Consider the following 40628-nt stretch of genomic DNA (forward strand, 5'->3'; position numbering starts at 1 on the left):
GCCGGGCGCTCGCCCAAACGGGGGCGGTGACCCTGGACGACAACGACATCTTCGTGCCCGGCTGCGATCTGACCTTGGGTGGCGGCACCACGACCACGACGGTGGTCGGTGGCACTACGACCACGACGGTGGTCGGTGGCACTACGACCACGACGGTGGTCGGCTACGACATCCCCGACACCGGAGCAGGACAGGTGTTGCCGGTCCTCATCGGTGGCCTGGCGCTGCTGGTTGCGGGAGGCGGGACGATCGTCGTCGCCAAGCGCAGGCGGGCCGACCTCCGATAGACCCGCCCGACGAGTCGGCGTGACGCCGCCCCAGAGGTCGACCTCGACTCTCACTGTCTGGCCGTGCGCCAGCCCCTCAGACCGTATATCGGCTAGATGCCCCGACGAGCCGAGCGCGCCTCTGCGGTGCAGGAGCTCTGGCCGATGATCTCGGGCTTCCACCTCGCTTCTCTCGTAGCGTGCGGCAAGGGGCCGGGCGCGGGGGATCCTCGATGGGGTTCACAGGGTCGAAGGCTATTTCCGTGGGGGCCGGTCACGTGCACGAGATGTACCGAAGCTCCAAGGTTTCGAGATGGAGCGACCCGGGTATACAACTCCTTGCCCCCGAATGAGGAGTAACCCATGTACATAGGACTTGGCACCGTGATTCTGATCATCATCATCTTCCTTCTCGTCAGGTGAGAGGCGACGGGTCCAGGAGGTCGCCGCGGGCGACGCGCTGACCCAAACGAAAGGAGCACCCATGGCAGCAGAGAAGACCCTTTACGAAAGGCTGGGCGGCGTTTTTGCTATCGCCGCGGTGATCGACCACTTCAGCGATGAGATCGTCAAGAATCCCATTGTTGGCCAGGCCTCAAAGAACCCCGCCCTACGGGAGTGGCACACCAACCAGCTGGGCCGGCTGCCGGGCTTGAAGTTCATGCGAACTCTGTGGGTTTGCAACGTCGCGGGCGGACCTTTCTAATATGCAGGCACGAACCCAGGGTTGACGCCTCTCGGCTTGGAAGAAGCACATCGCGAGTTACGCATCTCTCCTGAGGAATTCGATGAGGTAGCGGCCGAGCTCGAGCGCACCCTCGACTTCGTCGGCGTGCCCCAGCAGGAGAAGGAGGAGGTTCTGGGTGCCTTCGCGGCGCACAAGAGCGAGGTGACTGAGGGATCCTAAGCCAGGTAGGACTTTTGATCTTCGAGGTTGGATGCGCCGGCACGAGCAGCCCGATCGCTTGAGTACAAAGTTCTCCGCCTCCCACGCCTCGCGCGAGTTACTCGTGACCTGGATCGAAGGGGCCTTTCGGCCCTACCTACCCCTCCCGGGGTGGGGTTGACTGGGCGGTGAGGTGAATCACATGTGGTATTGGCACGGTATGGGTCCCTGGGGGTGGCTGATGATGGTCGCCTTCTGGGCGGTGGTTGTCTACCTAATCGTCTGGGTGGTCCGCTCAAAGGCGACGCTTGGGCAGCAGGACGCGGACACTCCGCTTCGACTACTCGATGAACGGTTCGCCCGGGGGGAGATCGACCGGGAGGACTACGAGGAGCGCCGCCAGGTTCTCGAGAGCCGCCGTTGAGGAGCGGCTACAAAGGCTGTTGAGAATACTCACCGGCGTCCGTGACACCCACGGCAGACATGAGGACGATCTTTCACCGCACTTAGGCGCCGCGGAACGCATGATCGGCTTGAACCATGTCCGCTGATCCGCCCGAGCGACCAGCAAGAAGACCGGGCGCAAGGCGGTACTCGCGAAGACGGGGCCTATCCGCCGGGTTGTCGTGTGCACACACCACCTCGAAGCGCCCATGGGCGCCGGATGCTCGACCCGTCGCCACCGAGGGTAGCGGCCGGCGGCGGCGGTCGGCTTCGGCGAGCAGGCGATTGGCGCGCTCGTGCATGAGTTCAGAGCCGGCCGGCCTCGATGATCCTCTGGAGGAACTGACGGGTTCTGGGGTGGGTGGGATCGCCGAACACCTGAGACGGCGGCCCTGACTCGAGCACCCGGGCCTGGTCGAGGAAGTAGACCCGGTCGGCCACCTCCTTGGCGAACCCCATCTCATGGGTGACGATGAGCATGGTCATGCCACCGGCCTTGAGGTCGCGGATGACCGAGAGCACCCCACCCACCAGCTCGGGGTCGAGGGCAGCGGTGATCTCGTCGAGGAGGAGGACGTCAGGGTCGGTGACCATCGCCCGGACGATGGCCGCCCGCTGTTGTTGGCCCGCGGAGAGCTTCTCCGGGTAGGACTCGGCGAACTCGCCCATCCCGAGACGGTCGAGCAGCCGGCGGGCCCGGTCCTCGGCCTCGTCCCTGCGTAAGTCGTGGACCCGACGCGGTGCCAGGGTCACGTTGTCGAGCACCGTCATGTGGGGGAACAGGTTGTAGGACTGGAAGACGATCCCGATCCGTCTCGGGATCACGGTCCCCTTCAGGTTTTCGTCGTTGATGGAGACCCCGTCGAGGAGGACGCGGCCGTAGTCGAAGGAGACGAGACGGTTGATGCAGCGCAGCAGGGTCGACTTGCCCGAACCAGAGGGCCCGATGAGCGCCACCACCTCGTGCTCGTCGACCCCGAGGTCGATCCCGTGCAGGACCAGCTTCTCCCCGTAGTACTTGGTCAGATCCTCGACCTCGATTCGTCTCATCAGATCGTCCTCTGGAGACGGCGCTTCTGGTCACGACTGGTGTACCAGTCGGCGAACCGGGCCATGGGCACGCTGGCGAGGAGAAAGAGGATGGCCGCCCCGGTCAGGCTGGAGAAGTTGAAGGTCTGGGCGGTGTAGATCCGTGCTTCGCGCACGGCTTCACGGACCCCGATGATGCTGAGCAGGGCGACATCCTTCTGCAGCGCCACCGCCAGGTTGAGCAGGGCGGGTGTGACGTTGCGCACCGCCTGGGGGAGGATGGCGAAGCGGAGGGTTTCCCATTGGGAGAGCCCCAGTGCCTTGGCCGCGGCCCGCTGCGAATCGTGCACCGCCTCCATCCCCGAGCGGTATACCTCGGCGGTGTAGGCGCTGTAGGAGGCGACCAAGGCCACCGAGCCCCAGAACAGGTTGCTGCGGGGAAGACCGGGGAGCTGCAGGGCGGGCACCCCGAGGCCGAGTAGCAGCACCATCAGCAGGGCGGGAAGACCTCGGAGGAGGTCGACGTAGATGATGGCCGCCACTCGGAAGGGGGCGAATACCGGTCCGGTCAGGGATCGGAGTACCGCGACCACCAGTGAGACCACCACGATGATCACCCCGCTCACCACCCACACCCGCATGTTGATCCAGAACCCCCGCAGGACCTGGGGGAACGACGCCTGGATGTGGTCCCACGAGAAGAAGGAGTTTCGGAACGCCGGCCAGTACTGGGACGATGTGATCCACCAGGCGGCGAGACCGAAGACGATCCCAGTGCTGATGATGCTCACCAGCACCGGCGTCCAGCGTTCCCGGGCGCTCACCCGCTGGTGCGCCGGCGGCGGTGGTGGATGTGGTGGTGGATCGGGCACGACGTGCCCGACGTGGGTCACTCGCTCAGTCTTGGGATCTCGCCCTCACCGCTGGTCAGCCATCGGGTGGCGAGGGCGGCCAGCTCGCCGCGGGCGTCCAACGCCGCGAGGGCTTGATCGACGCAGGTCACGAACCCGCTGCCCTTCTCGAAGAGCATCCCAAGCCCTTCCCCGCCCCCGGAGTTCGGGAGTATCCCAGCGATCATGGCGTCGGGGACCTGGACTGCGGTGGCGAACAGGGCGGTGGGTAGCCCGACCACGGTGGCCTCGATCTGTCTGCCTTCCATCGCCAGGAACACATCGGAGAGCTCGTCGAAGACGGCGACATCGGTGGCCCCGATCACGTCTTCGATGTAGGCGAGGTCGGTGGTGCCGATCATCGCCCCGTACCGGAGGCCCTGGATGTCGGCCAGGCTCTGGGCGTCGGCCCCGGGGCTGTCGGGGAAGGTGACCAGGACCTTCTCCTCGCTGTAGTAAGGAGTCGAGAAGTCGACCACCTCACGACGGTCCTCGGTGATCGAGTACTGCTGGATGTTGAAGTCATAGTCCTTCGCCCCGGGAGCGATGGCCCCCTCCCAGCTGGTGCGAACCCAGACCACGTCCCCGGCGTCGAAGCCGAGCTCGTCGGCCACTGCATAGACGACGGAGTTCTCGAATCCCTCACCACCGGCGGGGTTGTCGTCGAGCATCCATGGCGGGAACACGGGGTCGCCGGTGGCGACGGTCAGCTTGCCGGCCTCGAACAGCGCCGGGTGCCCCGGGCCACACTCTCCTTCGCCGTTCGACGGCGTCCCTTCGTCGTCCCCGCAGGCAGCCAAGATCATGGCAAGCGATGCGGTCAGGGCGAGCAGCCTTCTCAACATGGCGCATTCCTCCTGTTGGGGGACCACCTCCGGTCGCACGGGAGACTATACCCGGCACCGTCCTGCCGCCGCGAGGATGGAAGCTCGATGGAGCCTGGCCCCAGACGCGAGAGGCCCCGGTCAGAAATCCCTCTGACCAGGGCCCTACTCGTTCGTTCGTTGGTAGCGGGGGCGGGATTTGAACCCGCGACCTTCGGGTTATGAGGCCCGATTGAGAGGGTACGGCCGGCCAGGAGAAATCCGCATGGAGCGGCTCGGCCACAGCACCATCCAGGTCACCCTTGGCACCTACGGGCACCTGTTTCCGAGTCTCGAAGCTGCCCTTACCGACGCTCTCGACGAGGTCTACCGGGCCGCCGAGCCAGCTCGCCCGGCGGACATCCGGAAGATCGAAGGGTGAGAGCAGCTGTGGCCGGACCGTACGATGGAGATACCCGGGGGATGGTGAGGTGACGGCTTCCCTTCGAGCACACGCTGAGGCCCTAGCTGGTTACTTGAACGACGCGGTCCTCGACTACGACGAGGTTAAACGAGCGCCGACATCCTTCCTCGGTATCACCCTGGTCGAGGATCCGGTCTCGGACAGCACCTACACCTACTACGAGTTGTTCTCGAAGACTGACAAGACCCGCGAGGCCGACGACTGACCGGCGGACCGCCAAGGTTAGCCGTGTTACGAATCCTCGGCATTTCCTCTAGAATTGCCGAGGTATAGGAACTGAGCAGTGGGATGACTAGGTCGGAACAAGTACTCGAGCTGGCGCGAGCGACGGGCGTGGTTCGCCCCCGCGATCTCGCCGCGCATGGGATTCCCCGCATCTATCTGACCCGGCTGGTACGTCAGGGTCTGCTTGAGCGGGTAGGCAGGGGCCTCTACACCCTCCCGGACGCCGAGGTGAGCGAGCACCGTTCGCTGGTTGAGGCCTCCAAGCAGGTCCCTCATGGGGTGGTATGCCTGCTCTCGTCCCTCCGCTTCCACGAGCTCACCACGCAGAATCCCTTCGAGGTGTGGATGGCCGTCCACCACAAGGCTTGGCCCCCCCGATCCGACGGACCACCGCTGCGGATCGTGCGTATGTCGGGTGCCGCCTTTGACAGTGGTGTCGAGACCCACCAGATCGAGGGAGTCACCGTCCGCGTGTACGGACCGGCTAAGACCGTGGCCGACTGCTTCAAGTTCCGCAGCAAGGTCGGCCTCGACGTAGCCCTGGAGGCGCTGCGGGACTACCGGCGGGCCTATCCCGCCGGCACCGACGAGCTGTGGCGGTACGCGAAGGTGTGCCGGGTCTCCGGGGTGATCCGTCCCTACCTGGAGGGCCTCGGGTGAACAGAAAGGAGCCGAAGGACCTGGCGGCCTCGATCCGCCAGCGGCTGCTCAACCTGGCCCGGGAAAGGGGCGAGGACTTCGAGCTGGTGCTTATCCACTACGCGGTGGAGCGGTTCCTCTACCGGCTGAGCCGCTCCCTTATCGCCGACCGTTTCGTCCTCAAGGGCGCCATGTTGTTCTCCACCTGGGTCGAGGTACCACGGCGGCCCACCCGTGATCTCGACCTCCTCGGTTTCGGCGATGACGCCGTCGTCTCCGTGGAGAGATCGGTGGCCCAGATCGTACGTACCGAGGTCGAGCCCGACGGCCTCGAGTTCGACGAAGGCTCCATTCGCGGAGAGGAGATCCGAGAGGGACAGGAGTACGCAGGGGTGCGGGTTCGGCTTCGGGCCAGTCTGGCCGGTGCCCGCATCCCCCTCCAGGTCGACGTGGCCTTCGGCGACGTGGTCAGCCCCGAACCTCGGACCGTCGAGTACCCAACCCTGCTCGCCCTAGCGGCTCCCCGGCTGCGCGCCTATCCGCCCGAGCCGGTGGTCGCCGAGAAGTTCCAGGCCCTCGTGGCCCTCGGGATGGCCAACACCCGAATGAAGGACTTCTACGACCTGTGGCTCCTCGCCGAGCGGATGCGCTTCGACGGTCCACCGCTCAGGCAAGCCATGGAGGCCACCTTCCGACAGCGTGACACACCGGTGCCGTTGGACCCACCGGTCGCCCTGACAGCCGAGTTCCATGACGACGCCTCCAAGCAGCAGCAATGGGCGGCGTTTCTCACCAGGAGCGACCTCCAGGCGCCCGCGCTGCCAGCGGTCATCGAGCGCGTGCGCACCTTCCTGCTCCCTCCCGCCGCGTCGATCGCCCGTGGCGAGTCGTTCGACGAGATCTGGCAGCCGGCAGGCGCGTGGGGATCTCGGCGAGAAATCTCGTCCAAACACGACTGAGCGAGGATCGAATGGAGGAGTCGACTCAGCCCTCCGGCGGGCCGTTCCGTGATCGGCGTGTGCGATGGACGTGCGATGGAGGCCTAAGAAGCCGGGTTGAGGGGAGAGCCCGCTCAGCGGAAAACCCTTGCGATGCAAGGGTTTTCCGGTGGTAGCGGGGGCGGGATTTGAACCCGCGACCTTCGGGTTATGAGCCCGGAGGCGGTGTTCAGGTGGGTGGTGCGGATTTCGGGTAGGCCCGCATTCATGCGGGTTCAGAGAGTTTCGATGCCTGTGAGTTCACGGTGCGTGGAAGCTCTTCCATCTCGTTCGTTTGACGCAGGTTTGACACCGGGCCGCTGACGACTCCACGCGCGCGCCCCGTGTCACCTTGGTATGTTCTGGCCGTGGTGGAACACATCGCGATCCGTAAGGAGCAGTTCGTAGCCGGCGGTCGGCAAGGGCCGGAGATGGGTGTGCTCGTGCAGACGCATCCGCAGGTCGCGCCCACACCTCGGCGATCATGGAGCGATCGGGCCTGTGTCTTCGTGGCCGCGGTCGCCACCCTCGGACTGGCGTCGATCAGGCGACTGCAATGCGCGGAAATTGTCGCCAATCTCGTCTATCGGCCCCGACAGTTCACTCGCACGCAGCCCCTGATAACGTCCGGGCCTCCACTCCGCTACAGGTTGTGTGTGCTCAGACTTTGAGCCGACCCGCTCATCGTTCGCACACCACCAACCACTTGAGAGGAAACCAAAATGACGAGACTTCTGACGCGGGCCGCCGCCCCAACCCTGATACTCGCCCTCGCCCTGACCGTCGCAGCATGCGGACAGGAGACCGGCGATACCACCACTCCGGAGCCGACCGGGTCTGAGTTCGCGTTCGGCTCGCCCGCCAACGCGGCCGACGCCGACCGAGTGATCGAGATCCGGACAAGCGATGATCTGAGGTTCGAGCCGGCGGACATAACCGTTGCGCCCGGCGAGACCGTCACCTTCCGGCTCACCAACGACGGAGCTGTGGACCATGACTTCACGCTCGGTGACCAGGCCACACAAGACCGACACGAAGCCGAGATGTCTGAGATGGCAGGAATGGCCCACGATGAGCCGAATGTGGCCACGATCCCCGCAGGCGAGACGGTCGAACTCACCTGGACCTTCGGCGTAGGGGGCACCGTCCTCATCGGCTGTCACCAACCTGGCCACTATGCCGCGGGAATGACCGGCCGGATCACCGTCGAGGGATGAACAGGCTCATGGTGGTGGCGGCGGTTCTCGCCGCCACCAGCATCATTGGATGCGCCTCTGATACCGAGACAGTGTCAGGGGAGGTCGTCCAACGCGGGGGTCAGCTGTATCAAGCCAACTGCGCGTCATGTCATGGAGCCGACCTGGCCGGAGCGCCAGACTGGAAGAGCCCTAGCGAAGACGGCTCCTATCCAGCCCCGCCCCAGGACTCCTCTGGGCACACCTGGCACCACTCAGACCACGTGCTGATCGAGATCATCCGCGACGGCTCCGACTTCCCCAAGTCGCGGATGCCCGCCTTCGGAGACCGTCTCACCGACGAGGACATCGAAGCGATCCTCGAGTTCATCAAACGCAGCTGGGGACCCCAGGAGAAGGCATATCAAAGCCAGATCACCGAACAGGAGGGCGCGAAGCCATAGTCGTGGCCTCCCTGCCTCATGCGGGTCACGTTGACCTGGGTACGAAGAGGCCCTTCGGCCCTACCGACCCCTCCCGGGGTGGGGTTGACTGGGCGTGGAGGTGAATCACATGCGGTATTGGCACGGTATGGGTCCCGGGGCGTGGCTGATGATGGTCGCCTTCTGGGCGCTGGTTGCCTACCTGATCGTCTGGGCGGTCCGCTCAACGGCGACGGCAGGGCAGCAGGATGCGGTCACCCCGCTTCGACTACTCGATGAACGGCTCGTCCGGGGGGAGATCGACCGGGAGGACTACGAGGAGCGCCACCAGGTTCTCGAGAGCCGCCGTTGAGAGCGGCTACGAAGGCTGTGGGGTTCAGACTTCGCTCCGCTCGTGACCATCTCGACGGGGTGATGCATATGGTGGAGGACGACCGTTACTGCGTCGATGTCCTCCATCAGCTGTTCGCGGTGCAGGGTGTTTTGGATCGCGTCCGCCGTGACATTCTGGAGGCGCATCTGCGGGGATGCGTTCCGGAGGCGGCCGCCGAGGAGCGCGTCCACGACGTTGTAGATGAGTTGCTGGCGGCGGCATTCGGCGCGACTTCCGGTTCGACAGCTGATCACCACCGTCAGCACAGCGGGGAATTTCCATCAGTGGCTGCGGCGGGTTATTGAGATGCGACCGCCAATCGGTGTGTTGGTGGTCATCAGCCCTAGCTGTCACTTCTGCGACGACGCCCTCAGGTTGCTGGACGAGTTGGCTGAGAGCAGTCCACTGCAGATAGAGACGGTCCCTCTGACCTCGGAACGGGGTCGATCGCTCCTGGTCCGTCACCGGGTCCCCTTTCCGCCGATCGTCTTGGTCGACGGCGAGTTCTTCGGCTACGGGCGGATCTCCCGTCGAAAACTAGAAGCACACCTAGTGAGCGTTATGACAAGCGCGCGGGCCGACTGAGATGGAGGGACTGTTCCTGGGCGGTTCGCTGCTGGCAGCCTTCATAGCCGGATCAGTGGCGCTCTTCGCTCCCTGCTGCATCGTGGTCATGTTCCCCTCTTTTCTGGCGGCGTCGGTGCGGAATCACCGCTGGCGACTGGTTCCATTGGCGTTCGTTTTTGCCGCCGGAGTAGCCACAGTGATGCTCCCGGTGACCCTGGGGTTGAGCCTGCTCACCGAGAGCCTCCTCCGCTTCCACACTGTGGTCTATGGCGTCGGGGCACTCCTCCTATTCGGTCTCGCCGTGATCTCCCTGGGGGGCGGAACCTGGTCGCTGCCCTTCCTGCGCAGTTCACCTGACATCTCCCGGACCGACTCCGCCGGGGTTTACGCCCTCGGAGTGTTTTCGGGCGCGGCCAGCGCCTGCTGTGCCCCGGTTCTGGCCGGGGTGCTGACCCTGTCGGCGGTGTCACCCGGTCTGCTATCCGCTGTCGGCATCAGCCTGGCCTACGTATTCGGCATGGTCTTCCCCCTGGTGATCATGACGCTGCTCTGGGATCGGCTGGGCCCCGAGCGCGCCACCTTCGGGAGCAGACAGGTCTCGTTCCTAGTCGGTCCATTCAGGGTGTCGACTACGACCGCAGGGTTGGTGGCATCGGTCATGTTCCTGGTCATGGGGGTAGTACTTGCAGTAGTCGCGGTCACCGGGTCCTCGCTGTCACCGGCGGTCCTCGCCTCCCTTGGAACCCGGATCGAAGGTCTCCTGACGCCCATCCTCAACGGGTTGTCATGGATTCCCGACGCGGTCATCGGCCTGCTGCTCATTCTCGTCGCCGCCGGCGCCATATGGATATCCGCCAGACCGCGCAATCGAAGTCGAGAGCCACAAGAACACGAAGAACGGAGTTGCCATGAACACCGCCAAGACGCCACCCCGGTCGGCTAAGCGTCCTCCGGTACCAAAGACCTCGCTATGGCGTTGGATCGGGTTCATCGCCATCCCCTCGGCCCTGGCCATCCTGGTGGCGGTCGCCACCGTCTCCGAGACGAATGACACTGGCCCGAAGGAGGCGATCCAGTTCGAGCTTCCCACCACCGACGGCAACACCGTCGCGTTGAACGAGATCCTCGCCGAAGGGGACACCCTCCTCTACTTCTCTATGGGTGTGGGCTGCGATGGCTGTTTCGCCCAGATCCCGGAGATCGAAACCGCCCTCGCCGAACGCGGGCTGAACCTGCTGTCCATCATGGTCGATCCCGCCCCGCTGGTCGCCGCCGAGGCGGCCCGTTTCGGCATCGAAACCCCGATCCTCATCGACGACGGCGCCCAAGTGTCCCGGGATTACGGAATGGTCGGGATCTACGGCCACGCCGACCGGCCCAGCCATAGTTTCTCCCTGGTCCGCCGAGACGGGACCATTGGGTGGGTGCGCCACTACGCCGAGATGTTCGTACCGGCAGATGCCCTGCTCGCCGAGCTGGACGCCGCACTCGGGTCGTGAGCTCCACTCTTTCTCCCGGCAAGCTCCGACTGATCAATGTGCTTCGTCACGGTGTTTCCGTGGCATGGGGTGCGGTGACCGGTGTGGCTCCCCACGTGCTCCATCACGTCGGCCCACTGGCCGGCGCCGCGCTTCTCGCCGGAGCCACCGGTCGGATCCTCTTCTTCCTTCTCGGGCTGCTGGCAGCGACCCCGATGCTCATCCGCCTCTACCGTCGGTTTCGTACCTGGGTGGCACCCGCCGTCGCCGTGGTCATATTCGCCGTCGCCTACACGCTGTCCTCCCTCCTCCTGGGGCCATGGCTCACCGGAGGGGCCAATGCTGCGGACGAGTTCGGAGTGACAACGACGACCGACCCGCACGGTCATTGACCGCATCCGCTTGAGTCTGGCCGGGGCCAGATTCCACCGCTTGACATTCCAGTCGCATGGAAGGTCTACGTTCGTAGTGGCAGCAAGGAGGCCAGCATGGCGATCTTCAAGATCATCGGAGCCGCCTGGGTACTCATCGCCACAATGGTGACAGTGGCGATCGTCGCGGACACCCCGCCCCAGGCTTCGGTTCTACCCTCGCCACGAACGGCGGTTGTGACCGACCTCGGGGCATCTGAGATGCTGGAGAGCGACATGCGGATGCTGGGCAGATGCGGACCGCGGTTTCTCCGTTGATGAACGGCATGATCGCAGCAGACCCGATGTGGTCGGATCCCGACATGATCCGCGCTCAGGAGCAGTATCAGGCTCAGATGGACCGGATGGTTGGCAGACCCTGAACACACCACAGGGCCGCCGACCGTCACCCCGGCGGTGGGTTAGTGGTGGTGGCCAGAGGGAGCGGTATGCAGGTGGCGCAGGCCGCGATCCGAGTTGACGTTCGTTCCCTGGGTGATGGTCTGACATCGGTTGGGGTTGCGGCACTGGGTGGGGTCGAGGCTCCGGGCCTGTTGGGTGAGCTTGGCCAGCTTCTCACGTGTGGCACCCAGACTGCGGATGTGCTGGTCGAGCGCTGCCAAGTGCCGATCGAGCAGATCGATGACGTGGTGGCAGGTGGCCTCACCCTGGCTGCGGAGGTCGAGGACGGAAGAAATCTCGGTGAGTGTCAGCCCCGTGGCTTGGGCGTCCCGAATGAAGGCGAGCCGATCCACCGTCTCCTCCGGGAAGTTGCGGTAGTCATTGGCCTCCCGGTCCGGCTCGGGCAGGACGCCGATCGATTCGTAGTAGCGGATGGTCTTGGTGGGCACACCGGTACGGCGGGCAAGTTCTCCGATTCTCATAAGTCCATTATCCCCTATTGACATTCCAGTCGACTGTATGGCTTAGGTTTGTGGGTATGGAACCATCGCATGAGTCAGGTCTCACGGATCCGGTATGTGGGATGACGGTTGGACCCGGGGCGTTGAGGCTCGACGAATACCCCGATGTGGGTTTCTGTTCGGAGCATTGCCGCCGCAGTTTCCTCACCGATCCTGCAAGTGTTGGCTCCGCTGGCGGGCACAACCCCGACGACCATGCCCGGCCTGACGTGGGAGACAGTCGGGTGGGGCCAGCCGTGGCCCCTTCGGAGGAGTCGGAAGCCTCAGACTCCGAGCAAGACGGCCGGCAGCGGCTGTATCGGAGCCTGCTGCGAAAGTTCTGGTTCGCCACGGTGGTGTCGTTGCCGGTGATCTACTTCTCCTACCCGGAGCTCTTCCCTGGGGTGCCGGAGAAAGGGTCGACGGCGCTGAATCTGATCTGGGGTGGCATGGCGTTGGTCACGCTGGCGGTGATGGTCTATTCCGGTTCGCAGTTCTTCAGCGGCGCCTGGGCGGCGTTCAAGCACCGATCGGCGAATATGTACACGCTGATCGCCCTCGGGATCTCCGCCGCCTGGCTGTATTCGACTGTGGCGTTGCTGTTCCCCGGATTCTTCCCCGAGGAACAGCTTCGGGATGTCTTCTTCGATGTGACCGCGGTGGTGACAGCTCTGGTCGTGTTGGGCTCGGCTCTGGAGATCCGGGCCCGGGCCCGCACCTCAGAGGCCCTGAAGAAGCTGATCGGCCTCCAGGCAAGAACCGCCCGGGTAATCCGTGACGGCTCAGAGGTGGAGATACCGATAGAGGCGGTAGCCGTCGACGACATCGTCGTGGTCCGTCCCGGTGAGAAGATCCCCGTCGACGGGGTGATCATCTCCGGAGTGTCGGCCGTCGACGAGTCGATGGTCACCGGCGAGTCCATCCCTTCGGAGAAGACCGAGGGCGATACGGTCATCGGCGCCACCATCAACAAGACCGGTTCGTTCCGGTTACGGACCACCCGAGTTGGTCGGGACACCATGCTGGCTCAGATCATCCAGATGGTCCGCGACGCTCAAGGGTCGAAGGCGCCGATTCAGCGGACGGTGGACAAGGTGGCTGGCTACTTCGTTCCGGCGGTGATGATCGTGGGGATCCTGACCTTTATGGCCTGGTTTACGTTCGGTCCGGCTCCCGCACTGGTCTATGCGGTGATCACCGCGGTGACGGTGCTGGTCATCGCCTGCCCGTGCGCCCTGGGCCTGGCCACACCCACTTCGCTGATGGTGGGGATCGGGAAGGGCGCTGAGAACGGCATCTTGATCAAGTCAGGCGATGCCCTGGAGACCGCCCATCGGGTCGACACCGTGGTGTTGGACAAGACCGGCACCATCACCAGAGGCGAACCGGCCCTCACCGATCTGGTCGTCTTCAATGGCTTCGACGAGAATCGGATATTGGCTTTCGCCGCCTCGGCAGAAGTCGGCTCGGAGCACCCATTGGGTGAGGCCATCGTCGCCGGCGCTCGGTTCCGGAACGTTGAGGTGGTCGAGGCAGCCGACTTCGATGCGGTACCAGGTCACGGCATCGAAGCGACGGTGGGCGGAAGGCATGTGGTGTTGGGCAACCTCAAGTTCATGGCCGACCGCGGTGTCGCCGCCGGGGCTGCCGAGGAAACGCTGGGGCAGCTCGCTGACGAAGGCAAGACCGCCGTGGTGGTCGGTGTCGACGGGGAGTTGGCAGGTGTCATCGCCGTTGCCGACACTGTCAAGGAAGACTCCGTGGCAGCGATACGCCGGCTCCACGACCTCGGTCTCGAGGTGGTGATGCTCACCGGTGACAACCAGCGCACCGCCGCCACCATCGCCCGTCTGGTCGGTGTCGACCGGGTGTTGGCGGAGGTTCTCCCCGAGGACAAGGCGACACAGGTCAAACTGCTCCAGGCCGAAGGCAAGACTGTGGCTATGGTCGGCGACGGGATCAACGACGCTCCCGCCCTCGCTCAGGCGGATGTGGGCATGGCCATGGGCACAGGCACCGACGTTGCCATGGAGTCCGGGGACGTCACCCTGGTGAAGGGAAGCCTGGGCGGGATCGTCACCGCCATTGAGCTCTCCAAGGCCACCATCAGAAACGTCCATCAGAACCTCGTGGGCGCCTTCGCCTACAACACGCTCGGCGTTCCCATCGCCGCCGGTGTCTTCTACCCGCTCTTCGGGATTTTGCTCAGCCCGCTGCTGGCCGGCGCGGCGATGGCGTTCTCCTCCGTGACCGTGGTGTCCAACGCCAACCGGCTTCGCCGTTGGCGGCCCTCCATTCAGCAAGGAGCGAGCTGATGACGGTGCTCATCGTTGATCTTGCGGGGCTGGGTTTCATCGCCCTGATCATCTGGTACTTCTGGCTATCCAAGCCCCAAGGCTCACTAGCTGTCATCGGCGCAGGTGGCGTCCAGGAGGCGTTCATCGTGGTCAAGGGCGGATACAGCCCGGACACCATCAGGGTCGAAGCAGGGCAACCGGTCAAATTGGTCTTCAACCGCCAAGAGGCAGACCCATGCTCGGGAAAGGTCGTCTTCGACGCATTTGGCGTCTCCGCCGACCTCCCCGAAGGCGAGAACGTCTCCATCGAGTTCACGCCCTCGGAGCCCGGCGAATACGAGTTCGCCTGCCAGATGGGCATGCTCCGCGGCAGGGTGGTCGCCTCATGACCCCCGGCTCACATAACAGTCGCTTCGGCCCGGTGATGTGGGGAGTCATCGCCATCGCCGTGATGATCCTCGCGGTGGTCGCGGTCTACCAACAACTCGACTCTCGAGTCGTCGGCTATGCCGTCGGCGCACTCGTACTTGTCTGTCTCGCCGTCTGCGGCGCCACCTTCTGGCTCGACACCGGCTCCGTACGGACCACCAAACGGTCCGTTGACCAACTCCGCAGGTCCAACCACTAGACGTCGAAGGCCCTCTAGGCCTGCACCTCCTCCCTGCCCAGTCATATCGGGACCTTCGACCCTATTGACCTTCCAGCCGTCTGGAATGCGTACGTTGGAGTGAGAGCAGATGCCAAGACAGGGTTCGAATGATGGAGACGGATACCCCCCGGAACGCGCAAGATGACGATCGACTCTCCGACCAGTCGCTGGTCGCCACGGGGATAGCCAAGACCTACACGCGGGGAATGTGGCCACGTCGACGGTCGCTCGAGGTTCTCCGTGGAGCAGATGTGGTGCTCCGACCCGGTGAGATCGTGGGCCTGGTCGGCGAGAACGGGTCGGGCAAGTCGACTCTGATGAAGATCCTCGTCGGGAGCATCGACCGCGATGGTGGCACCATCGTCAGGTCGGGCTCAGTCGGCTACTGCCCACAGGACCCCATCCTCTACGAGCGGCTGACCTGCGACGAGCACTTTGGGCTCTTCGGCATGGCCTACGGGAAGGGTGCTCCTGGTCGGGCTGCCCCTGTTCTTCATCACCCTCTCCATAGCGGTTACTCCAGACGACCCCGCACCGGTCGAGCTGGTCGTAAACGGGCAGAGCAGCATCTCTATCCTCTCTACGACCGATGTCCACGGGGCGATCATGGTTGCTATCACCGTCGCGTTTCTCGCCGGGCTCGCCGGGCTTTTCGTCGTGCTCGGCTCCGTCGAAGGAGACCGCCGCCTCGTCCTCGCCGGGTTCAAGCCACGCGAGGTGCTCGTATCCCGGCTTGGCGTCATCACTCTCGCCGCGGTACTGGTCAGTGCCGTCTCTCTCGCCGTCACCGCGGCCAGCTTTCAACCGCGAGTTTGGGTCACCTTCGCCGGCGCCACCCTGGCGGTGGCGGTCACCTACGCCTTGATCGGAGTGGTCGTGGGCCCGCTCGTTGGACGACTCGGTGGCCTCTACCTGATGTTCCTACTCCCTTTCCTCGACGTGGGGTTGGCCCAGAACATCATGTTCGACGCCGCCCCACCATCGTGGGCGGCGTGGATGCCCGCCCACGGCGCAGTCCGGCTGCTCATCGACGGCGCCTTCACCCCCACGTTCGACGAGGCCGGCGGCCTCGTCCTCGCCCTGGGCTGGCTCCTCGGTCTCGCTGCCGCCGCAGCCGCCATCTTCCAGCGCACTTCGGCGCCGCGGAACGCATGATCGGCTACGACGATGTCTGCTGATCCCGCCCTCGCTCTCACGGTCGCCTACCTACGACTCAACGGCTACTTCCTCCTCACTGAACAAGAACTCCATATCCGAGAGCCGGTCGGATTCCGCGCCCTCACCGACATCGACATCATCGCTCTCCGCCCACCCACAGCACCCGGACCGGCGCACCATCGTCTCGGTCAAGAGGTCGAAGAGTGCCTAATCGTCACCGAAGTCGATCCCACTCTCGATGTCGACACCAGCCGATTTGACGTCATTGTCGGAGAAGTGAAGACCGCCGCAGCCGAGTTCAACCCTGCCATGCTCACACCCGGCGCCCTACATGCCGCCCTCCGCCGCACCGGCGACCTCCACGGCACGCCCCTTGACCAGGTCATCGACCAGCTGATCTCCGGCGGCTCAGCCACCACGCCAACTTCTCGCGTTCGGCTCGTGGTGTTCGCCGGACACGGACGTGTGGGACGTGCAACCACGATTCATCTCGGAGACGCTGCCCGATTCATCCGCAACCACCTCCGGACCTACCAGGACCTCTACCGCGTGACTCGGTTCTCCGACCCGGTGATTGCTCTCCTCGCACTCCTCGAGAAGGCCCCGTAGGAAGCCGCCTCTCAGTGGTTGCGGTTTGACGATGTCGATGGTGGCCGGGTGTCAGCCCACCTCGACGCCAGTGCCCGGTTCTGTCGTCCCAGGTAGCTTCGCTTTACGCTCCATGACTACAAGACGCTCGTAATAGTCGGGGAACTCTCGAAGGTGAGCCAGGGCAATCTTCGCTGTTATCACGGGGTCGTCACCACTCACATCGAGGTCGGGGAACCTGGTTCCGTGCTCCAACTCGACATTCATCCCGTCCCGAACATCCTCCAAGCCAAACCGCTCATCAGATATGTCAACACCGGCAGTCGTCAACGCTGCAGCGGCATCCTCAGCCGTGAACATCGCTCCTCCTATCTGGAGACGTCGCACGATTCGAACGAGGTCTTCCACCGCGGCCATTCTCCTCGCAGTTGCCCAGATTCGATCAGAGGCGAAGGTCACTGGTGTCAGGCCCATTTAGCGTTTCGGCACGAGCGCCTTAGCGGGGAGATTGACGGGGTGCCCGCACAAGCGAAGACCCCTTGCAGTGCAAGGGGTCTTCGGTGGTAGCGGGGGCGGGATTTGAACCCGCGACCTTCGGGGTATCAGCCCGACCCGAAGGAGGAGACCCTCTAGTCGGATGCTGTGGACCGTGCCCATCCGAGCGCTCCCCACCCACCGGGCTACCGGCCAGCCTCGAGATGTCCGCCAAAGCCGAAGCGCATCGCTGAGAGCACCTTGTCGGCGAAATCGGCCTCGCCCTGAGACGAGAAGCGGGCGTAGAGCGCCGCGGTCAGCACCGGAGACGGCGCCGAGACGTCGATGGCGGCGATACTCGTCCACCGTCCCTCCCCCGAATCGGAGACCCGGCCCTCGAAGTCGGCCAAATCGGGGCTCTGACCGAGGGCTTGAGCGGTGAGATCGAGCAGCCACGAGGTGATCACGCTGCCGCGCCGCCACACCTCGGTGACCGCTGGCAGGTCGAGCCGGTACTGGTAGAGCTCAGGGTCGCGAAGCGGCGACGTCTCGGCATCGACCTCGCGTTGCTCGAAGCCCGCCCCCGCATGATGGAGGATGTTGAGGCCCTCGGCGTAGGCAGCCATGAGACCGTACTCGATGCCGTTGTGGACCATCTTGACGAAGTGACCAGAGCCGGACGGCCCACAATGAAGGTACCCCTGCTCGGCTCGCGTCGGCGCGCCGGACCGGCCCTGTGTACGCGGAGCCGCCTCCACCCCGGGTGCCAACGCCAGGAACAGCGGGTCGAGGCGGTCGACGGCCGCACCCGGACCCCCGATCATCAGGCAGTAGCCGCGCTCGAGACCCCAGACTCCGCCGCTCGTGCCGCAGTCGAGGTAGTCGATTCGCCGGTTGGCCAGTTCCTTGGAGCGGCGAATGTCGTCGCGGTAATTGGAGTTGCCTCCATCGACGACCGTGTCGCCGGATGCCAACAGTGGGACCAGCTCCTCGAGGGTTGCATCGACGGACGCGGCGGGCACCATCAGCCAGACGGTCCGCGGCGCTGGGAGTTGCGCGACGAGATCCTCAAGCGAGCTGGCACCCGCGCTAATGGTTCCGTCGGCGACGAAGCCCTTGACCGTCTTGGCGGTGCGTGCGTAGCCGACCACCGTGTGTCCGCCACGCAGCCACCGCCTCGACATGTTGGCGCCCATCCTCCCGAGCCCGATCAGACCGAGCCGCATGACGCCTCGCCTTCTGCGACGCAGATACCGACCGAGGCGTCGCGAGCGACGTCGGGGGCTCGCTCGGTGCTGGCGATCCGACCGACGCAAGGTTTGTGTATCACGGGCGCCATTGGGGCAGTCCAGGTGCTGGGCAGCATGGGTTGTACCTCCTCTGCTCGATCGTGTGGCTCACGGTCACGGCACGTGTCCGCAGCCGGAACATCTTCTACGACTCGCTGGACATTTTCAATTCGGGCGTACTGGTGGTATCGCTGCGGTCCGACCCAGCTATCAAGACTCACTCGGGCGTCGCATGAAGGAGGCTCGACGTCGCGGTCGCGACGTCGAGTAGCCAGGTCGTTGGTGCCTTAGGATGACCGTGCCGCGGAAGGAATGTCATGACTGCAGATAGCGGCATCATCATCGTCACTGGCTCGAACGGTCGAATCGGGGATGCATTGATGCGGCGCTTCACCGACCGCTTCGATGAGGTGGTCGGCTTCGATCGCAGGGCGGACAACCCGCCCCCGCCGGGCTGTGTGGGCGTCCCCGTCGACATCACCTCAGACCAGAGCGTGCGGGAGGGGCTCGCCGCGATCCAACAGCACCACGGGAGCCACGTTGCGTCGTTGATCCATCTCGCCGCCCACTACGACTTCTTGGGGGAACCGAGCCTGCAGTACGAGGAGATTACCGTGCGTGGCACAGGCCGGCTGCTGCGCGGGATGCGCGAGCTCGACTTCCATGTCGAGCAGTTCATCTTCTCCAGCACGATGCTCATACACCGACCCACCACGCCCGGCCAGCTCATCAACGAGGATTCGCCGATCGACCCGGGCTGGGCATATCCGGAGTCGAAAGTGAAGACGGAGCAGGTGATCCACGACGGGCGCGGCGACATCCCGGCTGTGCTGCTGCGCATCTCTGGTGTCTATGACGACGGGTGTCACTCGATCCCGCTGGCCCAGCAGATTCAGCGCATCTATGAGCGCCGGTTCAGCAGCCACGTGTATGCGGGTACCACCGCCCACGGCGCGTCCTACCTACATATGGACGATCTGGTGGACGCCGTCGTTACGATCGTGGAACGGCGCGCGGCGTTGCCGCCGGAACTGGCGCTACTGCTCGGCGAGACGGAGACACTCAGCTACGACGAGCTCCAGCACACGCTCGCTGGCCTGCTTCACGACGAGGATCTGGAGACGATCCCGATCCCGATACAGCTGAAACCGCTGATCAAGATCGGCGCATGGCTGATGGCCCATATCCCCGGCCGAGAGCGGTGGATCCGACCGTGGATGATCGACCGCGCCGGCGACCATTACGCCCTCGACACCACCCGGGCACGCACGATGCTGGGATGGGAGCCGATTCGCTCGCTGCGCCCCACCCTCTCGGTGATGGTCGCCGCGCTCAAGGCGGACCCGCTGGGCTGGTACCGCGAGAATGACTTGGAGCCTTCCCGTTCCCTTCGCAAGTCCGCCAAGGATCACGGACGCCAGGCGCCGACCAGTGGAAGCTGACCCGGGCCATGGCCAGCACCCGGCCCAAGGCGAAGCCGTCGCCGAGTCCGAGGAGAGGTCCGGCGCGATGACGCCGCACGGGCAGGCTACGCCCTCGGCCCACTTCTTCGCCGCCATCATCTTGGGTGTCTGGCTGATCACAAGCCCCTTCGCTCTGGACTACGGCAGCAGTGCACTCACATGGAGTGATGTGATTAGCGGGGCCCTTGTGATCGGGTTCTCCACGGTGACACTCGTGCGCGGGTCGGTGTGGGCGCCATGGGCGAACTCGCTGGTCGGGGTATGGCTCCTTTTTGCCCCGCTCGTCTTCAAGGCGCCGACGGCGGCCGCCTACGCCAATGACACTCTTGCGGGGGCGCTCGTGATCGCCTTCGTCCTGCTCATGCCGGGGATGCCGGGCATGAGGATGCTTCCGGGCCCAGACGTGCCGCCCGGCTGGTCCTACAACCCCTCGACCTGGTCACAACGGGCACCCATCATCGCGCTCGCCGTGCTCGGCTTTTTCCTTTCCCGGCAGATGGCCGCCTACCAGCTCGGCTATACGAGCTCCGTTTGGGAGCCGTTCTTCGATCCCGGGACCAGAGCGGTCCTCGACTCGGATATCTCGCGTTCCTTCCCCATTTCTGACGCGGGACTCGGCGCGGTCCTCTACATGGTCGAGGCGCTGATGGGGTTCATGGGCGACAAGGCGCGCTGGCGGACCATGCCCTGGATGGTGGCCTTCTTCGGCATCCTCGTGGTGCCCCTCGGCATCGCCAGCATCACCCTCATCATCCTCCAGCCGGTGGCGGTCGGCGCCTGGTGCACGCCCTGCCTGATCGCCGCCCTGGCGATGCTGATCATGATCGCCTTCACCCTCGACGAGGTAGTCGCCATGGGCCAGTTTCTGGCCCAAACCCGGCGCGACGGCGAGTCGGTCTGGCGCATCTTCTGGATGGGCGGCCCACTCACCGAGACCGGCTCCGACCCCGGCGAGGTCCGCCCTGACGTGGTGAGCGCCGAGGCGATGAAGTGGGGGATAACGCTGCCCTGGAACCTGCTCGCCAGCGCGGCGGTGGGGTTGTGGCTGATGGCCTCGCCCGCGGTGTTTGGGACGATGGACAGGGCAGCAGACAGCGACAACATCGTCGGGGCACTAGTGGTGACCGTGGCGATGATCGCCCTGGCCGAGGTGGGCCGCGCTGCCCGCTTCCTCAACGTCGCCTTCGGCGCCTGGATCGTCGCCGCCCCCTGGCTGCTCGGAGGCGGTACGACAGCCTCCCGGTGGAACGACGTCGCCGCCGGCGCTCTGCTGATCCTGCTCAGCCTCCGGCGCGGACCTGTCGGAGAGCGCTATGGGAGTTGGCAACGTTTCATCCGTTGACACGAAACCACACCATCGCGGCAACCTGGCAGTGGCCGGGGTTCGACGATCGAGTCCAAGGCAAGGTCGAGCGGTTCAGCTCTGGGGTTCGAGTCCGGTGTTCAATGAGGCGCCTGACGTGCCGCTCGACCGGTTCGTACTCGTCTTCGTCACCAGGGTCAGGACGCTGACGGCGGTGGTGTGGGTCGGGTTGGGCCTGGCGGACGACGGCGGGTTGGTCGATCCACGATCTCTACGCAGCCTTCTACGTCAACGCCAACACCGGTCACTGTTTCCCTGCAAACCCCCCCGTGTCGCCAACCCGCCACCAGAGCGCAGGCACCCACCACGGATCAGCAGACTCCGAGGAGAGGGCAAGCCGACAAGTCAGGACCGCGACAGCCGCGTTGCTCGACTGCTAGTCGCGCTCTCTCTTAAGGAACACGAGATACTGGTGTCCCTTGAGTTTCGTCTTCTGAATCCCGCCGTAGACCGGGATGGTCTCGTACGAGATCATCTCCCAACCTGTCTGGCCGAGTGCCGAGAGTCGCTCCTCGAAGCGCTTGGTCTCTTCTGCGGAGCGTTGAGCGCCCCACCGGTCTGTAAGCGCCATTTCCTCGACCCGGTATTCCCAAGTCTTCATGCGGCCTCCTTAGTGTCGATACCGTCCACGCTTGACCTCCGTCGTCACATCTACCGACATCACCTCCCCTGTCGGACCCACGGTTACCCGGAAGTACTTCTTCGGGAAGATCTTGATCTCAACGATGGCTTCGTCAGCCGAGACCCGATTCACGACGCCGTTTCGATCTCCAAGCAGTGTTGCCGCGTGCTCGTCGAGTATCTGGCGCCGTTCATCCATCGACAGCTTCTGAGCCACGAGCGCGGCCCCACAGCGAGGGCAGGCCTCAGCCCTGGTCGAGACCTCTGCGCCGCACTCCTCACATGCAACTAGCGCCATCGTTGCTCCTCTCTCAGTACCGTCCATAGTCGTATTTGGACGCGAGCACCATGTCCCTCGAGTCGCCGTCGGGCCTGCTCCAGATGGGCCTCATATGGTGCCGACATGACCACGACAGGCGCTCCTGCGACGATTCTTCTCGCGCGACTGAAATCGCCGCCAAGCAGCTCCTGGACGTACCGCGCGACCTCGAAGGCTCGGTCACCGGCTCCTTCCAAGACGAGCGCGTAGTCCTGGTAAGGCTCGGCAGCCACCGCAGAACCTGCGAGTGGGTCCGAGAGCACGGCGCGGGCGGTCTCGCGAAGCCGATCCGCCGCCTGCCATTCTGGAGTGCTGGCACCTGACAGAGCATGCTCAGACCTAGGCCTGCCCTTGACCGACGCGAGTGTGAGACCACCGAGGACGACCGCGAGAAGAACGACCATCACGCCAGCGGAGCTCCCACCTGAGAAGGCCCGCCCAAGCAGACCGAGGCCGACCAGGGCTACTGCCCAGACCATCCACGGATCGATGTCGACCATTGAAAAGAGCGTCGACCGAGCGCTAGAGCGATCAGCGTCAACGGATCGGGCTATCGCCGCTTCCTGCGTCGCAGCCTGAGAATCCATGGCATTCGGCAGTCTTCCAAGTGCGTTCTGGAGCTCATCGGCAACGAGTTGGTTGCGCCCCATGACGGACAGAAGGTCGGCGTCTCCCTCGTCATGGGCGTCTGGTTGCGTGTGATGGGGCACGCCACCCGCCAAACGGAATGCCTCATCCCGGAGTCCTCGCATCTGATGCCTCACAGTTCGGGCTTCCTGGATAACGATGTCTACGGCCTCCGAGGGGTATTGGATCCGCGTCTCGTGCGCAAGCAGCCTGAGTACCAGGACCGGATCGAGGCGGAGGGCACCGACCATCGCACGTTGAGCTACTTCTGGTATGCCGCCAACGTCGGCTCGGATGGCGAGTTCGTACGTGGTCTCGACTCGCGACGGGTCGAGATCGTGAGCGCCCTTCGCCGCAATGAACGCGCCGTGGGTGTCCCCCATATCACCCAGGGTCCGAGCAATTCCGGCTAGCGAAGAAGCGCCCCATCGTCGAGACTCGACCTCGTCGCCCACGACCCTGAAACTAAGCAGGGCTGCAGCGTCCGCCTCCCCAAGCTCGAGGAGTTCGACCAGGTCATCTCGCCGCTCGTCGGTTAGGCCCGGAAGTAGGCGATCAGGGTACTGAGTGGGTTCGATCGATTCGGGGTGGGGGGTTAGCGCGACGAGCGCTGCGCTCCGGTACGAAGTCAGCGCGCTGTCGAGTTCCATACGAAGGAAGTAGATATGCCCCTGAAGGCACCAACTCTGATAGTCGAGGGGATTTTCATCGAGTACCTCGGTGAACAGGCTCAAGGCATCGTCGAACATGCCCTTGGCGTATGCCGCACCCGCAAGTTCCCGTCTGGCCCCTCCCTGAGTTGGGTCGTCGGCGATTCGGAACTCGTTGCTGTGCCCTTCTCTGAGAAGAGACCGCGACGCTTGGAGTAAATCGGCCGGCGAGTCCCGGAACGGTCGCCCATCGAGAACGGCGCAGTCGGAGGCCTCAATCAGCGCCGGATCGATCCGCAAATTCGTCGGCACAGTGCCAATCCCATCCGATTGCTAGCCCGAGTCGATGTTAGGGAATCCGTCTCGGTGGTGCCGAGGTATGTTTTCCACTCAAGGTCGAGGTGGCCTTTGGCGACGCGGGACCGGGAATCCTGTCACTGGCCGCCATGTACCGCGCGGATGAGAAGTACGAAGTCCTCCAGCAGGCGGATGGCCGAGTCTGGATACGGCTCATCGACGATCGCTCGGCGGGTGACGATGATAGGCACTGGGGCTAGACCCTAAGGCGCGAGTGGCGTCTGACACCCGTTTGACACCGCCCGCGACCCTCCACCAACGAGTAACCCCCAGGCCGATGACCTGGGGGTTCTCTTCGGAGCGGGGGCGGGATTTGAACCCGCGACCTTCGGGTTATGAGTTAGGCGAGCTGGTTCGGAAGGGTGCCGTGGGGTGCGCGGAGGTTCGAAATTCACTCGGAACTCGGACGTCGCGATGTTGGCGAGTCGGGTCCCGCACTGAGTGCTCATGGCTTGTTCGTTTGACACGGGTTTGACGCGCAGTCGGCGTTTCCAGTTGCGAACAGAGGTCTGTGCGACCAGCTGCAACGGCGGGGTGTCAGGCGACCGAACTGCGCCAGCGGAATTCCACGAGGCATCGCACTGGGCGAAACCTTGCGTGTGCCCGATGTGTCCGGCGTAGCAGCGAGCGCGTGATCAATGCCGGGTATCTCGGGGTGGAACGGGGTCGTTGCCGGGCACCACCGTGTCGCTGTCGCGGACCCGGCCGTCCCGGCCATGGATTCGGACTTCGCCACCCCCGGCGTTCCTGACTATGTCCTTTGCCCGCAGCTCGGCCTCGGACTGTGTGTCGTGATGGGAGCTCACGCGCTTAGCGTTTGGTGCCACGACGTCCCAACCGCCTTCAGGGTTCGGGACAACGTGCCGACGGTTCTTGGGGGACATTCTGATTGCCCTTCGGTTCGCTGGTCAACACTTGAGAAGCGCTCTACGTTGGCCCAAGTGTGCGCGGTCCGCTGAGAATACCGTCCTCAAACGGGCCAAGTCCTCACCGCGAGCTCGGCCAAGCGCTTCTGACGGGCCACTACGGACTCCGGGGTCCAGTCATCTTCACTGCCAGCATCCTGAGTGAGACGCATTGCCGATTCCACGAGGATCGGCTTCTTGACGCTGAACGGCTTGTTGCCGATCCGACCGTTGGGGCCCTTGCTCAATAGCGCTAGGTTGCCGATGCGGTGCAGGTGTGACCGCCACTGCTCCTCGGTGAACTGGGGCCAATCACTCTTCGATGGATTCCGTGGGAGGATGTGCTCGAGGTTGACTTCTGTTTCGTTCTCATTTGGCACAAGCTCCGGCTCGTCTTCTCCTCGTTCGGTACGTTCGAGAGCAGCCAAAATGTAGCGGGCGACTGTGCCCCGCGTTACGCGTGCCTGCTCGAAGCGCTCCCGAAACTCTGAATCGCCGTACACAATGCTTGACAGCTCCGAGGCGATATCACCCGCTGTCTTGACGTCTCCCGCTCTGACCTTCATCGCGGCATCGCAATAGAGACGCTCTGCGGTACCCCCGCCGATTCCGCCCACAATCAGCCCTCGAACCGACCACGCAACTAAGCCCTTGAGGGCGCTCTTGAGTTCCTGCTTCGTCAGGTGCTGCATGGCGGCGAGTAGCAAGGGTCGGTGCTGTTCCAGGTTGAGTCTGCTGAGTACATCAATGTTGGTTTTGACTTCCGGTGGAAAGTCTGACCAGTAGTCGTGGTCGCTATGGAGTATGGCCGCATAGAGCCGCGAGGCTTGCTTCAGTTCGAGGGCGAGGTCCACGGCGTGCGAGCTTGCGGTGACTCGATCCTTAATGCGTGCGTATAGCTCGCGCTCGCGGGTTGCGCCGTACTTTGATGACCAGAAGTGGCGAAGGAAGTCAGTGAAGAGCTGACTTCCGGCGGCTGAGATATCGAGGTATGCGAGGGCTGACGTCCACGCGCCTCGGACAACATCCAACTTCGCCTCGGACCGACGAAAGAGAAAGTTCTTGAGGAGGTCAGCGATGGTTAGGTCTGCTCCCCGATCGTTCAGTGTCTCAAAGATCAGGAAGGCATCAGCTTCGGTCGGCACGTCAACGACAATGATCCGCGCACGGTCCTCGAGATACTTGACCCACCTCGTCAGCTTCGTCTCCCACGGCACCGATGATCCTCCGACAGCGGAGCCGACATATCCCAGTAGGAGGTTGTATGCCCGAGCGATGAGGTCGTGGCTCTCGATCTGACTTGGGGTACTGATGTCGCCCTCGATGATGAACTGGCCAAAGAAGGGGTCGTCGTCGGCGTTGAGAGTCAGCTGCGGCAGGAAGGACGCGGTGGCGAGATCAGTTGATGCAAGGAACTTCTGCTGGATTGAGTCCGCTCTCGTCGTGTCTCCTTGACGCTTGAATACATCTCGTATGGCTGCAAGCAAAATGGCGGTGGTGGCAATGCGCTGCTGACCGTCAATGATGGTCGCGCGCTGTGAGTCCGCGGAGCCCTCCCGTGACACCACAACAGCGCCAAGGAAGTACTCCGTCTCATCGCCTTGGTCGAACGCCGCGCTGAGATCGTCCCAAAACTCTTGGACTTGATCTCGTTCCTTTGGGTCATCGCTGCCCCAGGCGTAGGACCGCTGGTGGATCGGGACAGCGAGGCGCCGGCTCGAGAGGGCGTGGGCAATCCCTACAGAGCTGAATCCGAACTTGGTCTCGCTCACACGCCACTCCGCTCTGGGTTCTAGAAGTGTGGCATAGCGTTGCGCTGTGCGCCAGATGTGCCACCTGTCATAAGCGACGCTGCTCGCGGCACGCCGGTGATCTGACCGAGGTGAGCCTCGGGCTAGTTGAACAACTCCCCGAATGTATCCGGCCACACCAGGCGGATGCCGATCGCAGCACAGAGCTCGGCCCACTCGTCGGCAGAGGGGCGCCTCTCCAGAGCGATGACCGGGATTCTCCTCGAGACCGGCCATCGCAGGAAGGCGCAGTAGCTCAGCACCTGACCGATGGCGTATCGCATCTGGCGGGTTTCGTTTTGCTCGGTCAAGCTCTTGACCTCGACGATATGAGCAACGTCACCGTCTACCCAGGCGAGATCGAACTGCGGGTCGGCAGCTGCGGGGGACCGCGGTTCTAATCCAGCCTCTAGCACTCGCTCCTTGAGAGCATTCTGCGTCCGAGCGTGAGCATCGGTGGCGCGATCGAAGAGATCTGGATCAACCTCGAATACTCGCCGCTTGGAGGCTCCGGACGTCTCAGCGGCCTGTCGGTAGGACGCGCCCATCGCTGGGGGGATACTGTCGGGTGTTTCCATCGGCGATGACCCGTGTACCCGGGCGATTAGACCATCCACGAGGTTCCCGCGAGGCACAACGACGACTCTCTCTGTCTCTCTCGCCGACCGGAGCTGTCGATCCTGCGTTGCCAGACCCTCTGCCAATGCGGATTCGATCGTCTCCCCTCTCACTTGCACGTTCGCGGACCAGCTGAAGTCGTTGTGGAGTGGGGCATCCCACAGGACGTAGACGCCGTCTTCTGGCGAGAAGCCCGCGAGCAGAACAAAGGCATCGTCCGAGAAGTCGAAGGTTCCGCGCTCTCCTCGACCTTGGCCTGGCGCGATCAACTGGATCTTGTGCTCCCCCGTGGGACGCCCACCCGGCGGGGAGGTGAGGTTGTAGATGTAGGCGCGAACCCTCTCAGGTAGGGGAGGGGACAGGGAGACCTCAAGAGGCTTGTCTTCGACCGCGCTTGCCTCAAGCACTAGGTCACCTAGATCTTCGAGGAACCCAATGTGCAGCGAAGCGGTGTCGAGTCGTAGTTCGGGCACATTCAATCCTTTAGGCGCCGGTGTAGAACCTACCCTCCCTCATGTAACGGGCGTCGCAGATGCGCTCGAACGCGCGATAGGACAGGCCCTCGGGGACGACATCCCGTTCAATGATGCCCGACACGGCGAGGGAGTAGAGATACTCAAGGCTGCGATGCTCATGGTCGGTGGGTCTGTCCGCTGCGTCAAGGCCCGCAAGGTGCTTATCGACGATCTGGGCGGCGATGTCTCCAGCCCCATTCAATCGCGCCCGTGATCCCCTCCCGAAGGTGATGATCAAGTCGTAGAAGGGGACGCGCTCCGCCCCCGACCTCCCCTTGTAGCCCTTCATCGACCTCTGCACCTTGTCCAGGAGCGCAACGTGCTTCTGGACAAAGCCGGCGCTTTCGGCGGCGTCGAGCAAGGCCCCCCAGACCGCATCGTCGGAGTTGTGGAAGACCACGCTGGCAAGACCCCCAGGCTTGAGTACGCGCCGCATCTCTGTAAAGGAATCAATGAGCAGATCCCGGTAATCGGACACTGTCTTTCCGCCCTCTGCGGGACGCTTCGACCGATTGACCACGATCTCCTGGCTGCTGTCAGTCGTCGCGCCCAGCCATGCTTCCCACACCAAATTGCAGTCGGCGTAGAACAGGTTTGATCCGAAAGGTGGGTCCGTGAAGATGTAGTCGATGCTGTCGTCCTCTAGCCAGGCGAGATCGGTGGCCGTCCCGACCTGGACGTCGACGGGGTTGGAGCTGACATCGCCGAGCTGCTCGTAGTATCGGGCCACCTGCCGCACCTGGTTCCGGAAGACCTCGAAGACGTTGGGCTCGGCCACGAGCTGGGGGATGTACAGGGTGCCGGTGAGCGGGCGTTGGCCGCCGTGAGCGTTGTAGCGGCGCATGCGACTCGAGTGCCACGCCGTATTGGTGAATGCGAACCTAAACGCGTCGCGAGCTTCCTCGCTCTCGATTTTGGAGATCTGAGCCCACAGTCTCGACAGCGCCACTCTGGCCCTGCCCAGGTAAAAGTCGGTGACGGTCTCGATACCCTTCAGATGAAGGGCGGACCTCCGGTACATCTCTCGGTCAGACTCCACACGATCGGAGGGCAGCCAGGCACGGGGCCTTCGCCGTCCCTGGCTCTCGATCCTCGCCGATGCCTCGGGAGAGACCGACCCCGTTTGGAGCCCTCGGCAGTCACCCCCGCAGTCGACGGTCATCTGAACCGGCACCGAACGCGTAGCGACGGCGCCCGCTCGGGTGATCCATTCGCCGCAGTGCTTACAGAGCACTTCACGCGGTACCTGTCCCGAGCCCGACGCATGATCGAAGAGGAGTTCCTCGCCGCGGCAACTCGGGCATGTGAGCGTCTCGCTCCAGATCGTGTGCCGCGCGAGACCGGCCGAGCCGCATCTTGGGCAAGCAGCGTCATACAGCTGTCGCTCTGCTCGTCGCATCCAGCGTCTATCCAACGCGGCGGCAGCTGCAGTAAGGGCCTCGGGGTCGGCCGGCCGCGTGTGACCCATGGCCACATGTGTGGCGCCAGGTGACAGGTCTGACAGGGATGCTCGACGGCCCGCCTGCAACGCCGCCACTCCCGTCATGCCCGACCCGCAGAAGGGGTCCAGCACGAGGTCGCCGGGCTCACTGCATGCCTCGATGAAGGGTGCGATGGCTTCGGGCGGGACCTTGGTCGGATAGCTGTGCGCCCGGTAGGCGAAGCTGGTTTTGGGCGCCGACACCGAGGCTGGCAGCGCCGACGTGCGAGACGACGATTGGCGGTTCATTTCTTTGGCTCGCTCGGGCTCGGAGGACGGAGCTCCCACTGGCCACCGGTCCATGAGAAGTGTGCCTGACAGAGATCCTCGACGGCCTTGTAGGTCCAGCCCTCAAGTGCCAGCCCGGCTTCGAGCAGGATCCGCATAACGAGTGAGTGAAGGTATGGCGTCGTTCGCTTCGAGGGCGTCGCTGTCGCCAGGTGATCCCTGAGCGCGGCGACGATGACCATCTCCTTGGCTGCCACAGATCCGGTCCTGGTGGGGGTGCCGCCGTGGGATCGAAGGTGCAAGACGAGATCGAAGGCGGGTACGCGCTCGCCGTCCAGCAGGGTCTTTACCCCCTTGAACGAGGGCTGGGACTTGTCGAAGGCGACGGCGGAGGCGACCTCAAACCCGGCAGCCTCGACGGCCCGTTGCAGCGCGCTCCACACTTCATCGTTGGAGTTGTGGAACATGACGCTCGCCCAGGCACCATGTCTGAGGATACGGGCCATCTCCTCGAACGCCGAGGCCATCAGCTTCTCGTAGTCGGCAACGTCCTTACCCCCGTGCTCGGGATCGAGTGAGCGATTGACAACCGTTTCGAGCTTGGGATCGGTGCTTTCCTGGAGCCACGCCTCCCACAGGAACGAGGAGTCCCCGTAAAATATGTTCGAGCCGAAGGGTGGGTCGGTGAACACATAGTCGACTGACCCATCCGGGATGTGCCCCAGCTGCTGTGCTGGTGCCTGGTGCACCTCAGCGGACCCCGGCAGTGTCGTTGTGGCTCGATAGAGGTCCCGGATGGTCTTGAGCTTCCGTCGCAGGAGGGAGAACACATTGAACTCGTACGACAGAGACGCGACATACATCGTCGACGAGAGCACATTGGTGGGCCGTTTCGGGTTCCACTGGTAGCGGCGCGAAGCGCGGTTGACGATGGATGTGAAGGCAAAACTGAGCGCAGACTGGGCGTCCGGGAGATGCGACGAGGCGATACGCTCCCACACCGCTGCCAGTGCCCACAGGTTGCGCGGTGTGTAGAAGTCGGCAGCGGTCGCAAGCCCCTGTGCCGCGTGTTGGCCGCGCCACATCTCTCGCCAACTGTCGAAGGGATCCGTTGGATACCAGTACGGAACGACGTCCTGGGTGAAGCCGACGGCGTGTGCAAACTCGTCGTCGGTCAGGATCCGTTGCTCCCGTGAGCGGCAGGTCGTGCAGCTCACTGACACTTGGACCGGTGTGGTGCGGGTCCAACCCAGGTCCTTCTTCCTCCACTCAGCGCTACACGCACTGCATGTGATCGTCCGCCCGACCGCGGTGCGGTCCCCATTCAAGCCCGACTCCCAGAAGACGAGCTCGGCGTCGCAAGCTGCGCACAGATGCACATCGGACCACACGGTGTACTCGATGCGTGCCCGACCTTCACAAGTATTGCAATGGGTTCCGTAGAGCATCTGCTCTAGGTCGGAGAGATCATGCAGTAGTCGACGACCTGCTCCCTCGAACTGGTCGGGATCCACATGGGCTACGTAGTTTCGTGTGATGTGGACTGCTGCCGGTGAGAGGTCAGACAGCACGGCGCGGCGGCCGGTCAACAGACAAGCCACGCCGGTCATCCCGGACCCGCAGAAGGGATCGACCACGATCGCGCCCGGATCGGTGTAGTGCTCCACGGCCTCGGCGATGCCTTCAGGTGGGACCTTCGTGTGGTAGCTGTGCGCTCGGTAGAAGATAGAACCCTTGCCGCCGACGATCTCCTTGCGGTGGGGCGGTCGCACCGGGACGGGCCCGCGACCGGCAGAGAGCGGCTCGAGGTCAGGCGTGAGCTCGTTGAGCCGGAGCTGATCCATGCCTTGTCCCCATCTCCTTCGTAGCTAGGAAGTGGATAACCGTGCCTGGCTCCGGCCATCGAATCACAGCATTGTAATTCATCTCTCGGCCCAAGGTACGACCCCTGGGTGACACGATTGGTCCTCACCGTGACACCACGGCGAAGCCTCTACGCGGCCCACGCTACCTGCCTGCCAATGGGCTGTGGCGGCTACGCCGCTTTCGTGCCCACCGTTCGACCGATGAGCGAAGCCACAACCGGGGCCGACCCTTTCCCAGGTCGATGACCGGCCTAGGCATGTCGGGGTAGCGCTTTTGATAGGCGCTCACTGTGTTCCGATGGGCCAAAGCCAGCAGCTCCGCGACGGCTTGGGCGTCGATGAGATCCTCGGTGTCCACTCTCGGAGCCATCGGTGACAGGTTACACCTGTTGACTTCGTCATAGTCACTCCATAGGGTTACAGGTGTAACCACAAACCAGCCCCGGCGGTGCGCAAACACCCCGGGGCATGGCCGGAACCTGCAAAGGAGGTCCCGACATGACTCAGCCTATCTACGTCTCGACACTCGATGACCTGGAGCGTCGACTCACGCTCTCGATCGCGGAGACCGCAGCGCTTCTCGGTCTTGGTCGCACGTCCGCCTACGAGGCAGCGCGGCGCGGCCAGATCCCGACCCGGCGCCTCGGGCGGCGCGTCATGGTGCCCGTGCCGGCCCTCCTCGAATGGCTTGGCGCTACCGATCGGGAGGTCGCGTGATGCAGGGCCACATTCGCAAGCGGGTCCACACCACGAAGGACGGCCGCCAGACCACGAACTGGTATGTGGTCATCGAGATGCAGCGGGCTGGCGATGGGAAGCGTCGGCAGAAGTGGCACGGTGCCTTCGCCACTCGGCGCGAAGCCGAGGCTGCGAGGGCGAAGATCATTCACGATATGAACCTCGGCATCTACGTCGAGCCGAGTTCGCTCACTCTCTCGGGGTGGGTGCGAGACCACTGGCTGCCGACGATGCGGTCCCGGGTGAAGCCGAGCACGTTCGACTCATATCGCCGGAACCTCGAGCTCCACGTGCTGCCACGGCTGGGAGGTCTCCGGCTAAGCAGGCTTACGCCCGTGATGCTGAACGGCATATACGCCGACTTACTGACCGACGGTCATCTCAAGGCTGATCGCGGGTTGAGCGCCAAGACCGCGCGCTACATCCACACGATCCTCCACAAGGCCCTCGCGGACGCGGTCGACGCAGGCTTGGTGGCCGTGAACGTTGCGGCACGTGCCAAGCCGCCGCGGCCCCGGAGTGCACCCGCGAGTGAAATCAAGGCGTGGAAGCCTGCTGAGCTACGCGCGTTCCTCGAGATGGTCGAAGGCCATCGCCTGGAGGCGGCGTGGCATCTCATCGCCATGACGGGGATGCGGCGCGGCGAGGTCCTTGGGCTCCGCTGGAAGGACGTCGACCTCGGTGCTGCGCGGATCTCGGTGCGTCAGGCTTTGGTGGCGGTCGCCTACAAGGTCATTGTCTCAACGCCGAAGACGCATCAGGCAAGGGTGATCGATCTCGACTCTGGAACCGTCGCTCGGCTCCGGGCTCACTGGACCCGTCAGCAGGCGGAGCTTGAAGAGTGGGGTACGGACTACCAGGACGCAGACCTCGTGTTCTGCAAGGAGAACGGGACGCCGATTCATCCGCACACGTTCTCTCAGGCGTTCGAGCGCCTGGTAGCCAGATCCGATCTACCGCAGATTCGACTCCACGACCTCCGGCATACCCACGCGACGATCGCGTTGAATGCCGGGGTGCCGATCAAGGTCATCAGCGAGCGTCTCGGTCACGAGACACCGGCCTTCACCATGAAACAGTACGCCCATGTGATGCCGGGTATGCAGGCGGAAGCGGCCGAGGCAATCGCGGCCCTGGTGGGCCCCTGAAGCGGCTTCTCGGTCGGTACAGATCTGTCGGTGCGAGTTGATCGACCGCTCTTAGCGGGATCGCGGTTCTCCGAGGGGGTGCAGGTGATCGCGGGGTCCGAGGTTCTCGCTGGCCCATTCGAAGACGTCGTCCTCTTGGCTGAAAAGGATCACCTGATGTCCGGTACTCACCTCATGGAGGACGTCGAGGATTGCCGAGGTGCGCTGAGGGTCGGACTGCACGGTGCTGTCGTCCAGGAGCAGGGGACAGCTCGCGCCGTTGGCGATGAGGATCTCCGCCATGGCGATGCGCAGCAGCAGGTAGATCTGCTCGGCAGTGCCGTGCGACAGCAAATCGGCATTCTGCCAACGACCGTCCGCGTCCTGCACTTGCACCTGGAGCGTTTCGGGGTTCACGATGACGTTCTCATAGCGGCCCGCGGTGACCCGGGCCAGGCGCTCGCTCACCTTGGCGGCGAGGACAGGAGCGATGTTGCGATGCACACGTTCCTGGGCGTCGGTGAGGAACGCTCGGGTGGTATCGAGCACCGCCTTAAGTGATTCGACACGTTCCAGGTCCCCTAGAGCGGCAGCGAGCTGCTCGTCCGCTTCGGCGACGCTCGGCGCCTGCTCGGCGCGGAGTTCCAGTTCACGGCGTGCCTCGGCGGCTTCGATGTCCAGCCGGTCGGCTTGTTCGCGAAAGTTGCGTACAGCGGTCTCGGGATCGTCCCCCAGTTCCATGCCCTCGATGAGGTCTGGGTCGAGATCTCGGCTCAGCTCCTCGAACCGTTTACGAGCAGCACTCTCCAGGGCTTCAAGGTCGTTGAGGCTGCGGCCATCGAGGAGCACCTGGAGGCGAGTCCACTCCCGGTTGGTGACCTCCATCTCGTCACCCTTGCGGTCTCGCTCCCGCTGCCAAGACCCGAGCCCGTCTACCAACTCGGCCTCAGAGAGAGCGGGCGCCGTCGCCTCGTTGGCGAGGCCTACGGCCGTCGCGGCATTACGAAGGGCATCGCGCGCGCGCTTGAGCCGTTCCGTCTCCTCGGCCAGCTGGCCTTCGGCGCGCCGGCGTGCGGCCACGGCCTGCTCGAGGGCTGGCCGTTGACTGGACTCGGTCGCCTGGTGCCTCCGCCTTAGGCATGCCGCTTCGTAGCGCGCGACTGCCGCATCCAGATCCCTAGTGTCGGCCCCCGCCTCGACCTCGCCGCCGCGCTCCGCGAGAGCGCGCCGCAGCGCTTCGGCCGATGCGGCGACTGTTTCGCCGAGGTCTCGTTCTCGGGTCTCCCACTCGGCTCGTCGCCGTGCAGAGTCCTCGGTCCGGCGGATCTGGTCGGCGAGGGGACGGAGGATGGCCGGGTTTGGTTCAAGACCCGCATCCTCGGCGCGCCTGACAGCGTCCCTTCGGCGTTGCTGCGCCGCCACGGCGAGCTGCTCGGCCATCATGAACTTGGCCTCCGCGGCGGCCAGCGCCCGGTCGTCGGCAGACGGGGTTCCAGGCCAGTGCCACATGGCGACGGCTGCGAGGCCGAGGAGGACGCCGACGCCGATGCCGACGCCTCCGGGGACGGTGCTACCGGTGGCGAGCAGCGCCGTGCCGGTGACGATGGAGACGACGGCGGCGACAATAGCGACGATGCCGGAGATGGGCGGTCTCCTTGCACGTGGGACGGTCGGCTGCTTTCGCAACCCCTCCGCCTCCGCGCGTAGCGCGGGATCCACCTCCGGAATCGGTGTCTCCAGCTCTCGGGCGAGATCGATGAGCTCGGCCTCGCTGATTGTCGTCGGCTCGCCCGCCGGGTCGAGGGGTCTCTGTTGGTCGTGGGCTTCGTAGCGGCGCTGCACATCGAGGAGTTCGCGGTGCGCGATTCGCACCGTGTCCGCCGGTTCGAGGTCGCCGGTCGGCGGGTCCGGCAACGACCGCAGTCGCGCCTCGAGGTCGTCGGCGGACGCGCCGCTCAATGGCGCTGGGTCGGGACGCTGTTCCCAGTCGTGGAGCGCGGCGGCCACCTGCCCGGCGAGCCGCTCGTTGTCCCGCAGGTCGGGGGGCGGCGACGGATGACGCTCGGTGAGGGTTCGGGCTTCGCTCAGCCGGTCCGCGAGCTGCTCGGCAGCGTCTCGTACCCGGCGGCCTTCGGCGGCACGCGCTGCGCGCCGGGTCTGGGCGGCCCTGGCCCGCAGTTCGACCAACCGCTCCTCCCGCTCCAGCCAGTCTTGGTGCTGGACGACCACACTCTTATGCGTCGCCTCGGCGCGCTCCACACTCCTCCTCGCCCTCAGCAGGGGCTTGGTGGTGGACCGCTCGGTGCCCACGTGATCCCGCGAATACGTGTCGAGGGCGCTGAGGGCAGCTGCCGCGGTCTCGTCCGTTCCCGCCGTTGCCGCCGCTCGCTGCAGGTGCTCCTGAAGGTTTCCGGCGTCTTCCGTGAGCGCCAGGATGTGCGCCTGGCGGATGGAGGCGACGGCCAGGAAGGCTCGGCGATCGAGTCCCAGCCAACGCGAACCGTCGGGGGCACCTTCGTGGATGATCTCCGAGGTGAGATCGGTTCCGAGGTTGGCGTCCCGGGCGCTGCTGTCGACCCCCCCGGACAGATCGTGAGTCAGTGCGATCGTCCGTCCGTCGGGTAGGTCTATCACGCAGGAGGCTCGCCACTGGTCGCGACCCCACGGCTTGTGCCGCTGGATGAAATCCTGGTCCTCTTTGCGTCGGCCCGCCCCTCGCCGCATGCCACACAGCGCAGCGTAGATAGCGGCGTGCCAGCTGGACTTGCCGGACTCGTTGAGTCCGGTGATCACCGTCATGCCCTCAGCTAGGTCGAGGCACTCGTCGTCGAAGGGCCCAAACGGATGGGCGCGCACCTCGCGGATCCGCATATCAGTCGACCCCTAGGTCGTGGCGCCCCTCCAGGGCGCGCAGTCCCGTGATGAGGATCCGACGCTTCATTTCGGAATCGAGAGACGAGGCGCGCACATCAGCCACGAACTGGCCGCGGACCGTCGACTCCCCAGCGATGGCGTCAAGGTCGTAGGCGACGGTGATCTCGCCCAGCCTCGGGACGGTCGCGTCTAGGTGCTCCCCCACGCCGTCGAGGCAGGCCAAGGTGACGTCGACATCAGGCGCCACCTCGCCGTGGAGGGTGACTCGCACGATGCCGGATCGGGAGGCGAGTTCCGCCTGCGCCCGGTTGCGGATTTCCTGGGTGCTGGAGCAGCCGGTCACGTCCACGGTCACGTCGGCGACCACGGACTGTGCCACGCGGTGGCGGGTGCGGGTTACCGTTCCGTCGTCATGCACGTCGATGATCACCAGTCCTCGCTCGCCCTCTTCTCCGAAGGTGAGCGGATCCGGGTTGCCCGGGTAGGTGTGCCACTCGCCGTCGCGCGGTGTGTGGAAGTGCCCGACGAGCGCGTGATGCAGCCCGGCTTGGGGGATCTGCTCGGCGTCGAACGGGGCATGCGGTTGCTTTCCGTCCTCCTCAAAGGGGAGCCCGGACCGTAGCGAGCCGTGGAAAAGCGCCATATGGATTCCATTGGCGTCCCGGTCAACGGTGAATCCGTCGAGGAAGTTCGGGGTACCCGCGGGCTGTCGATGGGCGGCTCCCCAGATGGTGAGTCCAGCCGTGAGCTCATACGCTTGCAGTCGCGCCTCCGTATAGATGTGAACGTTCGGTGTCCACTCGGTCCGCGCATAGACGCTCTTCGGACCGAACCAGTCGTGGTTTCCGGGGGCCACGAGCACGGGCACGTGAGAGAGGCGGGCGAAGGCACTTTGGAGGACCGCTGCTGTATCGGGGGCAACTCGGTCGTGCTCGTACAGATCCCCGGCGCAGCACAGAGCATCGACGCCTTCCTCTTGGGCCACATCGATTATCGAGTCGAGCGTGTCCCGCAGCGCCTGACGGCGCCGCCGTGCTACGTCCGAAGGCGCCCACTGAAAGGGCACGTCAAGGTGTAGATCCGCGAATAGGGCGAGTCTCACGCCAGGAACCTTTCGTCTCCTACGAAAAAGTACCAGGTTGAACTCTGCGAAGAGGGGTCTCCGGCATTCAAGCCGCTGGGGCCGTTGGGAAGCCGTGACTTGCAGTGGCGAACGATGGACTCAGGCGTGTTCTTGGACGACTTCACTCGGTGAGGTGAGCAGCTAGCCCTCCTCACCGTCCGAGCAGCCGGTTGAGTGGTCCCTTCTTCGCGTTGGCCTCGCCTCCTCACTGGGGCACTGTTGGCGGCGTGTCTTCGCTGTTCTCGCCGGTGGAGGCTCCCTGCCAGGGGTTGGTCTCCGGCTGGGATGAGGGTGCATGGACAGTTGGGTCCGTCAGGGCTTCGTCGATCTGCCGGATAAACCGATCCCAACCACTCTCACCCCCCCCGAAGAGGTCTCCGAATCGCCTCCACCTTGGGGTTCCGAACTCTGCGATCGTGGGCTTCGCTCCCTTCGCTTCTCGGCATTGGATGAGGCGGATGGCGCCGCGAGCCGCGTCCGCGGCCCTATAGACGGATGCTCTCGCTTCCTGCTCAGCCCCGGTCGGGACCTCAACGGTGAAGCGCCCGAGAGGCCGGCCTCCCAACGCTCTGAACACTTTCTGGGCGAGGGCGGCGACGTTTTCAGGCATGAGCCTGTCGTACTTGGGAACGACAGCGCGCTTCTCCCCGATGGCTGCGTAAACGCTTCCGAGGTCTCCTCCGAACCAACTGTTTGCTGTTCGGTTTGCGATCCTCGAGAACTGCCGAAGGGTGGGTGGCTTTCCGATATCGGCGATTCGGCGGTGATAGGCGCCATGTACTTCCTCAAGATCGCGACGCCATCTCTGAAGATAGTTCTGGAGGTGCGAGTCCATCCACGAGCGCCGGTGTTGGGTCACGACGTCTCTCAGAAACTCAAAGCCTTCCCGGCGCTGGCCAAAGCGCATCGTGATCGACAACGACGCTGATGATCCCATCTCGCGCTCGATGTCCTCGGGTGGTCCGAGCTTCTTCTCCGCCCGTGCGAGGTCAGTGAATAGGTTTACATCGATCGGGTTTCCCACCTCGTCGAGACGCTTGATGAGCTTCGAGTAGTAGCTCGACAGTCCTGCGACGTCGGTTCGCGAGTAGGGACCCTCGGCGACATACCAGATGGTCCGCTCAACGCCCTCCCAAAACTCCCACGCCGGCCCGACTGCTTTGGCGACCTGATTGAACGGGAGTACCTCCGTGTGTAAGCGCTCCGGCCAACGCTCGAACACCGCCATCCCCCATAGGTCGTTTACTCGTTCGATTGTCTCGCCACGCAGGACCGACTCCATGAGCGCCTCCTGGGGGTGTCCTGGGTCGTACTCGTCCTCGGTTAGATGGAATGCACGAAACTCAGACGTTTCCAAGCTCGGAAGCGGTCGCATCCCCGACTGCTGGTTTGCCTGGGCTTGGTCGAACTGTGACCAGATGTCGGTGAGTACTGCAATGCGAGAGGCGATTGGTGAGTCGGCCGGATCTTCGAGGGCGGTGCTCGCTCCCCTCCCCGCTTCCTCCCGGCCCTCCGCCCGCACGCGAGAGGAGGCTGTGTCAACGTCGATCCTGGCCACGGGCAGCTCGTACACCACTTCCTCGTCAGGGTGGGGCTGTTCGCCGAGGTAGTCGAGAAGGGCGAGCCAATCTCCGCCAAAAAGCGCAACCAGATGAGGCCCGTATTGCTTCGTGATGACGCGTCGGCGGAGCGCACTCCGGTCGGCGTTGGCGCGGTCGTAGTATCGGTCGGCGAGCTCGGAAAGGTACAAGGCGCGATAGAGGCTCCCCGAACGGTCTGCCCAACCGTCATACAGCGCATGCCTTAGCGCGACTCGCGCCTCGACCACTTGATTCGCGTTCCGTCGACTCCAGCCATGACCGGGGAGAAAGGGTTGGAGCGCATCGCCCACGTCGATGCCCAAGGCCTCTAGGAGATCCCGGTAGGTATCGAATCGTGCCTTGACCTCGTCGGTAGCGAGCTTTCCCGACTGGCGACCCCGAATTTCGAATGGGTCGAAGAGGTCCCCCGCGAGGCGATTGGTGAGGGACCACGTGAGGATGCACTCCCACGTATCGAGGGGGAGTGTCCCTGCGATGTTGCGGGCATTGCTGAGCGCGAATCGGGGACCGTTGTCGAGGAGCTGGGGCAGGCTGATCCACCCTGGCTCAAGTCGGCCCCGTTCTGGTAGGAACCAGCCACCGCGCCCCCGGACTCCGTCAGGGCTATACGCATCTGACAGCCATGATCTTTGAGTCCTGCTCATCCACGAGTACTCAACCTTCACCAGTCTCGCGCCTTCAAGTGTCCACGTGAGCGGGTGGCTGCCATCGAGAATCCGCTGACCGACCTCCTTGATGACGTCGTCAAGGACCGAGAACCGATCGTCTCCCAAGTCCACTTCTAAGCCAAGGATCCTCGCCGGTGTTGCTCCTACGAAGTCGCGGTGCCCAATCATGTTCTCTGAAGGATCGATGGGCTCGACCTACCTTCCCGTTGCACCACCAAAGATGTGGCTCTGGCGCGGTCCGTGGCCGATGCTTCGAAAGTGGACCAGTGGCGGACAGTCTTCAAACCGATCACGGCGCGACCTCAGCTAGCAACACCGCCAATCGTTCCCTCAAGTTGGTGAGGTCGGGGCTCTGCCCGAAAGGCACAGCGCGTTCCGCTATTTCGAGCGCCTCGGCGAGGTAGCCCTCATCCAGGTAGAGCGAGAAAAGGCGCTGGAATGCTGGGATTGACACGAACGCGTTCCGGGCTGCCCCTGGCATCCGTACGGCCTCGGGGCGTGCTTCCACCAATCGCACATCGAGGAGACATAGCTTCTCGATCAGGTCACTAATCGAAGGGTGTTGACGGCGGATTCGCCACAGGGCGTCGTAGGCGCCGAGCAGCGCGAAGTGGTAGTCCGAGGCTTCGCCCGGAAGTAGGAGCGTCTCGGAGATTGTCCGCCGAACGTGCTCAAGATCTTCGGGCAGAGGGTCGTACGCTCGTTGGGACACGGGAGACTGCCCCTCCTCCACTCCAGGTTGGCTTATAGAGTCCCAGCGCCAGACCTCTGTGCCATCAGGCATGGTCCACTCGGACGGCCGTGGCCTGAAGTCTGCCCCCCGAAGTCGAGACCGATCGACATCGGCAAGGGGTTCGTACGCACCGATGATGTCGGCCAGTGTCTCGTACCACTCGAGCGTCATGCTTCCCTTCCGGGTCTTGACATGCCCCTTGAGCCTATCGGAGAGGAGGTTGGCGCGCTCCTCGGGGCCAGGTCAGCAACGGGATGTGGAACAACGGTCGCGACGACTTGTCTCGATTTGAGTTGCCAAGGGTCTGTCGTCCGGCCGATCTGTGATCACCGAGAAGCCATAGGTCCGCGAGAGCCACTGATCCTGCGGCCGAGCCGGAGGTTTGACACCCGTTTGACACGACCACGACTCTCGCTACGAACAAGAACCCCCAGGCCAATGACCTAGGGGTTCTCTTAGTAGCGGGGGCGGGATTTGAACCCGCGACCTTCGGGTTATGAGCCCGACGAGCTACCAG

General features: G+C 64.2%; 44 protein-coding genes and 1 pseudogene. 26 read left to right on the forward strand and 19 right to left on the reverse strand.

Annotated features, from left to right (window positions below):
• From WEA29_09645 to WEA29_09660, 4 genes are all read left to right on the forward strand, one after another.
• Positions 1–287, forward strand: a 287-nt coding sequence (locus WEA29_09645) for an LPXTG cell wall anchor domain-containing protein (GenBank protein ID MEX2324017.1), incomplete at its 5' end; no start/stop codon positions are given.
• Between the two features lie 463 nt (positions 288–750).
• The gene (locus WEA29_09650) at positions 751–972 is read left to right on the forward strand and encodes a hypothetical protein (protein ID MEX2324018.1); all 222 of its coding nucleotides are present in this window, start codon (positions 751–753) and stop codon (positions 970–972) included.
• 36 nt (positions 973–1008) lie between these two features.
• Positions 1009–1173 carry a hypothetical protein gene (locus WEA29_09655; GenBank protein MEX2324019.1) on the forward strand — a complete coding sequence of 55 codons (165 nt, stop codon included), beginning with the start codon at positions 1009–1011 and terminating at the stop codon, positions 1171–1173.
• A 181-nt stretch (positions 1174–1354) separates the two neighbouring features.
• Positions 1355–1576, forward strand: a complete 222-nt coding sequence (locus tag WEA29_09660) for an SHOCT domain-containing protein (protein MEX2324020.1) — start codon at positions 1355–1357, stop codon at positions 1574–1576.
• A 326-nt stretch (positions 1577–1902) separates the two neighbouring features.
• On the opposite strand, the gene WEA29_09665 is transcribed toward WEA29_09660, so the two are convergent.
• From WEA29_09665 to WEA29_09675, 3 genes are read right to left on the reverse strand one after another with little or no spacing between them, the layout of a single operon-like run.
• Positions 1903–2646 (reverse strand): amino acid ABC transporter ATP-binding protein, encoded by a 744-nt coding sequence (locus tag WEA29_09665; protein ID MEX2324021.1) that lies wholly within the window; start codon positions 2644–2646, stop codon positions 1903–1905.
• Complete coding sequence (locus WEA29_09670; protein ID MEX2324022.1) at positions 2646–3518, reverse strand: ABC transporter permease subunit; 873 nt, start codon at positions 3516–3518, stop codon at positions 2646–2648. The genes WEA29_09665 and WEA29_09670 overlap by 1 nt, the downstream gene beginning before the upstream one ends.
• Positions 3515–4360, reverse strand: a complete 846-nt coding sequence (locus WEA29_09675) for an ABC transporter substrate-binding protein (GenBank protein MEX2324023.1) — start codon at positions 4358–4360, stop codon at positions 3515–3517. Before WEA29_09675 ends, WEA29_09670 begins: the two co-directional genes overlap by 4 nt.
• Before the next feature lie 244 nt (positions 4361–4604).
• Between WEA29_09675 and WEA29_09680 the strand changes: the two genes are divergently transcribed.
• From WEA29_09680 to WEA29_09735, 12 genes are all read left to right on the forward strand, one after another.
• The gene (locus tag WEA29_09680) at positions 4605–4760 is read left to right on the forward strand and encodes a hypothetical protein (GenBank protein ID MEX2324024.1); all 156 of its coding nucleotides are present in this window, start codon (positions 4605–4607) and stop codon (positions 4758–4760) included.
• Positions 4761–4854: 94 nt separating this feature from the next.
• Positions 4855–5007, forward strand: coding sequence for a hypothetical protein (locus WEA29_09685; protein MEX2324025.1), 153 nt, complete (start codon positions 4855–4857; stop codon positions 5005–5007).
• Between the two features lie 83 nt (positions 5008–5090).
• Complete coding sequence (locus WEA29_09690; protein ID MEX2324026.1) at positions 5091–5687, forward strand: type IV toxin-antitoxin system AbiEi family antitoxin domain-containing protein; 597 nt, start codon at positions 5091–5093, stop codon at positions 5685–5687.
• A complete protein-coding gene (locus tag WEA29_09695; protein MEX2324027.1) occupies positions 5684–6625 on the forward strand; it encodes a nucleotidyl transferase AbiEii/AbiGii toxin family protein in 942 nt (313 codons plus the stop codon). Before WEA29_09690 ends, WEA29_09695 begins: the two co-directional genes overlap by 4 nt.
• Positions 6626–7365: 740 nt before the next feature.
• Positions 7366–7860, forward strand: coding sequence for a plastocyanin/azurin family copper-binding protein (locus WEA29_09700; GenBank protein MEX2324028.1), 495 nt, complete (start codon positions 7366–7368; stop codon positions 7858–7860).
• Positions 7857–8282, forward strand: coding sequence for a cytochrome c (locus tag WEA29_09705; GenBank protein ID MEX2324029.1), 426 nt, complete (start codon positions 7857–7859; stop codon positions 8280–8282). Before WEA29_09700 ends, WEA29_09705 begins: the two co-directional genes overlap by 4 nt.
• 109 nt (positions 8283–8391) lie before the next feature.
• Positions 8392–8613 carry an SHOCT domain-containing protein gene (locus tag WEA29_09710; GenBank protein MEX2324030.1) on the forward strand — a complete coding sequence of 74 codons (222 nt, stop codon included), beginning with the start codon at positions 8392–8394 and terminating at the stop codon, positions 8611–8613.
• Between the two features lie 17 nt (positions 8614–8630).
• The gene (locus WEA29_09715; protein MEX2324031.1) at positions 8631–8939 is read left to right on the forward strand and encodes a metal-sensing transcriptional repressor; all 309 of its coding nucleotides are present in this window, start codon (positions 8631–8633) and stop codon (positions 8937–8939) included.
• A 281-nt stretch (positions 8940–9220) separates the two neighbouring features.
• The gene (locus WEA29_09720; GenBank protein MEX2324032.1) at positions 9221–10144 is read left to right on the forward strand and encodes a cytochrome c biogenesis protein CcdA; all 924 of its coding nucleotides are present in this window, start codon (positions 9221–9223) and stop codon (positions 10142–10144) included.
• Complete coding sequence (locus WEA29_09725) at positions 10110–10700, forward strand: redoxin domain-containing protein (protein ID MEX2324033.1); 591 nt, start codon at positions 10110–10112, stop codon at positions 10698–10700. The genes WEA29_09720 and WEA29_09725 overlap by 35 nt, the downstream gene beginning before the upstream one ends.
• The gene (locus WEA29_09730) at positions 10697–11071 is read left to right on the forward strand and encodes a hypothetical protein (GenBank protein ID MEX2324034.1); all 375 of its coding nucleotides are present in this window, start codon (positions 10697–10699) and stop codon (positions 11069–11071) included. The genes WEA29_09725 and WEA29_09730 overlap by 4 nt, the downstream gene beginning before the upstream one ends.
• Before the next feature lie 96 nt (positions 11072–11167).
• The gene (locus tag WEA29_09735; protein MEX2324035.1) at positions 11168–11368 is read left to right on the forward strand and encodes a hypothetical protein; all 201 of its coding nucleotides are present in this window, start codon (positions 11168–11170) and stop codon (positions 11366–11368) included.
• Between the two features lie 143 nt (positions 11369–11511).
• Here WEA29_09735 and WEA29_09740 read toward each other — a convergent pair whose 3' ends face one another.
• The gene (locus tag WEA29_09740; GenBank protein ID MEX2324036.1) at positions 11512–11973 is read right to left on the reverse strand and encodes a heavy metal-responsive transcriptional regulator; all 462 of its coding nucleotides are present in this window, start codon (positions 11971–11973) and stop codon (positions 11512–11514) included.
• A 467-nt stretch (positions 11974–12440) separates the two neighbouring features.
• On the opposite strand from WEA29_09740, the gene WEA29_09745 reads away from it, so the two are divergent.
• From WEA29_09745 to WEA29_09770, 6 genes and pseudogenes are all read left to right on the forward strand, one after another.
• On the forward strand, positions 12441–14306 hold the full coding sequence (locus WEA29_09745; GenBank protein ID MEX2324037.1) for a copper-translocating P-type ATPase: 1866 nt from the start codon (positions 12441–12443) through the stop codon (positions 14304–14306).
• On the forward strand, positions 14306–14677 hold the full coding sequence (locus tag WEA29_09750) for a cupredoxin domain-containing protein (GenBank protein MEX2324038.1): 372 nt from the start codon (positions 14306–14308) through the stop codon (positions 14675–14677). Before WEA29_09745 ends, WEA29_09750 begins: the two co-directional genes overlap by 1 nt.
• Positions 14674–14916, forward strand: a complete 243-nt coding sequence (locus WEA29_09755) for a hypothetical protein (protein MEX2324039.1) — start codon at positions 14674–14676, stop codon at positions 14914–14916. The genes WEA29_09750 and WEA29_09755 overlap by 4 nt, the downstream gene beginning before the upstream one ends.
• Before the next feature lie 227 nt (positions 14917–15143).
• A pseudogene (locus WEA29_09760) lies at positions 15144–15395 on the forward strand (ATP-binding cassette domain-containing protein).
• Positions 15396–15402: 7 nt separating this feature from the next.
• A complete protein-coding gene (locus tag WEA29_09765) occupies positions 15403–16092 on the forward strand; it encodes a hypothetical protein (GenBank protein ID MEX2324040.1) in 690 nt (229 codons plus the stop codon).
• Between the two features lie 12 nt (positions 16093–16104).
• A complete protein-coding gene (locus WEA29_09770) occupies positions 16105–16704 on the forward strand; it encodes a hypothetical protein (GenBank protein ID MEX2324041.1) in 600 nt (199 codons plus the stop codon).
• A 51-nt stretch (positions 16705–16755) separates the two neighbouring features.
• Here the strand turns inward: WEA29_09770 and WEA29_09775 are convergent, their stop codons facing one another.
• Together WEA29_09775 and gnd are read right to left on the reverse strand one after the other, a co-directional pair.
• Positions 16756–17091, reverse strand: coding sequence for a DUF5661 family protein (locus WEA29_09775; protein ID MEX2324042.1), 336 nt, complete (start codon positions 17089–17091; stop codon positions 16756–16758).
• A gap of 272 nt (positions 17092–17363) precedes the next feature.
• Positions 17364–18383, reverse strand: coding sequence for a decarboxylating 6-phosphogluconate dehydrogenase (gnd, locus tag WEA29_09780; GenBank protein ID MEX2324043.1), 1020 nt, complete (start codon positions 18381–18383; stop codon positions 17364–17366).
• Between the two features lie 380 nt (positions 18384–18763).
• Here gnd and WEA29_09785 point away from each other — a divergent pair, with 380 nt between their 5' ends.
• Both WEA29_09785 and WEA29_09790 read left to right on the forward strand, forming a co-directional pair.
• The gene (locus WEA29_09785) at positions 18764–19888 is read left to right on the forward strand and encodes an NAD(P)-dependent oxidoreductase (protein ID MEX2324044.1); all 1125 of its coding nucleotides are present in this window, start codon (positions 18764–18766) and stop codon (positions 19886–19888) included.
• 67 nt (positions 19889–19955) lie between these two features.
• Complete coding sequence (locus tag WEA29_09790) at positions 19956–21251, forward strand: vitamin K epoxide reductase family protein (protein MEX2324045.1); 1296 nt, start codon at positions 19956–19958, stop codon at positions 21249–21251.
• Between the two features lie 397 nt (positions 21252–21648).
• Here the strand turns inward: WEA29_09790 and WEA29_09795 are convergent, their stop codons facing one another.
• The 9 genes from WEA29_09795 to WEA29_09835 form a co-directional block, all read right to left on the reverse strand.
• Complete coding sequence (locus tag WEA29_09795; protein ID MEX2324046.1) at positions 21649–21873, reverse strand: hypothetical protein; 225 nt, start codon at positions 21871–21873, stop codon at positions 21649–21651.
• Positions 21874–21882: 9 nt separating this feature from the next.
• The gene (locus tag WEA29_09800) at positions 21883–22191 is read right to left on the reverse strand and encodes a hypothetical protein (GenBank protein MEX2324047.1); all 309 of its coding nucleotides are present in this window, start codon (positions 22189–22191) and stop codon (positions 21883–21885) included.
• Entirely contained in the window at positions 22182–23789 is a 1608-nt protein-coding gene (locus tag WEA29_09805) for a hypothetical protein (protein MEX2324048.1), read from the reverse strand. Before WEA29_09805 ends, WEA29_09800 begins: the two co-directional genes overlap by 10 nt.
• Before the next feature lie 692 nt (positions 23790–24481).
• On the reverse strand, positions 24482–24730 hold the full coding sequence (locus tag WEA29_09810; GenBank protein MEX2324049.1) for a DUF2188 domain-containing protein: 249 nt from the start codon (positions 24728–24730) through the stop codon (positions 24482–24484).
• Positions 24731–24816: 86 nt separating this feature from the next.
• Entirely contained in the window at positions 24817–26523 is a 1707-nt protein-coding gene (locus WEA29_09815; GenBank protein ID MEX2324050.1) for a DUF262 domain-containing protein, read from the reverse strand.
• A gap of 122 nt (positions 26524–26645) precedes the next feature.
• A complete protein-coding gene (locus tag WEA29_09820; GenBank protein ID MEX2324051.1) occupies positions 26646–27632 on the reverse strand; it encodes a hypothetical protein in 987 nt (328 codons plus the stop codon).
• A gap of 10 nt (positions 27633–27642) precedes the next feature.
• Positions 27643–28836, reverse strand: coding sequence for a site-specific DNA-methyltransferase (locus WEA29_09825; protein ID MEX2324052.1), 1194 nt, complete (start codon positions 28834–28836; stop codon positions 27643–27645).
• Between the two features lie 563 nt (positions 28837–29399).
• Positions 29400–31226 (reverse strand): DNA methyltransferase, encoded by a 1827-nt coding sequence (locus WEA29_09830; GenBank protein MEX2324053.1) that lies wholly within the window; start codon positions 31224–31226, stop codon positions 29400–29402.
• Positions 31227–31389: 163 nt separating this feature from the next.
• Positions 31390–31617: a hypothetical protein gene (locus WEA29_09835; GenBank protein MEX2324054.1), complete on the reverse strand. Its 228-nt coding sequence runs from the start codon at positions 31615–31617 to the stop codon at positions 31390–31392.
• A 128-nt stretch (positions 31618–31745) separates the two neighbouring features.
• On the opposite strand from WEA29_09835, the gene WEA29_09840 reads away from it, so the two are divergent.
• Both WEA29_09840 and WEA29_09845 read left to right on the forward strand, forming a co-directional pair.
• Complete coding sequence (locus WEA29_09840; GenBank protein MEX2324055.1) at positions 31746–31964, forward strand: helix-turn-helix domain-containing protein; 219 nt, start codon at positions 31746–31748, stop codon at positions 31962–31964.
• Entirely contained in the window at positions 31964–33133 is a 1170-nt protein-coding gene (locus WEA29_09845; GenBank protein ID MEX2324056.1) for a site-specific integrase, read from the forward strand. Before WEA29_09840 ends, WEA29_09845 begins: the two co-directional genes overlap by 1 nt.
• Before the next feature lie 51 nt (positions 33134–33184).
• Here WEA29_09845 and WEA29_09850 read toward each other — a convergent pair whose 3' ends face one another.
• From WEA29_09850 to WEA29_09865, 4 genes are all read right to left on the reverse strand, one after another.
• Positions 33185–35983 (reverse strand): AAA family ATPase, encoded by a 2799-nt coding sequence (locus WEA29_09850; GenBank protein MEX2324057.1) that lies wholly within the window; start codon positions 35981–35983, stop codon positions 33185–33187.
• A 1-nt stretch (position 35984) separates the two neighbouring features.
• Positions 35985–37088, reverse strand: a complete 1104-nt coding sequence (locus tag WEA29_09855; protein ID MEX2324058.1) for a metallophosphoesterase — start codon at positions 37086–37088, stop codon at positions 35985–35987.
• A gap of 226 nt (positions 37089–37314) precedes the next feature.
• A complete protein-coding gene (locus WEA29_09860) occupies positions 37315–39489 on the reverse strand; it encodes a hypothetical protein (GenBank protein ID MEX2324059.1) in 2175 nt (724 codons plus the stop codon).
• A gap of 178 nt (positions 39490–39667) precedes the next feature.
• Positions 39668–40282, reverse strand: a complete 615-nt coding sequence (locus tag WEA29_09865) for a hypothetical protein (GenBank protein MEX2324060.1) — start codon at positions 40280–40282, stop codon at positions 39668–39670.
• Positions 40283–40628: the final 346 nt, after the last annotated feature.

The organism is Acidimicrobiia bacterium (assembly GCA_040902765.1).
Lineage (GTDB): Bacteria > Actinomycetota > Acidimicrobiia > Spongiisociales > UBA11373 > DATKBG01.

Excerpts from the sequence above, each read along its gene's own strand:
- WEA29_09650 (MEX2324018.1), top strand. The coding sequence starts at position 751 with ATGGCAGCAGAGAAGACCCTTTACGAAAGGCTGGGCGGCGTTTTTGCT.
- WEA29_09660 (MEX2324020.1), top strand. The coding sequence starts at position 1,355 with ATGTGGTATTGGCACGGTATGGGTCCCTGGGGGTGGCTGATGATGGTC.
- WEA29_09665 (MEX2324021.1), bottom strand. The coding sequence starts at position 2,646 with ATGAGACGAATCGAGGTCGAGGATCTGACCAAGTACTACGGGGAGAAG.
- WEA29_09675 (MEX2324023.1), bottom strand. The coding sequence starts at position 4,360 with ATGTTGAGAAGGCTGCTCGCCCTGACCGCATCGCTTGCCATGATCTTG.
- WEA29_09680 (MEX2324024.1), top strand. The coding sequence starts at position 4,605 with ATGGAGCGGCTCGGCCACAGCACCATCCAGGTCACCCTTGGCACCTAC.
- WEA29_09690 (MEX2324026.1), top strand. The coding sequence starts at position 5,091 with ATGACTAGGTCGGAACAAGTACTCGAGCTGGCGCGAGCGACGGGCGTG.
- WEA29_09700 (MEX2324028.1), top strand. The coding sequence starts at position 7,366 with ATGACGAGACTTCTGACGCGGGCCGCCGCCCCAACCCTGATACTCGCC.
- WEA29_09705 (MEX2324029.1), top strand. The coding sequence starts at position 7,857 with ATGAACAGGCTCATGGTGGTGGCGGCGGTTCTCGCCGCCACCAGCATC.
- WEA29_09710 (MEX2324030.1), top strand. The coding sequence starts at position 8,392 with ATGCGGTATTGGCACGGTATGGGTCCCGGGGCGTGGCTGATGATGGTC.
- WEA29_09720 (MEX2324032.1), top strand. The coding sequence starts at position 9,221 with ATGGAGGGACTGTTCCTGGGCGGTTCGCTGCTGGCAGCCTTCATAGCC.
- WEA29_09725 (MEX2324033.1), top strand. The coding sequence starts at position 10,110 with ATGAACACCGCCAAGACGCCACCCCGGTCGGCTAAGCGTCCTCCGGTA.
- WEA29_09735 (MEX2324035.1), top strand. The coding sequence starts at position 11,168 with ATGGCGATCTTCAAGATCATCGGAGCCGCCTGGGTACTCATCGCCACA.
- WEA29_09740 (MEX2324036.1), bottom strand. The coding sequence starts at position 11,973 with ATGAGAATCGGAGAACTTGCCCGCCGTACCGGTGTGCCCACCAAGACC.
- WEA29_09745 (MEX2324037.1), top strand. The coding sequence starts at position 12,441 with ATGGCGTTGGTCACGCTGGCGGTGATGGTCTATTCCGGTTCGCAGTTC.
- WEA29_09750 (MEX2324038.1), top strand. The coding sequence starts at position 14,306 with ATGACGGTGCTCATCGTTGATCTTGCGGGGCTGGGTTTCATCGCCCTG.
- WEA29_09755 (MEX2324039.1), top strand. The coding sequence starts at position 14,674 with ATGACCCCCGGCTCACATAACAGTCGCTTCGGCCCGGTGATGTGGGGA.
- WEA29_09770 (MEX2324041.1), top strand. The coding sequence starts at position 16,105 with ATGTCTGCTGATCCCGCCCTCGCTCTCACGGTCGCCTACCTACGACTC.
- gnd (MEX2324043.1), bottom strand. The coding sequence starts at position 18,383 with ATGCGGCTCGGTCTGATCGGGCTCGGGAGGATGGGCGCCAACATGTCG.
- WEA29_09785 (MEX2324044.1), top strand. The coding sequence starts at position 18,764 with ATGACTGCAGATAGCGGCATCATCATCGTCACTGGCTCGAACGGTCGA.
- WEA29_09790 (MEX2324045.1), top strand. The coding sequence starts at position 19,956 with ATGACGCCGCACGGGCAGGCTACGCCCTCGGCCCACTTCTTCGCCGCC.
- WEA29_09795 (MEX2324046.1), bottom strand. The coding sequence starts at position 21,873 with ATGAAGACTTGGGAATACCGGGTCGAGGAAATGGCGCTTACAGACCGG.
- WEA29_09800 (MEX2324047.1), bottom strand. The coding sequence starts at position 22,191 with ATGGCGCTAGTTGCATGTGAGGAGTGCGGCGCAGAGGTCTCGACCAGG.
- WEA29_09810 (MEX2324049.1), bottom strand. The coding sequence starts at position 24,730 with ATGTCCCCCAAGAACCGTCGGCACGTTGTCCCGAACCCTGAAGGCGGT.
- WEA29_09825 (MEX2324052.1), bottom strand. The coding sequence starts at position 28,836 with ATGACCGTCGACTGCGGGGGTGACTGCCGAGGGCTCCAAACGGGGTCG.
- WEA29_09830 (MEX2324053.1), bottom strand. The coding sequence starts at position 31,226 with ATGGATCAGCTCCGGCTCAACGAGCTCACGCCTGACCTCGAGCCGCTC.
- WEA29_09835 (MEX2324054.1), bottom strand. The coding sequence starts at position 31,617 with ATGGCTCCGAGAGTGGACACCGAGGATCTCATCGACGCCCAAGCCGTC.
- WEA29_09840 (MEX2324055.1), top strand. The coding sequence starts at position 31,746 with ATGACTCAGCCTATCTACGTCTCGACACTCGATGACCTGGAGCGTCGA.
- WEA29_09845 (MEX2324056.1), top strand. The coding sequence starts at position 31,964 with ATGCAGGGCCACATTCGCAAGCGGGTCCACACCACGAAGGACGGCCGC.
- WEA29_09850 (MEX2324057.1), bottom strand. The coding sequence starts at position 35,983 with ATGCGGATCCGCGAGGTGCGCGCCCATCCGTTTGGGCCCTTCGACGAC.
- WEA29_09865 (MEX2324060.1), bottom strand. The coding sequence starts at position 40,282 with ATGACGCTCGAGTGGTACGAGACACTGGCCGACATCATCGGTGCGTAC.